Origin of the sequence: Sphingobium sp. 22B (genome assembly GCF_001580035.1) — a bacterium.
Classification (GTDB): Bacteria; Pseudomonadota; Alphaproteobacteria; order Sphingomonadales; family Sphingomonadaceae; genus Sphingobium; species Sphingobium fuliginis.
Genome location: NZ_LTAB01000013.1, coordinates 56,663 through 112,974 on the forward strand (window position 1 = coordinate 56,663; position 56,312 = coordinate 112,974).

A 56,312-nucleotide genomic window follows, 5' to 3' on the forward strand; every position below is an offset into this window, starting at 1 on the left:
CCAACTGATGAGCGCGCGGGACGCCATCGACCCCGCCACGCCGGTCGATTTCCCCCAACCTCCTCCACTCGCCGGCAGGCCGGGCCTCAGGCGTTTCCGGGCGATTGCGGCCTTCCTGTCGGACTACGACCTCATCCTCAGCTATAATTGGGGAGCGATGGATGCGGTGATGGCGCGGCGCATCCATGGCGGTCCGCCGCTGATCCATCATGAGGACGGCTTCAACGCGGATGAGGCGGGCGGCCTCAAGCCGCAGCGCAACCTCTATCGCCGCCTGGCGCTTCAGCGCGCCCATGCGCTGGTCGTCCCGTCCGTCCGGCTCGACGGCATCGCCCGCGAGGTGTGGCGTCAGCCACCGCGAAAGGTCCACCTGATCCGCAACGGCATAGACACGGCGCGCTATGCCCTGCCGCCTGTGCCGGATGCCATTCCAGCCCTCAACCGCACGGCCGGCAAGCTGCTGGTGGGGACGGTGGCGGGCCTGCGCCCGGTCAAGAACATCCGCCGCCTCGTCCGCGCCGTCGCGCCGCATCGCGACCGGCTGCAACTGGTGGTGGTGGGGGAGGGGCCGGAACGCGACGCCATAGCGGCGGAAGCCAGGGATCACGGACTGGCCGACATCTGCATGGCCGGATTCCTGCCGGAACCCTGGCGCTTCATGGGCCTGTTCGACATCTTCGCTTTGTCTTCCGACAGCGAGCAGTTCCCGATCTCGCTGGTGGAGGCGATGGCGGCGGGCCTGCCCGTCGCATCGACCGATGTGGGGGACGTCGCTGCCATGGTCGCGCCCGAAAACCGGCCGTTCGTCGTCCCGGACGAAGCAGCCCTGTCCTCGGCGCTCGGCGCGCTGGCCGGCGATCCCGGTCTGCGGCAAAGGCTTGGCGAGGCGAACCGCCAACGCGCCTGCCGCGATTTCACCGAAGCCGCCATGGTGGACGCCTATGCCGGCCTTTACGGTCAGGCACTATCCAGCCCCCATATTTTGCGGTAGGGCGCGCCCAAATATTCGTCATCCGACCGTAAAGCTGCTATAGGGCGGCGTTCAGGTGGTCGGGGGCCACGGGATTTTTGCGCGGGAGATTGCGTTGTTCAAGGGGTTGAAGCCCATCGTTTACGGCGGCCGGGAAGTCTGGCCATTGGTCGAAGGCGGCAAGGGGGTAGCCGTTTCCAACCATGCCAGTTCCGGCGCCTGGGCGGCGGCCGGCGGCATCGGCACGGTGTCGGCGGTCAATGCGGACAGCTATGACAGCTTCGGCAACGTCATTCCCCAGATCTATCATGGCCGCACCCGCCGCGACCGCCATGAAGAACTGATCGCCTATGCGATAGACGGCGCGGTCGAACAGGTGAAGCGGGCCTTCGAAATCGCCGGTGGCAAGGGCGCGATCAACATCAACGTGCTCTGGGAAATGGGCGGTGCGCAGCGCGTCCTCCACGGTGTCCTGGAAAAGACGAAGGGAATGGTCGCGGGCGTGACCTGCGGCGCGGGCATGCCCTACAAGCTGTCGGAGATCGCCGCCTCCTACGGCGTCAACTATCTGCCCATCGTCAGTTCCGGCCGCGCCTTCCGCGCCCTGTGGAAGCGCGCCTATTCCAAGGCATCGGAATGGCTGGCGGCGGTGGTCTATGAGGACCCGTGGCTGGCGGGCGGCCATAACGGCCTGTCCAACGCCGAAGATCCCAAGGTGCCGCAGGACCCCTATCCCCGCGTCCGCGACCTGCGCGCCACCATGCGGGAGGGGGGCATTTCCGACGATGTGCCCATCGTCATGGCAGGCGGCGTCTGGGCGCTCAAGGACTGGAACGACTGGATCGACAATCCGGAACTGGGCGCGATCATGTTCCAGTTCGGCACCCGTCCGCTGCTGACGCAGGAAAGCCCGATCCCGCAGGCGTGGAAGGAACGGCTGATGCAGCTGGAGCCGGGCGACGTGCTGCTCCACCGCTTCTCGCCGACCGGCTTCTACAGTTCGGCCGTCCGCAATCCCTTCCTGCGCTCCCTGGAAGCCCGATCGGAACGGCAGATCCCGTTCAGCACCGAACAGGCCGGCGACCATACGCATCAACTCGACGCCGGCGTGAAGGGCAAGAATTTCTGGGTGACGCGCGGCGACCTTCTGCGCGCCCGCGAATGGGTGGGGCAGGGCTTCACCTCCGCGCTCAAGACGCCGGACAATACGCTCGTCTTCGTGACGGAGGAGGAAAAGGCCGAAATCCGCAAGGACCAGACCGATTGCATGGGCTGCCTCAGCCAGTGCGCCTTTTCGAGCTGGATGGACAGCGAGACCAATTCGACCGGCCGCCTGGCCGATCCGCGCAGCTTCTGCATCCAGAAATCGCTGCAGGAGGCCGTTCATGGCGGCGACCTCGACAAGAATCTGCTCTTCGCGGGCCATGGCGCCTACAAGTTCAAGCAGGACCCCTTCTATTCGAACGGGTTCGTGCCGACCGTGAAGCAACTTGTCGACCGCATCCTGACCGGCGACTGATGGCGGACATTCAGGGATTGGCGGTGCTGCACTACGACACGCCGCATTTTGAGGTCGTGCGTCCGGGACAGTTCGTCCTTTGCGCGGTTTCCGGCGCGCGCATCGATCTGGAAGACCTCAAATATTGGAGCGCGGAGTTTCAGGAGGCCTATAGGGGACCGGAGGAAGCGACCCGTTCCTTCCTGAAGCATCGCGGCGCGGATTTTCGGTAAAGTCCTGAATTCAGGCGAATTGCTGGAATTTTATCGGGACCGGCCAGGCCCCGGGCCTTTTTGCACGACGGCGGTTCAAGGCTCTGCTTTTTCCATCCGGCGCTTTTATGTCTCCGCCTGCCGCACTTATCCTATTCCTTTGTCCCCGCTGATGGTTTATCCTTCATGAACGAAGCGACGGAGATCGCTCGACCAAGGAAGGATGTAAGCGATGTCGCGGATCGACATTTTTGGTGATCGCCTCTGTGTTGTGACGAGTCTGCTGATCGTGGGCTGGTTCCTTTATAATGTGGCGTTCTGACGGGCGTCCACCTCGTTCCGGACGGCTCGCTTCCACCCGCAGGACGGATTCTGCGTCCCCCATATCGTGAAACCTGTGGTCTCGCCGTCTTAAGCAAAGCTTTCTTCCATCTCTCTACAAATTGAGTAGATATATTGCCGAGCGCAACGCTCCGCGGCTTTTGAAGGATGTCAGCTTGCTCCGCGTCACCAACGGCTAAAGCGCACGGTACTGAAGCGACGACGCAAGGTTTCGTGTTCCTCCTCGACAGGAGAAGACGATGACCCAGAATGCCACTCGTGCCCGCCGGCAACGCCGTTTCGGCTCCAGCCCGCAAATCCACATCCCCCATTCCTCCTGGACACGTCCTGAACGCGCGTCCGAAACCGCGACGCCGGTCAAACCCGACGAGTTCTGGAGCCGCCTGGGGCTTTAAACCCAGGCGCTCGCGAAAGGGGGGTGGGCCGCCGGGACCGTGGTTCAGGGGAGTCTACGCCCCCCGCCGCCTTTCGCCATGAGCCGCCTTCTCAATTCCCGCCGTCCAGCAGCCGCCGTGCGATCACCTGCGCCTGGATTTCCCCCGCGCCCTCGAAGATGTTCAGGATGCGCGCATCCGCGAGCAGGCGGCTCACCTGATATTCGGTCGCAAAGCCGTTGCCGCCATGAATCTGCAACGCATTGTCCGCCGCCGCCCAGGCGACGCGGGCGCCGATCAGCTTGGCCATGCCGGCCTCCAGGTCGCAGCGCTTCCCCTCATCCTTGCGGCGCGCGGCGAAATAGGTGAGCTGGCGCGCGCCCATGATCTCCGCCGCCATCATCGCCAGCTTGTTGGCGACACGGGGGAAGTCGAAGATCGGGCGGCCGAACTGCTTGCGGTCGAGCGCATAGGAAAGGCCGATGTCGAGCGCGGCCTGCGCCACGCCGATGGCGCGGGCGGCCGTCTGGATTCGCGCGGATTCGAATGTCGCCATGAGCTGCTTGAAGCCCTGCCCCTCAACGCCCCCCAGCAGGTTCTGGGCGGGCACGCGGAAATCGTCGAAGCCGATCTCATATTCCTTCATGCCGCGATAGCCGATCACCTCGATCTCGCCGCCGCTCATGCCCGGCGTGGGGAAGGGATCGGCCACCGTGCCGCGCTGCTTGGGCGCGATCAGCATGGAAAGGCCGCTGTAATTCTTCGTGCCGGGATCGGTGCGGACCAGCAGCGTCATCACGTCTGCGCGGGCGGCGTGGGTGATCCAGGTCTTGTTGCCGTTCACCCGATATTCGCCATCGGCCAGCGCCGCGCGAGTGCGCAGCGAACCCAGGTCCGAACCGGTGTCGGGCTCCGTGAAGACGGCGGTCGGCAGGATCGATGCATTGGCGATCTGCGGCAGCCAATGGGCCTTCTGCCCGTCGGTGCCGCCGGTCAGGATCAGTTCCGCCGCGATTTCGGATCGGGTGGCGAGCGACCCCACGCCGATCCATCCGCGCGACAGTTCCTCCGACACGACGCACATGGCGGTCTTGCCCATGCCCAGCCCGCCGAACGCTTCCGGAATGGTCATGCCGAACACGCCCATTGCGCCCAGTTCCTCGACCAGGGGCAGGGGGATCAACTCGTCCTTCAGATGCCAGTCATGGGCGAAGGGCGCGACCTTCTCGTTCGAAAAGGCGAAGAACTGCTCGCGCACCATGTCGAACATTTCGTCCAGCCCGCAATTTTCCAGCGTGGCATGACCCCGCCGGGCAATGAGGTGGCGGGCGATGGCCGATTTCACCGCCTGCCCGCCGCCCTCACGGACAAGGGTGCGGAAAGCAGGCGCGTCGAGCGTCGACAGGTCGTCGGTCAGGTCGGTGGCGCGGATCACCTCGCCCTGGTTCATGGAAATGCCGCCCAGCATCTGCGCGCCATATTCCGCGAAGAGGAGTTGGGCGAGCAGCGCCTCGACCTCCCCGAACGCGCCCTGCGCGTCGAGATGGGCGGCCCAGTTGGCGACCTCCCGCATCATCTCCGCATAGGAGGCGAACCAGCCGAAGCCGTGGACGACATGCTGCTCCACATCGGCCAGCACGCGGTCGACCTGTCCCTTGTCGTTGGCGATGCGCGCCTTCACCTGCGGTTGGACGGCGGCGACGAAGGCCTGTGCGGCATCCGCCGCGCCCGAAAGCAGCGCGGGAAGGCTGGGAAGGACCAGCACCGTCTTTTCCAGTTCCATCGCCGCGCTCATCCTTCGCCGGCCTGTTTCTTGTTGGCCGTCGCCATCGCCTTGGCGTCCAGCCCGCCGACGAGATTGCCGGTCATCAGCTGGTTATGCGCATGGGCCAGGTGGTGCATGTGGAACACGCCGTCCATCGCCTGCCGCTTGCCGCGCAGGTCTTCCACGAAGTTGAACGCCTGCTTGGTAAGCGCCATTCCGAAGCGGTCATGCTGGGCGATTTCGGCGGCGATCTTCGCGACTTCCTCACGCAGCGCCTCGCGCGGGAAAATCTCGTTCACCATGCCGAACTGATAAGCGCGCTGGGCCGGCATGCGGCGGCCGAGCAGCAGCAGTTCGCGGGCGACGCGCGGCGGCAGTTCGAAGGCATGGGCGAAATATTCGACGCCCGGCTGGGCCATGCGCTGCACCGGGTCCTGGAAGAAGGCGTCCTCCGACGCGACGATCAGGTCGCAGACCCAGGCCAGCATCAGCCCGCCCGCGATGCAGGCGCCCTGCACCATGGCGATCATCGGCTTGGGAATTTCCTGCCAGCGGCGGCAGAGGCCGAGATAGCCGTCCTGCTCCAGCACATATTGCCGCTCCGCGCCGCCCTTGTTGAGGTGATCCCACCATAGGGTCGTGCGGAACCGGGGCATGTTGCTGTCCTTCTCCGGCGTGCCGATGTCGTGGCCGGCGGAAAAATGCTTGCCTTCGCCGCCCAGCACGATGACCTTCACGTCATCATCCTCGACCGCGCGCTTGAACGCGTCGTCGAGCTGCCCAAGCAGCCGGTAATTCTGCGCATTGCTATATTGCGGGCGGTTCAGCATCACCCATGCGACGCCGTCCTCGACCCTGTAGGTCACATATTCAGGCTGCACTTCCTCGGACATGGTCGCTCTCCTCAGCGCGGCGGCATGCGCAGGCCGCCGTCCAGCCGCACATATTCGCCGTTCCAATAGTCATTCTCGATCATCGCCAACGCCATGGCGGCAAATTCTTCCGGCTTGCCGAAGCGCTTGGGGAAGGGGACCGTGGCCGACAGCGCGTCGCGCACCTTGTCGCTCGCCCGCGCCATCAGCGGCGTGTCGAAAATGCCGGGCAGGATCGCGTTGACGCGGATGCCCTCGCCCATCAGGTCGCGGGCCATCGGCAGGGTGAGGCTGACGATGCCGCCCTTCGACGCGCTATAGGCCGCCTGGCCGATCTGGCCGTCCACCGCCGCCGCGCTGGATGTGTTGATGATCACGCCCCGCGCATTGTCCTCCAGCGGCTCCAGCGTCAGCATCCCCGCCGCCGACTTGGCGCAACAGCGGAAGGTGCCGATCAGGTTGATCTGGACGATCCGCTCGAACTGGTCGGTGGGGAAGGCCCTGATCGCGCCGGTTTCGCGGTCGCGCGAGGCGGTCTTGACGACATTGCCGGTGCCTGCGCAATTGACGATGATCCGTTCCTGCCCATGGGCGGCGCGGGCCTGTTCGAATCCCGCATCGACCGATGCTTCGTCGGTGACGTCGACCTTGCAGAAGGTGCCGCCGATTTCGGCCGCAACCCTGTTCCCCGTCTCCTCGTTGAAGTCGAACAGGGCGACCTTCACCCCCCTGGCGGCGAGCGCGCGGGCGGTCGCTTCGCCCAGCCCGGATGCGCCGCCCGTCACGATGGCGGCAACGCTGTTGTCGAGTTTCATGCTTCTGTTCCCTCCTGGGCAGGGCGCTGGGCGATCGCGCCTTCGGCGGCCAGCGCATCGAGCGCCGCATCGTCGAGGCCGAGCCACTGGCCCAATATCTCGCGGCTATGTTCGCCCACGCGGGGCGGGCAATATCGGTAGTCGGCGGGCGTGGCGGACAGCTTGCCTGGATAGGCGACGGTCGGAATCTCCACCCCATCCTCTTCCCGGCGGAAGCGGTGGACGGTCTGCCGCGCCTCGATGAAAGGGTCTTCGAACACGTCCCTGATCGTATTGACCGGCCCGGCGGGCACGCCCGCGGCGACGAAGCGCGCCATCAGTTCGTCGCGGGCGAAGGGGCGGACGATCTCCTGCACCTTCGCCTCGATTTCCTCGCGGTTGATCAGCCGCTGGGCGCTGGTGGCGAAACGCGGATCGGTGCCGAGTTCCGAATGGCCCATTTCCGTGCAGAAGGCGCGGAACTGCCGGTCGTTGCCAATGGCGATGATCATCACCCCGTCCGCCACCTCGAACGTCTTGTAGGGCACGACGGTCGGATGGCGGTTGCCCAGACGCCCCGGCACCACATTGCCGACGAGCCAGTTCATGCCCTGATTGGCGAGCATCGCGATCTGGGTGTCGAGCAGCGACACGTCGATCTGCTGCCCCTCGCCGGTTCGTTCGGCATGACGCAGCGCCATCAGGATGGAGACGGTGGCGAACATGCCGGTCGACAGGTCCGCCATGGCGACGCCGGCGCGCAGCGGGCCGCCATCCTCTTCCCCCGTGATGCTCATGAAGCCGCCCATGCCCTGCGCCACGAAGTCGTAGCCGCCGCGATCGGCATAGGGGCCGGTCTGGCCGAAGCCGGTGATGGAGCAATAGACGAGGCGAGGGTTCACGCCACGAAGGCTTTCATAATCGAGGCCGTATTTCTTCAGGCCGCCGACCTTGAAATTCTCGACCACTATGTCGGCCTGCGCGGCGAGCTTGCGGATGAGGTCCGCGCCCTGCGGCGTCGCAAGGTTGATCGCGGCGGAACGCTTGTTGCGGTTGCAGGACAGATAATAGGCGCTGGTGCCGATCTCCGGCTCGCCATCCGCGCCGGTCAGATAGGGCGGCCCCCAGGCGCGGGTGTCGTCGCCATGGCCGGGCAGCTCGATCTTGATCACATCCGCGCCGAAATCGGCCAGGATCTGCGTCGACCAGGGGCCCGCGAGGACCCGCGAAAGGTCCAGCACCTTCACCCCTTCGAGAGCGCGGGCGTTCATGCCTGCGCTCCCGTCATCATCCTGTCGTCGGAAAATCGCATCCGCTCCTGTCCCTGAAGTTCTGCTGCATCGCTTGACTCAACAGATAGCGGGACAGGGCGGCTAGCGCAATGATTTTTGCACTATAGGATAGTTTTCAGATCATTTCTTGCCCGCCGTGGCGAGATAGGCGATCAGATTGGCGCGATCCGCGGGGTTGGGCAGGCCCGCGAAGATCATCTTGCTGCCCGGCACCTTCGCCGTCGGCTTGGCCAGGAAGGCGTCGAGCGACTTTGCGTCCCAACGGATCTTGGCGTTCTTCATCGCCGCCGAATAGGCGAAACCCGGAACCGTGCCGGACGTCCGGCCCACCACGCCGGCCAGCGAAGGGCCCAGCCGGTTGACCCCCGGATCGACAGTGTGGCACGCCATGCAGCGGGCGAAAACCGCCTTGCCCTTGGCGGCGTCGCCCGCCTGGGCGAGTGCGGGGCTCGCAATCAGCGTGGCAGCGGCAAGCGCGACGAATTTCGAAATCATCAGTTATCCTCTTCCCTTCATCACTGGCTGGAATCTATACCAGTGTGCACAAATAACAAATAGCAGCCTGAGTCTGAACAGGAATTGAAGATCGGGCCGGAAGAAGGACATGCGATGGAGGGTGGTGGAGAGGCCATGCGGCGCTTCGGACCGCTGGGAATGGTCCTGGCCCTGCTGGTGAACCTGATGTTCGCGCTCAACGTGATCGCGATGAAGGTGGTGGTGGACGCCACCGCGCCGCTGCTGTCGGTGGCGCTGCGCATGGGGGTGGTGTTCCTGCTGTGCGCGCCCGCGATCCGGTCGCTGCCCGGGCGGACGGGCTGGCTGGCGCTCTACGGGTTCCTGAACGGCGGCCTGTTCCTGCTGCTGCTGAACATCGCGCTGTTCATGGCCACCAATGTCGGCGCCCTGGCCATTGCGGGGCAGCTCAGCGTGCCTTTCTCCCTGCTGCTGGGCGTGCTGCTGCTGGGGGAGAAGCTCAACGCGCGCAAGGTCGCGGGGGTCATGCTGGCCTTTGCCGGAGTCGCGGCGCTGGTTTTCGATCCGCACATCCTGACCGAAGTGCCTGCCGTGCTGGTGATGGCGAGCGCGGCGATGACCTGGGGCGGCGCCACGCTGGTGCAGCGCAGGCTGGCGGGTGTCAGCGTGATGAACGGCCAGGCCTGGAATGGCCTGATGGGCGCCCTGACCCTCGCTCCCTTCGCGCTGATGTTCGAACGGCCGGCCATCGCCGGCCTGGCGCATGTCGGATGGGTGCCGGCGGCCTGGTTCGCCTTCAGCTGCCTTGGGTCGACGATCATCGGGCAGGGAACGCTGGCCTGGCTGCTCCAGCGCTATCCGATCTCGACGATCATGCCGTTGATGCTGGCGGCGCCGGTGATGTCGACGGTGTTCGCCTCGCTTTATTTCGGAACCCCCATCACCGCCGTGATGATCGGCGGCGGGACGCTGGCGCTGGCCGGCGTGACGATCATCGCCCTGTCGCCGGACCGCAAGGCGAGGGGCTGAGCTTCACGTCTCGGATAGGGTTGGAAAGCGATGTTTCCACGGACCTCCCAATCCCCGGAAAGTCTCTCACCCATTCGACGCATATGCCGGCAACAACAAAAAAGCCGCCCGGTGAGGGGCGGCTTTCCTGTTATCGTCCGGAAAGGAAAACTCAGGCTTCTTCGGCCGGAGCTTCTTCGGTTTCCACGGCGATTTCGCCGGGTTCCGCATTCGGATCGTAGTCTTCGGTGAAGCCGCTTTCGTCCTTTTCGAACAGATCGGCCATCACATCGACGCCCTGCGACTGAAGTTCGGCTTCCTCCGGCGAGCGGGCGACGTTCACCGTGACGGTGACGGCCACTTCCGGATGCAGCGCGACCTTGACGTCGAACACGCCGAGCGTCTTGATCGGGCGCTCCAGAACCACCATCGCCTTGGTGACGTTGGTGACGCCATCGGCGTGCAGCGCTTCGACGACGTCACGGACGGCGACGGAACCATAGAGGTGGCCGGCGTTCGACGACTGGCGGATCAGGACGATCTGCTTGCCGTTCACGCCTTCGGCAGCCTTTTCGGCGTCCGAGCGGCGAGCGGCGTTGTCGGCCTCGATCTTCGCGCGGTTCGCTTCGAAGACCTTCTTGTTGGCGGCGTTCGAACGCAGCGCCTTCTTGTTGGGCAGCAGGTAGTTACGCGCGTAACCGTCCTTCACGGTGACGACGTCGCCGATGGCGCCCAGCTTCTCGATGCGTTCAAGGAGAATGATTTCCATGGGTCTTTCTCCCTTACTTCACGATATAGGGCAGCAGGCCCAGGTGACGGGCGCGCTTGATGGCCTGGGCCAGCTCGCGCTGCTTCTTGGCGGACACCGCGGTGATGCGGCTGGGGACGATCTTGCCGCGCTCGGACACGAAGCCCTGCAGCAGACGGACGTCCTTGTAATCGATCTTCGGCGCATCCTTGGCGGCGAAGGGGCAGCTCTTGCGGCGGCGGAAAAACGGGCGTGCCATGGTTCAGATCTCCTTATTCGCCGGCGGCTTCTTCGCGCTCGCGGCGCGGGCCGCGATCGCCCCCACGATCATTGCGGTCGCCACGATCGCCGCGCGGACCGCGTTCGGCGCGTTCCTGCTTGCGCATCATGACCGACGGACCGGTCTCCAGCTCATCGACCTTGATGGTCATGTAGCGGATGATGTCTTCGTTAATCTGCGTCTGGCGCTCCAGTTCCGCGACGACGCCGGCCGGGGCGTCGATGTTCAGCATCACATAATGCGCCTTGCGGTTCTTGGCGATCTTGTAGGCCAGCGAGCGCAGGCCCCAGGTCTCGACCTTGGTCACCTTGCCCTGCATATCCTCGACGATCTTGGTGGCGGTTTCCGCCAGAGCGTCCACCTGCGCCTGTGCCAGATCCTGGCGCGCAAGGAACACATGCTCGTAAAGAGCCATGGGTATTGCCTCATCTGTTGGCCGATCGCTGACGCCCACCCCATGTGGAACGCCCCTCCGGCTGTCGTCTCAAGCATTGATTCGCGCGACCGCGAGTCACCCCGGGTCGTACGAAGCGGCGCCTATGACGGAAATGCGCGGGAAAGGCAAGGGCGGATCGGCGCAGCAGGGGCACGCAATTTTACCGTTCGGGATGAGCTTGTCGAAGCCCTTTTCTTCTTTAATCTCGGTTGCAAGGATTGACGGGCGGGGCTTCGGCAGGTTCAGCCCGAACGGAGGGGGGTATCTTATGGCGGTCGGAATAGCGGCCCTGTCGCTGATATTGCTGATGGTCGCGGCCTATCGGGGGATGAGCGTCATCGTGATGGCGCCGCTGCTGGCGATGCTGGCCGTGTTCCTGACCGATCCCGCCGCCGTGCCAGCGGTCTTTTCCGGCGTCTTCATGGAAAGGGTGGGAAGCTTCCTGAAGCTTTATTTCCCGGTATTCCTGCTCGGCGCGCTGTTCGGCAAGCTGATAGAGGTTTCCGGCTTCTCGCGCGCGATCGTGACCGCCGTGATCGGGCTAGTGGGGGCAGGCCAGGCGATCCCCGCGATCATGCTGGTGTCGGCGCTGCTGACCTATGGCGGCGTTTCGGTGTTCGTGGCGGTGTTCGCCGTCTATCCCTTCGCCGCGGAGATGTTCCGGCAGGGCGACATTCCCAAGCGGCTGATACCCGCGACCATCGGTCTTGGCGCCATCACCTTCACCATGGATGCGATGCCGGGAACGCCGCAGATCCAGAACATCATCCCGACCAGCTTCTTCGGCACGACCGCCTGGGCGGCGCCGGTGCTGGGGCTGGCAGGATCGGTCTGCATCATGGGTCTGGGCCTCACCTATCTGGGCTGGCGCAGGCGCGCGATGCAGGCGGCGGGGGAGGGCTATGGCGCGCCGGAGACGCTGGTAAACGAGCCGGAAGCCGCGGACCGGGGCGATCGGACCGTGCATCCGCTGATCGCCCTGCTGCCGCTGCTGGTGGTGGGATTGGGCAATCTGGCGCTGACCATGCTGATCCCGCGCCTTGTGGCGGGGGATGAGGTGGCCGTGTCGCTGGCCGGCCTGACCGATCCCGTCGTGGTGAAGGTGGCTCAGGTCGCCGCGCTCTGGGCGGTGGAGGGCGCCTTGCTGCTGGGCATCGGGACGATCCTGCTCTTCGCCTTCCCGCAAGTGGCGCGGCGCTTTGCCGATGGGTCGAAGGCGGCCGTGGGCGGCGCGCTGCTGGCGGGGATGAATACAGCGGTCGAATATGGCTTCGGCGCGGTGATCGCCGCGCTGCCGGGTTTCCTGGCGGTGAAGGAAGCGCTGAAGGCCGTGCCCGATCCACTGGTCAATGAGGCGATTACCGTGACGTCGCTTGCCGGCATCACCGGCTCGGCTTCGGGTGGGCTGTCGATCGCGCTTGCCGCCATGGCGGAACAGTTCGCGGCGGCGGGCGATGCGGCGGGCATCCCGCGCGAGGTGCTGCACCGGGTGGCCTCCATGGCGAGCGGGGGGATGGACAGCCTGCCGCACAATGGCGCGATCATCACCTTGCTGGCGGTGACGGGCTTGACGCACCGGCAGGCCTATAAGGATATTTTCGCCCTGACGCTGATCAAGACCTTCACCGTCTTCGTGGTGATCGCGGTCTATTATCTGACGGGGCTGGTATAGGACGCCCCGGAGCGCGGCTCCGGGGCGTATCGGCCTTAGCGGATCGCGCCGGTGACGACCGATGCGATGATGCCGCTGGCGATCGCGACCAACAGCGCGTCATTGCCCGAACGAACCCAATGATAGCCGCGCGGCGGGGTGCGCAGGCGATAGCCGCGATAATTGTCGATCACGCGATAGTTGCTCGCATGGCGGCGGTCGAAACGCTGGCCCTTGGCCCAGCGGCGATGATTGTCCTTGCGGATCACCGTGGTCTTGGTGACGGTGCGGCCATGGGGGCCATGCTTCACCACCTGATGCACTTCCCGCTGCGGCGCGGCCTGGGCCTGGCTGACGACCATGGGGCTTGCGATCATGGTGGTGGCGGTCAGCGCCGCGAGAAACTTCCTGAACATGGACTTGCTCCTTCTTCTTCGATCTTGCCGCCGGCTGTCCGGCGTTGAAGCAGAAGTAGGACGCATTTGTCGCAGGCTTGTGCCATCGGTCAGCAAAGAATGTCGGAAATTGTAACAGATGCGGAATTAGTCTGAATATCGGTTCATAATTCCTGTTTTTCCAATGATTTGCATGAATGTCCGTTCAGCTTTTCGAAGAAAAGCGCATTTCCATTTTCCGCCTGAGCCATGGCATGGAAGGCTTCGGGGCTTCGTTCCGGAGCGCGCTGCGTCAGGTGGATCGGACGCAGGCTGGACGCTCCAGGTTTCTGTCGCCACATCTGCTTTGTCGCCAGCCGGCGCCCCCTTTGGCGCACGATGGTGGGTAGAAGGCGCGGATGAGGTCAGTCGGAAAGCGGCGTTGCCGTCACGACCATGCGCTGGAGCAGGATCGGACGGTCCTTGCCCTCCAGCACGGGTGCGGGCCGGAGACCGGGGACGCCGCCCCAGGGGCCGACGCCCAGGCCGAACAGCAGGGCGCAGGCCGACAGGCCCAGAATGGCGGTCTTGATCATGATCTCCCTTTCGCAATGCCCTGCGGGCGTCATGGGGGGGCGATAGGCGGCGCTTGTCGCAGGACTGTGCCGGCAGCCGGAAAAATTGTGAGAAAATGTAACGGGCAGGGGGAATTGAATGTTTCCCGCGAAGGCGGGAGCCCGGTCCAAGACCCGGAACCGGCGCCCTGCCTGCGCCATGAACAAGCCATGGCCTATTCGTGGCGCAGGGCGTCTATCGGGTTGAGCGCGGCGGCGCGGCGGGCCGGAAAATAGCCGAAGACGACACCGATCGCGGCCGAGAAGAGAAAGGCGATCAGATTCACCTTCACATCGAAGATGAAGGGCACCTGCATCAGCGGAGCGATCGCGACCGAGGCGATCAGCGCCAGGAACAGGCCGATCAGCCCGCCCAGACAGGACAGCACGATGGCTTCGACCAGAAACTGCATCAGCACTTCGCGAGCGACCGCGCCGATGGCGAGGCGGATGCCGATCTCGCGGGTGCGCTCCGTCACCGACACCAGCATGATGTTCATGATGCCGATGCCCCCCACCAGCAGGGAAATCGCCGCCACCGCCGCCACGATCTGCGTCAATATGGTGGTGGTGCCGGTCAGCGTGTCGCTGATCTGCTTGGTGTCGAAGACGTTGAAATTATCTTCCGCGCCCGGCTTCACCTTGCGGCGTTCGCGCATCAGCTCCTCCAGGCTGGTCTGGACCGTGCTGGTGTCATAGGCGTCGTCCACCGCGACCATGATCTGGCTGATGTCGCGGTCGCCGGTGAAGCGGCGCTGGACGAATTTGATCGGCATGACCACCACATCGTCCTGATCCCCGAAGCCGCCCTGGCCCCGTGTCGCGAGCGCGCCGATCACCTGGCAGGATACGCCCTTGATGCGTATGCGCTTGCCGATGGGGTCATTGCTCTGGAACAGGTTGGTGCGCACCGTATTGCCGATGATGCAGACGGGTTTTCCCGCTTCCTCCTCCTCCGGCATGAAAAGGCGGCCGGTGTCGGCCTTCCAGCTTTGCACCTCGAAATAGGCGGCGGTGGTGCCATAGACGGTGGTGGACCAGTTGCTGCCTTCATAGATGGCCGTGCCGCTCGACTGCACCATCGGCGCGACCGCGCGGACGCCGGTAAGCTGGTTCTCGATGGCGGTCAGGTCGGCGGGCTTGAAGTCGGGCGGGCGCGGTCCGCCGCCGCCCCGGCCGAACCCCTGGCCGGGACGAAGTTGCAGCACATTGGCGCCAAGCGAGCTGATCTGTTCGCGCACGGCGGCGGTCGCGCCATTGCCCAGCGTGACCATGGTGACGACCGCCGCCACGCCGATGATGATGCCCAGCGTGGTGAGGAAGCTGCGCAGCTTGTGCCGGTTGATCGCGCGAAAGGCGAGGATGACGGTGGTGCCCAGCATCTTCAGCGCGCGCCTTCGTTCATTTCCGTCATCCCTGCGGAAGCGGGAATGACGGGGGAAAATATCGCCATCACGCCGTCACTCCCTGCTCGACCCGCTCCACCAACCCATCCTTGAAATGCACGATGGTCCGCGCGAAGGCCGCCATGTCCGGCTCATGCGTCACCATCAGCACGGTGATGCCGCCATTGCGGTTGAGGTCGGTCAGCAGTTCCATGATCTCCACCGATCTTTCGGAATCGAGGTTGCCGGTCGGCTCGTCCGCCAGCAGCACGTCGGGCTGGGTCACGATGGCGCGGGCGATGGCGACGCGCTGCTGCTGCCCGCCGGACAGTTCGGCGGGCGTATGGTCCCACCAGTCCTTCAGGCCCACCTTGTCGAGCGCCGCCATGCCCGCCTCATATCGGGTCTTCTTGTCCTCGCCGCGATAGAGCAGGGGCAGTTCGACATTTTCCAGCGCCGTGGTGCGGGACAGCAGGTTGAACCCCTGGAACACGAAGCCCAGATAGCGGCGGCGCAGCAGGGCGCGCTGGTCGCGATCGAGCGTTTCGACATGGCGGCCCTTGAACAGGAACTCCCCGCCGGAGGGCACGTCGAGGCAGCCCAATATGTTCATCGTCGTCGACTTGCCGGAGCCCGAAGGTCCCATGACCGCCACGAAATCGCCTTGCGCAATGTCGAGGTCGATGCCCTTCAGCGCCTGAAAGGCGGTCGGGCCGGAGCCATAGACCTTGGTGACGCCGCGAAGGGAGATGATCGGATCGGCGGCCATGCGCGTCAGGTTCCGCTCTGCCGGCCGGTGCCGCGCGGCTCGCCGCCCTGGCCCTTCGGCGCCGATGGCGCGACCGGCGCGGTTTCGGCCTTCCCGTCGCCCGAATTGCCGAGCTTCCCGACAGTGGCCGGGCTGCCGTCGGTGGACCGGCCGCCTTCCGTCCGGCGGTTGCGGTCGCGCGGCCCGCCGCCCTGCGAACCGCCATCGGCCTGATCCTCCGCCGGCGCCTGCTGGCCCGCCGCAAGCTGCCCGGTGATGACGCGCATGCCCGGTTTCAGGTCGCCGCCCGTGATGACCGTGCGCGCGCCGTCGCTGGCGCCGACGGTCACCTGCACGGCCTTGGGATTGCCGTCCTCGCCCACGACATAGACGGTCTGGCTGCTGCCGATGCCGAAACTGACCTGCCGGCTCGCGCCGCCGCGCCGGAACCTGCGGGGGCCGGGGACGATCTGGCTGGTGATGCCGCCGCCCTGGTTGCCCGCGCTGGGCTTGAAGCGAAGCGCGCTGTTGGGGACCAGCAGCACGTCATGCAGTTCCTGCGTCACGATGTCGGCGGTCGCGGTCATGCCGGGGCGCAATATCTCGTCCTTGTTGTCCACCGACAGCACCGCCGTATAGGCGACGACGGTGCCCGTCGTGCTGCTGGCCGCGCTGCCGCCCGACGAGGAGGAGGAACTGCTGCTGCTGGCGCTGTTGGAGCCCACATTGACCCGCGTCACCCGCGCCGGAAAGGTGCGGCCGGGGAAGGCGTCGACGGAGAAATTGGCGCTCTGGCCCTCCTTCACCTGTCCCACATCCGCCTCGTCGACGGAAACCTCCACCTCCATCTGGGTCAGGTCTTCCGCAATGGTGAAGAGCACCGGCGCATTGAGCGAGGCGGCGACGGTCTGGCCCGGCTCTATGTCGCGGGACAGGACGACGCCGGTCACGGGCGAGACGATCTGGGCGATGGAAAGATTGGTCTGCGCCGTGGAAAGCTGCGCCTGGGAAACGCGAACCTGCGCCTGTGCGGAGCGGAGGTTGGCGAGGGCGGAGCTATAGTCGGCCCGGGCGGCGTCCAGTTCCGTCCTGGCGGGAACGCGCCCGCCGGAAAGCTTGAACACGTTGAGCTGGCGGTCGAGCGTCGCCCTGGCCAGCGCCGCCTGCGCTTCCGCCTGCGCCACGCTGGCCTGCGAGGAGGAAAGCTGCGCGCGGTTCTGGTTGATCGTGTCCACCAGCCGCCGGGTGTCGAGTTCGGCCAGCTTCTGCCCCCTGGTCACGCGGTCGTTCACATCGACATAGACCGCCGTGATCTTGCCCGACTGTTCGGAACCGACATCGACCTGATTGATGGGCTTCAGATTGCCGGTGGCGGATACGGAGACGGTAAGGTCGCCCTTGCGCACTTCCCGCGTCGCATAATTGGGCTTGTCGTCGCCCGAAAAGCAGCGCGCAAGCAGCAGGATGAGGATCAGCAGGGCGACGCCCACCGCGCCCCGGACCACCCATTTGCGCCACGGCTTTTCCGGCCGCGCGCCAAGAAAGTCGTTGATGTCCTGATCGCTGGTCACATCATTGCTCGTCTTTTTGCTCATGAGGGGGGACGGCCTTCCATATTCTGCCAGCCGCCGCCCAGCGCATTGTAAAGCTGGGCCAGGCCAAGGACCTCGTCGGATTGCGCGCCGGCAAGGCTGTTGCGCGCGTTCAAAAGCGAATTCTCGCTCTGGGAAAGCGTCTGGAAATCGATCAGGCCCGCCTGATACTGGCTGCGCGCCAGTATCGCGGCATTGTTCGACGCTTCATAGGCGGTCGCGAACTCCGCCTTGCGGGCGCGTGCGCTCGACAGCGACGCCATGGCATTCTCCACATCCTCCAGCGCGGACAGCACCGCCTGCTTGTAGGCGGCGAGGGCGGCGTCGGTGGCCGCCCGTTGCGAACGGACCTGCGAGGCGAGGCGTCCGCCGTCGAAGATGACCTGCGCCACATTGGCGAATACGCCGCCGGTGACCAGGCTGAACAGGTCTTTGAAACTGTTGGATGTGGTGCCGATATTGCCGCTGATACCAAGGGAAGGATAAAGCTGCGCCTGCGCCACGCCGATGCGCGCCGTCGCGGCGGCCAGCGCCCGTTCGGCCGAGCGCACGTCCGGCCGCTGACGCAGCGTGTCGGCGGGAATGCCGGTGGCGATCTGCGCGGGCGCGGCGGGAATCGGCGCCGGCGTTTCAAGGCTCCGGGTCGCTTCGCCGGGCGCCTGCCCCGTCAGCACGGCGATACGGTTGAGGCTGCCCCGAAGGCTCGCCTCAAGCTGCGGGACGGTGGCGTTGGTCTGCGCCAGTTGCGCCCGCGCCTGCTCCGCGTCGATCGAGGAGACGAGGCCCGCCTGAAGCCGCCAGTTGGCGATGTTGTAATTGTCCTGCTGGATCGCCTGCGTCTCCCGCGCGACGCGCAACTGCTCCTGCGCCAGACGCGCCTGCACATAGTTGGTGACGAGTTCGGAGACGATCGTCGCCCGCACACTGGCCAGGTCATAGCCGGATGCGGCAAGATCGGCCCGCGCGGCCTCCGCCGAACGGGACAGTTCACCGAACAGGTCGACCTGCCAGCTTGCATTGGCGCCGACGGAATAGCTGCTCGACCAGTTGGAGCCGCCGCCGCCGATCGGATTGCCGCTGGGGTCCAGCCGCCCGCCCGCATCCCGGCTGCTGTAGTTGCGCCCGCCGCTGGCCGATCCGTTCACCTGCGGCAGGAAGGCGGCCCTTGCCTGCCGCAGCGACTCCCGCGCCTGGCGCAGACGCGCCTGCGCCTGAACGATGTCCAGATTGTTGGCGATCGCCCGGTCGATCAGGCCGCTCAGCGCCGGATCGTCGAACCGCGTCCACCAGGTGCCAAGCTCCGCTTCGTCGAGCGGAGCGCCGCCGCCCTGGCTATAGGCCGCCGGCACGCCGAGCGCTGCGGGGGCAGGGGCGCGATAATCGGGACCGGCTGCGCAGCCCGACAGGACCAGCGCGGTTCCCGTGATCCATCCAAAGCGATATCGCACCTTTTCCTTATACTCCGTCATCGTTAAAGGCGGTCCTCCAACGAGAACTGCCGAAATGGGCCGGGCGCCTCAACGGCATTTGTGTCTCAAAGTGTAACGACTTTGAAAAATTGCGCTTTTGCAGGGGCGCGCATGTCAGAAGGTGGATGATGAGGGCATTTCTTTTTCCAGGTCAGGGCAGCCAGTCGGTCGGCATGGGCAAGGCGCTGGCCGATGCGAGCCCGGCCGCGAGGGAGCTGTTTCAGGAGGTCGATGACGCCCTGTCGCAGCATTTGTTCCGCATCATGGTGGAGGGGCCGGAAAGCGACCTGACGCTGACGGAAAACGCCCAGCCCGCGATCATGGCCAATGCGCTGGCGACCCTGCGCGTGATGCAGAAGGAAGGCGGCTTTTCGCTGGCGGAGAAGGGCGATTACGTCGCCGGGCACAGCCTTGGCGAATATAGCGCGCTGTGCGCGGCGGAGGCATTCGACATCGGCACCACGGCGAAGCTGCTGAAGCTGCGCGGGCGCGCAATGCAGGCGGCCGTGCCGGTGGGCGAGGGCGCGATGGCGGCCCTGCTGGGCGCGGACATCGAAAAGGCGCAGGCATTGGCGGAGGCGGCTGCGCAGGGTGAGGTCTGCACCGTCGCCAATGACAATGATCCGACGCAGGTGGTGATTTCCGGCCATCGCGGCGCGATCGAGCGCGCCGTCGCGCTGGTGAAGGACCATGGCATCAAGCGCGGCGTCCTGCTGCCGGTTTCCGCGCCCTTCCACTGCCCGCTGATGCAGCCCGCGGCGGAGGCGATGGAGGATGCCCTGGGCAAGGCGGCGATCAACACGCCGCTGCTGCCGGTCTATGCCAATGTGCTGGCAAGCGCGATCGCCGATCCGGACGAGATCAGGCTGCGGCTGGTCGAGCAGGTGACGGGCCGCGTGCGCTGGCGCGAATCCGTCGCCGCCATGTGGGACGCGGGCGTCACCGAATTCGTCGAACTGGGCGGCAAGGTGCTGGGTCCGATGGTGAAGCGCATCGCTCCCGACGCCACCGTGCGCAGTGTCGTGACGATGGACGATATCGAGGCCGCGCTGGGCGCGCTGTGAGCGGCGGCATGAGCAGCGCTCCCGTCCTGACCAGCCGTGACGGAGCCGTCCTGACGGTCACGCTCGACATGCCGGACCGGCGCAACCCGATCTCCGATCCGGCGATGGTCGACGCCCTGTGCGCGGTGTTCGAGCAGGCGGATCGCGACCTGTCGGTGCGGGTGGCGATCCTGACCGGGGCGGGCAGCGCCTTTTCATCGGGGGGCGACCTCAATGCCATGCGCCCCGATGCGGGCGGCCTGCGCGCGGGACTGCCGGCGCAGACGCGGCGCAACTACCGTGCCGGAATCCAGCGGCTGCCGCTGCTGTTCCAGGCGCTCGAACTGCCGGTGATCGCGGCGGTCAACGGCCCGGCCATCGGCGCGGGCTGCGACTTAACGCTGATGTGCGATGTCAGGATCGCGGCGCAATCCGCAAAATTCGCGGAATCCTTCGTCAAGCTGGGCATCGTTTCCGGCGATGGCGGCGCGTGGCTGCTGCCGCGCATCGTCGGCTTCTCCAAGGCGACCGAACTGGCGCTGACCGGTGAGACCATCGACGCGGAAGAGGCGCTGCGGATCGGGCTGGTGAGCGAGGTGGTGCCGGACGCCGACCTGCTGGCGGCGGCGCGCAGGGTGGCCGACAGGATCGCCGCCAATCCGCCCCATGCCACGCGGATGACCAAGCGGCTGCTGCGCGCGGCGCAGACGGCGGAATTGAACCAGATCATGGAAATGGCGGGCGCGATGCAGGCGCTGGCCCATGCGACGGCGGATCATGATGAGGCGATCGACGCCTTTTTCGAGCGCCGGACGCCGAACTTCAAGGGAGATTAGAATGTTCGATCTGACAGGCATGACCGCGCTGGTGACGGGCGCTTCGGGGGGCATCGGCTCGGCCATTGCGAAGGCCCTCGCCGCGCAGGGCGCCACGCTCGCCCTTTCGGGCAGCAATGAGGAGAAGCTGAAGGCCTTCGCCGCGGAACTGGGCGGGGACCACAAGACGCTCGTCTGCAACCTCGGCGACCCGGCGGCGGTCGACGCGCTGGTGGGCCAAGCGGTGGAAGCGCTGGGCGGCAAGCTCGACATCCTCGTCAACAATGCCGGCATCACCCGCGACAATCTGATCCTGCGCATGAAGGACGAGGAATGGTCGGACGTGATCGCCGTCAATCTGGAGGCCGCCTTCCGCCTGGCCCGCGCCGCCGCCAAGCCGATGATGAAGGCGCGTTTCGGCCGCATCATCTCCATCACCTCTGTCGTGGGCGTCACCGGCAATCCGGGACAGGCCAATTATGCCGCGTCCAAGGCCGGCATCATCGGCATGTCCAAGTCGCTGGGACAGGAACTGGCGAGCCGGGGCATCACCGTGAACTGCGTCGCGCCGGGCTTCATCCGTTCGGCCATGACCGACGCGCTGAACGATGCGCAGAAAGGCGCGATCCTCGCCAGGATTCCGGCGGGCGATCTGGGCGCGGGGGAGGACATCGGCGCGGCCGTGGTCTATCTCGCCAGCAAGGAAGCGGGTTACGTCACCGGCCAGACGCTGCACGTCAATGGCGGCATGGCGATGATCTGAGGGGGAAGGATCGGTCGGTCCCAAAGTCCCACGCTGCGGCTTTATTCCATCGCGGCCGAAAATTTTGGGCATTTGCAAAAGGGCAACCTTGTGCCATCGGGGCTGAGGAGTCGAATGCAGGTGGGGCGATGCCATCCGATTGTTTCTTGCCTCTTGCCTCTCGTTGGGCTTGCCTCTAGGGCATGCCTTAACAAATATTCAGAACCATCAACGATACCCAGTAAGAAGGACCACTCATGAGTGAGACCGCGGATCGCGTAAAGAAAATCGTCGTCGAGCATCTGGGCGTCGAAGCCGAAAAGGTGACCGAGGATGCGAGCTTCATCGACGATCTGGGCGCTGACAGCCTGGACATCGTTGAGCTGGTGATGGCGTTCGAGGAAGAATTCGGCGTCGAAATCCCCGACGATGCGGCCGAGAAGATCGCCACCGTCAAGGATGCCATCGATTATATCGACAGCAAGCAGTAAGAGCGTTCGGCGGCCTGCCCGGCATCGGGTGGCCGCTGCGTTTACAAAAGGGAATGGCTCCTCCTGTCCGGCAAAACCGGGTCTTGGGGAGCCTTTTCGTATCTGGTCCCGTTCACAATCGCCTTTCCAATGGCTAGATGGGCGGCGTTGAGCCAAAGACTATTTTTCGGAGCAAGCATATGCGTCGTGTTGTCGTCACCGGCCTTGGCATGGTCAGCCCGCTCGGCGGGGATGTGGAAACGACCTGGAAGAACATCATCGCGTCGAAGTCCGGCGCGGCGACGATCACGCGCTTCGACGCCAGCGAATATAAGTGCCGCATCGCCTGCGAAGTGAAGCCGGCGGATCATGAATATGGCTATGATGCCGGGCTGGACGTGGATCACAAGATCCAGCGGCAGGTCGACCCGTTCATCGTCTATGGCATTTCCGCCGCCAGCCAGGCGCTGCGCGACGCCGGTCTCGACAATATGAGCGAGGAGGATCGTCTGCGCGCCGGCTGCTCGATCGGTTCGGGCATCGGCGGCCTGCCGGGCATCGAAAGCGAATCGCTGGTGCTGGCGAACCGGGGGCCCGGCCGGGTCAGCCCGCACTTCGTCCATGGCCGCCTCATCAACCTGATCTCCGGCCAGGTGTCGATCAAATACGGTCTCATGGGCCCCAATCATGCCGTCGTGACAGCCTGCTCGACCGGTGCGCATTCGATCGGCGACGCTGCGCGCATGATCGCGCTGGACGATGCCGACGTGATGCTGGCGGGCGGCGCGGAAAGCGCGATCTGCCCGATCGGCATCGCCGGCTTCGCCCAGGCCCGCGCGCTTTCCACCGCCTTCAACGACACGCCGGAAAAGGCCTCGCGGCCCTATGACGTCAACCGCGACGGCTTCGTCATGGGCGAAGGCGCGGGCGTGGTCGTGCTGGAGGAATATGAGCGGGCCAAGGCGCGCGGCGCGAAAATCTACGCCGAAGTCGTCGGCTATGGCCTGTCGGGCGACGCCTATCACGTCACCGCCCCCCATCCGGAGGGCAATGGCGCCTATCGTTCCATGGAAATGGCGCTCAGGAAATCCGGCCTCGGCCTTGGCGACATCGACTATGTGAACGCGCACGGCACGTCGACGCCTTTGGGCGACGAGCTGGAACTGGGCGCGGTGAAGCGGCTGTTCGGGGAACATCTGGGCACCATGTCGATGAGCTCGACCAAGTCGGCCATCGGCCATCTGCTGGGCGGCGCGGGCGCGGTGGAGAGCATCTTCTGCATCCTGGCGCTGCGCGACCAGATCGTGCCGCCGACGCTGAACCTCGACGAGCCGAGCGAAAGCTGCAAGGGCGTCGACCTCGTCCCGCATGTCGCCAAGGAACGCAAGGTGCGCGCGGTGCTGAACAATTCGTTCGGCTTCGGCGGCACCAACGCCTCGCTCATCATGAAGGCGGTCTGAGACATCGGCGATGCGACGGCTTGGCTTGGGCATAGTGCTGATCGGCCTGGCCGTCGCGGCGTTCGTCGCTTTCCGCTTCGTCTATGGCTGGACCGAGGCAGGCCCGGCGACGAAGGACATCGCCATCGTCGTGCCCGAAGGCTCGACCATCGCGGACACCGCCATTCTCCTGAAGCAGAAGGGGGCGGTGCGCTCCGCCGACGCCTTCCTGACGCGGGCCAAGGTCTTCGGCCGCGGCAAGTCGATCAAGGCGGGCGAATTCCTGATTCCCAAGGGCGCCAGCAATTCCGATATTTTCCGCATCCTCCAGGGCGGCAGGACGCTGACCCGGCTGGTCACCATACCGGAGGGCATGCCCTCCATCCTGGTCCATGAACGGCTGATGGCGAATGAGGAACTGACGGGCGAGATTCCGGTGCCGGAGGAAGGCAGCGTTCTGCCCGACAGCTATGCCTTCGACAAGGGCGAGAGCCGGGCGGCGGTGCTGAAGCGCATGCAGGGTGCGATGAGCAAGGCGCTGGCGAAGATGTGGGCGGAACGGGCGCCCAACACGGTCGCAAAAACGCCCGGGGAAGCCGTCATCCTCGCCAGCATCGTTGAAAAGGAAACGGCCGTGCCTGCCGAGCGGCCGACCGTCGCCGGGGTTTACGGCAATCGCCTGAAGGCGCGCATGATGCTGCAGGCCGATCCGACGATCATCTATCCGATCACCCGGGGCAAGCCCTTGGGCCGGCGGATCAGGAAGTCCGAAATCGCCGCGGTCAACGACTATAACACCTATGCGATGACCGGTCTGCCCAAGGGGCCGATCGCCAATCCGGGACGTCTGTCGATCCTCGCGGTGCTGCACCCGGCGGAGACGAAGGCGCTCTACTTCGTCGCGGACGGGAAGGGCGGCCATATCTTCGCGGACACGCTGCAAGAGCATAATGACAATGTGCGCAAATGGTTCGAAATCCGGCGCGCCAGGGGTGAGCTTTGAAGTGATCTGACCGATGGCGCGCTTGGGTGGGGAGCGGATGTTCCCCCTCCCGCAAGCCGGAGGGGGTCAGGGGGTGGGCTGGCGCAACATCCGCGTTGTTTTGCAACGGCCAAGTCAGAAGCTCGCTCCGCTCGCGCCCACCCCTAACCCCTCCCGTTTACGGGAGGGGAATGTCCTGGGATGGCCGCAGACCGCCGCCACTCACCGCAACAACCCTACTGCCCAAACCCCGACTCGCGCGCCAGCGCCACCGCTTCCCGCGCAGCGGCGAGCAACGCGCCGCTCTTCGCCTCGCACTCCCGCTGCTCATATTCCGCCGTCGAATCCGCGACGATGCCCGCGCCCGCCTGCACATGCATCACGCCGTCCTTGAGCACGGCGGTGCGCAGCACGATGCAGCTATCCATATTGCCGTCCGGCCCGAAATAGCCGACGCCCCCGGCATAGGCCCCGCGCGTTTCCGGCTCCAGTTCCGCGATGATCTCGCAGGCGCGCACCTTGGGCGCTCCCGACACGGTCCCTGCGGGAAAGCCCGCGAACAAGGCGTCCAGCGCGTCCCGGTCCGGCGCCAGCCGTCCCACCACGTTCGACACGATATGCATCACATGGCTGTAGAATTCGACGCTGTAGCTGTCCGTCACGGTGACGGTGCCGGCCGCCGCGACCCGCCCCACATCGTTACGCCCCAGGTCCAGAAGCATCAGATGCTCCGCCCGCTCCTTGGGGTCGGCCAGCAGGCTTTCGCGGTTGGCGGCGTCCTCGACGGCATTCCTGCCGCGCGGCCGGGTGCCGGCGATGGGCCGGATCGTGACCTCGCCGTCCCGCGCCCGGACCAGGATTTCCGGACTCGACCCGATCAGCGCAAAGCCGGGCAGGTCGAGATAATAAAGGAAGGGCGAAGGGTTGATCCGCCGCAATGCCCGGTAAAGCGCAATCGGCGGCAGCGTGAACGGGCTGGTGAAGCGCTGCGCCAGCACCACCTGAAAAATGTCGCCCGCAACGATATAGTCCTTCGCCTTTTCGACCATCGCGGCATAGCGGCCCGGCTCCAGCACCGGCGTCACGGCGACTTCGGCAATCCCGGCGGGAGCGGCCTGCGCGGGGAGGGGAGCCGCCAGCCGGGCGGCAACGGCGTCGATCCGTTCCAGCGCCTGCTCGACGGCGCGGTCGGCATCGGCAAAGCTTCCCTTCCACACCGGCGCGACCAGGAACAGTGCATCGGCCAGCCGGTCGAACACCAATATCACCGTCGGCCGCACGAACAGCATGTCTGGCAGCGCAATCGCATTTTCGGGCGGACGCGGCAGCTTCTCGACCAGCCCGACCGTCTCATAACCGAAATAGCCGACCAGACAGGCCAGCGCAGCGGGCAGCGCCGGATCGAGCTCAGCCCGGCATTCCGCCACCAGCGCCCGCAACGCGTCCAGCGCATCGGCGCCTTCCGGCACGAAGGCCTCCCGGTCGGTCGCCCATTGCCGGTTGATCTCCGCCGCATGGCCCTGCGCCCGGAAGACGAGGTCGGGGGCGAGCCCGATCAGGCTGTGGCGCCCTCGCACCGCGCCGCCCTCGACCGATTCCAGCAGGAAATCGCCACGATCGGGCTCGAACAATTTCAGCGCGGCGGAAATCGGCGTGTCCGTGTCGGCGATCTGGCGCCGCCACACCAGCGCGGATTGCCCCGCCGCCAATGCCTTGCGCGCGCTCTCGATGCCGTCCATCTCCGCTGGTCTCCCCGCAACCACCTTACTGACCGCCACTATTGGCGTTGGCGAGCGCGCGCTGCACGCCGGCCACCGCATTGGCGTTCCGCTTGACGCCCAGCTCCTTCTCGACCGCCCGCTCGAACTGCTGGCCATATTCCTGGCCGACCACTTCGCTCAGCTGGTCGCGGACCTGATTCACCAGCGCCTTGTCGCTGCCTGCATCGCCGCGTTTGATGCCGTTCAACTGCACCACGAAATAGCCGCGATCCTGCCCGGCGGGCAGCGTCTTCACGCTGTTGGTCGCCATGGTGAACAGCATCGCCACCTCGGCGGGCGGACGCTGGCCGTCGCGCATGATGTCGGCGCGGCGGCCGCCCACCACCTGCGGCTTGGGCAGGGCGACGCCGGCGGCGGCGACCGCCTCGTCCAGCTTCATGCCCTTGGCGACCTTGGCGCGGATCTGCTCGGCCAATGCCTTGGCCTTCTCATTGCCCTGCGCCAGCTTGTACTGCATCGCGACCAGCGGCTTCACCTTGGCGAGCGGCGGCGGCGCGGCGGCCTGTATGTCGCCGGGCGCGGTCAGGGCATAGCGCTTGTCGGCAACGATCGGGACCAGTTGCGCATCGTCGTCCTGGCTCATGCCGAAGACAGGGGCGAGCAGCGGCTTCACATCCGCCGGCACCTGATAGGCCACATCCTCCACCTGCTTGCCGGAGGAGACGAGGAACGGCGTCGTTTCCAGCTTCAGGCCATTGTCCTTCACCACTTCCTCGAAGCTGCCGCCATTGGCGATCTGATCCTCGATCTTGCCGGTGAAGTCATTGAGCAGCCGCTTCTCCTTCTGCGCGCGCAGCGTGGTGACGATCTCGTCCCGCACCGCCGCCAGCGCGCGGGCCGGGGTCGTGCTGACCGTCGTGACCCGCAGCAGCACCCAGCCCAGCGATCCACGCAGCGGCCCCACCAGCTCGCCCTGTTTCGCGGCAAAACCGGCATTGGCGACGGCGGCGGACGCGGCGGAGGCCAGCGCCTCCCGGCTCTGGTCCTTCAGTTCGGAGGCGGAGAGGCCGGCCGATTGCGCTGCGCCGGCGAGCGACTTGCCGCCCTTCACCTGATCCGCGATCGCCTTGGCGCCCGCCTGGGTCGGCAGGATCAGCTGCTCGAAGCTGCGGCTCTCCTTCGCGGCGTAGGCGGCCTTGTTCTGGTTATAATAGCTGGCGATCTCCGCATCGGTCGGCTGCGCGGCCTGGGCGAAGCGTTCGGCGTCGATCACGGCGTAGCGGATGCGGCGCTGTTCCGGAATCGTATAGCGCGCGGCATTCTTCCTGTAGAAATCGCCGAGTTGCGCGTCGGTCGGGTCGGCAATGTCCTTGAACGCGGTCGCGGGAACGAGGGCGATGGTGCCCTGGCGCGCCTCCAGCAGCAGCGAGGCATAGGGCAGCACCATGGAGTCGGTCAGCTTCACGCCCAGCCCCAGCGGGGCCAGCATCTGCCGCTCCAGTATCTCGCGGCTGATGTCGTCTCGCAGCGCCTGTTCGGTGATCCGCTCGCGCAGCAGCAACTGCCGGAAATTCTCCTGGCTGAAATTGCCGGCCGCATCCTGGAAGGCGGGGATCTGCGCGATCTGGGCATCGACCAGCCGCTTGGAGATGTGGACCTTCTGGTCGCTCGCATATTCCTTCAGCGTCATCGACGCGACAAGCTGGTCATAGACCTGCGCCGCGCCGCCCTGCGCCAGGAAGTCGCCGATCTGCAATCCCGGATTGGACCTGCGCGCATTTTCGAACACGCGCTGCACCCGGTCCTGCAATTCGGTCATGGTGAGGCGCGATCCGCCCGCCTTGGCGGCGGTCTCGCCGCCGCCAAGGGACGATCCGAACTTGCCGCTCGTAATGTCCCCCATGATGAAGGCGGCCGCGATGATCCCCAGGAAGATCAGGGCCGCAAAGGCGCCGAATTTGGAGCGGATGAAACGGCGAAAGACTGAAAGCATGGAGGAAAGTCCGTAAAAGCGGCTTTGATGGCGGCCCGCTTTAAGGGCGGATCGTCGCGCGGGCAAGGGGCGCTGGGGTGCCAAGGCTGGACAAATGGCCGCACGCCGTTCATCGGCTCGGCCAACCCGGCGGCGCGGATTGGAGAGCCGTGCCGCAGGGGACCGTGCAGCAATAACCATAAGGGGAAAGATCGATGAGCAGGCGAAAGCTGGTTGTCGGCAACTGGAAGATGAACGGCCTGCGCGCCCAGCTGGGCGAGGTGGAGGCGATCGGCGGCCTCGCGCGCGACTATCCGGCGGTGGAAGTCGGGCTGTGCCTGCCCGCGACGCTGATTTCGCCGGCGGACGGCGTGAAGGGCGCGGCCTTCATCGGCGCGCAGGACTGCCATATGAAGGAAAGCGGCGCGCATACCGGCTGTCTGTCCGCGGCCATGCTGGCGGAAGCCGGGGCGAGCTGGACCATCGTCGGCCATAGCGAGCGGCGGCAGGACCAGGGCGAAACCGACGCGGACGTCGCGGCGAAGGCGCTGGCGGCGCGGGCGGCGGGGCTGAAGGTCATCCTCTGCGTGGGCGAAAGCCTCGACGTGCGCGATGCCGGCAACGCGGAAGCGGTGGTGGCGGCCCAGTTGCTGGCGTCCCTGCCGGACGGGGCGGCGGCGGACTGGCTGGCCATCGCCTATGAACCGATCTGGGCCATCGGCACGGGCCGGATCCCCACCATGGAAGCGGTCGCCGCGATGCACGCCGCCCTGCGCGCCGCGCTGGCGAGCCGGATCGGGGTCGAGGCGGAGGGGATGCGAATCCTCTACGGCGGATCGATGAACGGCGACAATGCGGCGGAGCTTCTGGCGCTGGCCGATGTCGACGGCGGCCTGATCGGCGGCGCGAGCCTCACGGCGGCGAAATTCGCCCCGGTGATCGCGGCAGCGGCCTGATCGCCAATAAACAAGCCCCTCCCGCTTGCGGGAGGGTGAGAGAGGACAGGGGCGGTTGCCCCCGCGCCCCATCATCGCTATGTGCGCGGCAACCCACCCTTTACCGGACAGATATTCGTCTCATGTTCACCTTCATCCTCGTCGTGCAGGCCATCGTCGCTGCCCTGCTGGTCACCGTCATCCTGATGCAGAAGTCGGAAGGCGGCGGCCTGGGCGTCGGCGGCAGCCCGGCGGGGTTCATGTCGGCGCGCGGCGCGGCGGATTTCCTGACCCGGTCGACCACGGTCCTCGCCGGCATCTTCGTGACGCTGTCGGTCGTGCTTGCGGTGATCGCCTCGGTCCAGCACCGGCCGAGCGACATCGACACCTCGCTGGTGAAGCAGGCGCCCCCTCAGGCTCCGGCATCCGCTCCGGCCCCGGCGACCGGCAACGATCCGCTGGCCGGCGCTGCGGGCGCGGCGGGCGGCAACGCCGCCAACGGCGCGGTCCCGCTCGCCAACTAGGCGGCCTGACCTCCCCATTTCGCTTTTTTCGCACGCGCGATGATTCGCGCGCTTGCCCAACTCGTTTGTAAAAGGCTAAGCCTCTCCTCCCATGGCGCGGTATATTTTCATCACCGGCGGCGTGGTCTCCTCGCTTGGCAAGGGCCTGATGGCCGCTTCGCTCGCAGCGCTGCTGCAGGCGCGAGGTTTCCGTGTGCGTATCCGGAAATTCGATCCCTATCTCAACGTCGATCCGGGCACGATGAGCCCGTATCAGCATGGCGAGGTCTATGTGACCGACGACGGGGCGGAAACCGACCTCGACCTCGGTCATTATGAGCGCTTCACCGGCGTTTCGGCGCGGCAGTCGGATAATGTGACGCAGGGCCGGGTCTATCAGACCATCATCCAGCGGGAACGGCGCGGCGACTATCTGGGCGCGACGGTGCAGGTGATCCCGCACGTCACGGACGAGATCAAGGCCTTCGCCCTCGCCGAATCCGACGACCTCGATTTCGTGCTGTGCGAGATCGGCGGCACGGTGGGCGACATCGAATCGCTCCCCTTCATGGAGGCGATCCGCCAGCTCCACAACGATCTGGGGCGCAACCGCTCCATCTTCGTCCATGTGACGCTGGTCCCCTATATCGCGGCGGCGGGCGAGCTGAAGACCAAGCCGACCCAGCACAGCGTGCGCGAACTGACGTCGCTGGGCATCCAGCCCGACATATTGCTCTGCCGCTGCGAACATCCGCTGCCCGAAAGCGAGCGGCGCAAGATCGCCCTGTTCTGCAACGTCCGCCCCGAAGCGGTCATCCCGGCCCTCGACGCCAGCAGCATCTATGCCGTCCCGACCCAATATCATGCGGAGGGGCTGGACGACGAAGTGCTGCGCGCCTTCGGCATCGAAAACGCGCCCGCGCCCACGCTCGACCGCTGGCACGACATCATGGACCGGCAGCAGAATCCGGAAGGCGAAGTCACCATCGGCGTGGTTGGCAAATATGTCGGCCTGCCCGATGCCTATAAGTCGCTCTATGAAGCGCTGACCCATGGCGGCTTCGCCAACCGGGTGAAGGTCAACATCAAATGGCTGGACGCCGAACTGTTCGAGGAAGAGGGCGCGGACATCGCCGCCCGCCTTGAACCGATGCACGGCATCCTCGTTCCCGGCGGCTTCGGCGTGCGCGGGTCGGAAGGCAAGATCGCCTCGGTCAAATTCGCCCGCGAACGCAATGTGCCCTTTTTCGGCATCTGCCTCGGCATGCAGATGGCCTGCATAGAGGGCGCGCGGAACACGGCGGGCATCGCCAACGCCTCCACCACCGAATTCGGCGAAACCAGCGAGCCGGTGGTCGGCCTCATCACCGAATGGATGAGCAAGGAAGGCCTGCAGAAGCGCACCGCCGAAACCGACCTTGGCGGCACCATGCGGCTGGGCGCCTATCCGGCGAAGCTCACCGGCAACAGCGTCGTCGCGGGCATCTACAACGCCACCGACATCAGCGAACGGCACCGCCACCGCTATGAGGTCAATGCCGGCTATCGCGAGCCGCTGGAAAAGGGCGGCCTGATCTTCTCGGGCATGTCGCCGGACGGCACGCTGCCGGAAATCGTCGAACGTCCCGACCACCCCTGGTTCGTCGGCGTGCAGTTCCATCCGGAACTCAAGTCCAAACCCTTCGACCCGCACCCGCTCTTCGCCAGCTTCATCGAAGCGGCGGTGAAGCAGAGCCGGCTGGTGTAAGAGGAACGGGGCCGCAAAGGTCCCGTTTTTCGTTCAGGCAGCAGGCGTCAGCTTCAGCAACCGCCCCTGCGACCCGTCCTTGCCATCCTCCAGCAGCCAGAGCGCCCCGTCCGGCCCTTGCTCCACCTCGCGGATACGCGCGCCCATGTCCCACTGGTCGGCCTTGGAGGCTTTCTCCCCCTCCAGCTTCACCCGCACCAGCGCCTCACTCGACAGCCCGCCGATGAACAGCGAATCCTTCCATTGCGGAAACAGGTCGCCCGAATAATAGACAAGCCCGGCCGGGGAGATCACCGGATTCCACCAGACTTTAGGCGCCTCAAACCCGTCGCCCGCCCTGTGATCGGGAATGTCCCGCCCGTCATAATGGCTGCCGTTGGAGGCGAGGGGATAGCCATAATTCAATCCCGGCCTGATCAGGTTCACCTCATCCCCGCCCTTCGGCCCCATTTCCTGCTCCCACAGCCGCCCGTCCTTGTCGAAGGCGATCCCCAGCAGATTGCGATGCCCATAGGACCAGACCGCCGGATGGAACCCCTTCGCCGCCAGCGGATTGCCCGCGGCCGGCGTGCCGTCCAGATTAAGCCGCAACACTTTCCCCAAAGTCGACTTCGGGTCCTGCGCCGGATCGAATTTCTGCCGCTCGCCATTGGTGAAGAACAGATATTTCCCGTCCGGCGAGAAGGCGATTCGTCCCGAATAATGGCCATTGCCATCCACATATGGGCTGGCGCGGAAGATCACCTTCACGCCGTCCAGCTTCGTCGTCCCGTCGCTCGCCTGATTGAAAACCCCCGTGGCCAGCGCCACGCCCTTGCCGCCCTGACCCGCCTCTGAGAAACTGAAATAGACCGTCCCGCTCCGTGCAAAGTCCGGTGCCGGCACCACGTCCATCAGCGCGCCCTGACCCGCGCTGTCGACCGGCGGAATGCCCGTGACCGGGATTTTCGTCCCGTTCTTCGGATCGAACAGGATCATCTCGCCCGCCTTCTCCGTCACCAGCATCCGGCCATCGGGCAGGAAGGTCATGGCCCAGGGCGCATCGAAATCAGCGATCACGGAAGTCCTGAACGGTTTCGCCGCCGACGCGGCGCTGTTCTGCCCCACGGCATCGTCCGCCGAACAGGCGATCAGGGCCAGCGGCAGGGCGGTGAGGGCAAGATGGCGCATATCGTCTCCTCTCGGCTGAATCGCGGAATTGATGACGCTACCAGAATGCGCATCAAATGCCTCGCGACAAATGAGTTGCAGCTTTGCGGCATCCCGCCTATATCGCCCCTGCTTCCTTACATCGTCAAACATGTCGGGGTCGCGGGCGGATCGCCTGCGGCGACGGGAAGCCGCAATTTTGTTTTTTTGGGAGATCCCATGGCGGACATCGCCGAACTGACGGCCCTGATCGAACCGGAGGTGAAGGCCTTGGGCTTCGACCTCGTGCGCATCAGGCTGTTCGGCTCGGGTGACGAGCATACGCTTCAGATCATGGCCGAGCGTCCTGAAACGAAGCAGCTTGTCATAGAGGATTGCGCCACCATCTCGCGCCGCCTCTCGGACGTGCTGGATGAAGCTGACCCGATAGAGGAGGCCTATCGCCTCGAGGTCAGCTCTCCGGGCATCGACCGTCCGCTGACCCGCCTCGCCGATTTCCTGGAATGGGCCGGGCATGAGGCGAAGATCCAGGCTACGGAGGCCGTGGCCGGGCGCAAGAGCTTCCGGGGCGTGCTCAAGGGCATTGAGGGCGACGACATCCTGTTCCAGGATGCCAAGGCCGGCGATGTCGTCATCCCTTTCGCGCTGGTCGGGGATGCCAAGCTGATACTGACCGACGCGCTGATTGCTGCTAGTATGCCGCTCTCCTCCGATGGGGCGGACGAGTTCGAAACCGAGGAATAAGGGTTTACGTCCATGGCCAACGCCATTTCCGCCAACAAGGCCGAACTGCTCGCCATCGCGAACAGCGTCGCCAGCGAAAAGATGATCGACAAGGCGATCGTCATCGAGGCGATGGAAGACGCGATCCAGCGCGCCGCCCGCGCCCGCTACGGCGCCGAAAACGACATCCGCGCCAAGCTGGACCCGGACACCGGCGACCTTCGCCTCTGGAGAGTCGTCGAGGTGGTCGAGCAGGTCGACGACTATTTCAAGCAGGTGGACCTGAAGCAGGCGGCCAAGCTCAAGAAGGACGCGGTCGTGGGCGACTTCATCGTCGATCCGCTGCCGCCCATCGACCTCGGCCGCATCGACGCCCAGTCGGCCAAGCAGGTGATCTTCCAGAAGGTCCGCGATGCCGAGCGCGAGCGCCAGCATGAGGAATTCAAGGACCGCGTGGGTGAGATCATCACCGGCGTCGTCAAGTCGGTCGAATTCGGCCATGTCGTGGTGAACCTGGGCCGCGCCGAGGGCGTCATCCGCCGCGACCAGCAGATTCCCCGCGAAGTCGTCCGCGTCGGCGACCGCATCCGCTCGGTGATCCTGAACGTGCGCCGCGAAAATCGCGGGCCGCAGATTTTCCTCAGCCGCGCGCACCCCGAATTCATGAAGAAGCTGTTCGCGCAGGAAGTGCCCGAAATCTACGATGGCGTGATCGAGATCAAGGCCGCCGCCCGCGATCCGGGCTCCCGCGCCAAGATCGGCGTCATCAGCCGCGATTCGAGCATCGACCCGGTCGGCGCCTGCGTCGGCATGAAGGGCAGCCGCGTGCAGGCTGTCGTGCAGGAAATGCAGGGCGAGAAGATCGACATCATCCCCTGGTCGGAAGATACCGCGACCTTCGTCGTCAACGCGCTCCAGCCCGCACAGGTCGCCCGCGTCGTCATCGATGAGGAGGAAGAGCGGATCGAAGTCGTCGTTCCCGACGATCAGCTTTCGCTCGCCATCGGCCGCCGCGGCCAGAATGTCCGTCTCGCCAGCCAGTTGACCGGCAAGGCCATCGACATCATGACCGAAGCGGACGCGTCGGAGAAGCGCCAGAAGGAATTCGTCGCCCGCTCCGAAATGTTCCAGAACGAGCTGGACGTGGACGAAACCCTCTCGCAGCTTCTGGTGGCAGAGGGCTTTGGCGAGCTGGAGGAAGTGGCCTATGTCGGCATCGACGAACTGGCCGCGATCGAGGGCTTCGACGAGGAACTGGCGCAGGAACTGCAAAGCCGCGCCCAGGAAGCGCTGGATCGCCGCGAAGCCGCCGCGCGTGAAGAGCGCCAGGCGCTGGGCGTCGAGGATGCGCTGGCCGATATGCCGCACCTCACCGAAGCCATGCTGGTGACGCTGGGCAAGGCGGGCATCAAGACGCTGGACGATCTGGCCGACCTCGCCACCGACGAACTGGTCGCCCGGAAGCGCGTCGACCAGCGCCGCCGCCGCGAGAACAAGGAAGAGGACAAGGGCGGGATTCTCGCCGAATACGGCCTCAGCGAAGAGCAGGGCAATGAGATCATCATGGCCGCCCGCGCCCACTGGTTCGAAGGCGAGGAAGCGTAAGAACAGATGCCCTTCGTCGACATCCGTCTGGCCGGAAACGCCACCCGCGAGCAGAAGGCGGCCATCGTCGCCGACGTCACCCGGTCGCTCGTCGAGCGGCTGGGGAAGGCGCCTGCCGCCGTGCAGGTGGTGATTTCCGAAATCCCGACGGAAAATTACGGCGCAGGCGGCCAGCTCATCGCCGACCGCGACGCGCCCAAGCCCATAGGGGAGGACGCCCATGCCGCGGTCACTTCCCGATGAGAGGCTGAGTCCCAACATCGCCGCGTCAGGGATGTGCTCCTGCGAAAGCAGGAGCACAGTTCTGCCCTGGCATGCTCCCGACAGCGTGGAACTGGATTCCTGCCTGCGCAGGAATGCGGCCCATTATTGGGAGGCGCGCCCATGACCGAACGCAAATGCATATTGTCGGGCGACCGCGCCGACCCGGACATGCTGGTCCGGCTCGCCTGCGGCCCGAATGGCGAAATTCTGCCCGACATCCGCGCCAAGGCGCCCGGCCGGGGCGCGTGGATCGGTGTGCCACGCGCCGAACTCGAACAGGCGCTGGCAAAGGGCAAGCTCAAGGGCGCGCTCGCCCGCGCCTTCAAGACCGGCGACCTGCAGATCCCCGAAACGCTGCCCGCCCTGATCGAGGAGTGCTTGCGCAAGGCCCTGCTCGACCGTCTGGGGCTGGAGGCGAGGGCGTCGATGGTCCTCACCGGCTCGGAAAAGATCGATGTCGCCTGCCGCAAGGGTCAGGTGAAGCTGCTGCTCCACGCCGCCGACGCGGCGGCCGACGGCAACCGCAAGCTCGACCAGGCCTTCCGCGTCGGGCAGGACGCCGAAGGCACGGATTTGGCGGGCATCGTCTTGCCTGTGGACCGACACGCCCTATCTATGGCAATGGGGCGGGACAATGTCGTCCATATCGCGGTGACCGACTCGCGTGCGGCGTCACGTCTGCGCGGCGCCATAGGCCGCTTGGAAAGCTATCTGGGTTGCGCTAACGGAGCGCCGGTGCATGGGGAGCAGGACTCCGCAGGGGCACTGGGCGCCTGAGGTAGCATTGGAATGAAGGCGCCGACGGGCCTTGCCGGTCGGGTTGATGTGAAGGGTATAGTTCAGTCGTATGAGTGACAGCAAGGAAGACAAGCCGGTTCTGGGCCGCAAGCCGCTGGGGATCAAGCGCACGGTCGAGTCCGGTCAGGTGCAGCAGCAGTTCAGCCATGGCCGCAAGAATACGGTCGTGGTCGAGGTGAAGCGGCGCCGCATCCTGGGCAAGCCGGGTGAAGCCGGACACGCTGCGCCTGAACCGCAGGCCGATCCCACGCCCGTGGCCGCCGCTCCGCAGGCCCCCGCGCCCCAGCAGCCGCAGGCCCGCGCGCCGCAGCCGGCCCCCGCGCGTCCGGCCCCGCCGCAGAGCCTGATGTCGCGTCAGGAATTGCAGGCGAAGCTGCTGCGCGAGGCGGAGGAAGCCCGCATGACCGCGCTGGAGGAAGCGCGCCGCCGCGAAGACGCCCAGCGCCTCGCCGCGAGCGAGGAGGAAAAGCGCCGCGCCGAGGAAAACCGCCTGGCTGCCGAGGCTGCCGAGGCCGACGCCGCGCGCCGGACCGAAGTCGAGACCGGGCCGGCGGAGGAAACCGCCAGGGCGCCCGTCGAGGAGCCTGCGCCGGCCGCCGCCGATGCCCCGGCCGAAGCTGCGCCCGCAGCCGCCGAGCCGAAGCCCGCCACCTCCGCCACCGTGCCGCCGCCGCGCCGCTTCACGCCGGTCGCGCCGGTCAAGCGCCCGGAGCCGGCCAAGCCCGACCGCGCCAAGCGCGGCGACGACAATCGCCGCCAGGCCGGCAAGCTTACCGTCACCCGCGCCTTGTCGGATGACGACAGCGCCCGCGCCCGCAGCCTCGCCGCGCTCAAGCGCGCCCGCGAGAAGGAACGGCGCGCCCATTATTCGGGCGGCGCCCAGCAGCGGGAAAAGCAGTCGCGCGACGTGGTGGTGCCCGAAAGCATCACCGTTCAGGAACTTGCCAACCGCATGGCCGAAAAGGGCGCGGACCTGGTGAAGGCCCTGTTCAAGATGGGCACCGCCGTCACGCTCAACCAGGCGATCGACCAGGATACGGCCGAACTGCTGGTCGAGGAATTCGGCCACCGCATCCAGCGCGTGTCCGACGCTGACGTCGAGATCGGCATGGAAGGCGAGGTCGACGCGCCCGAAACGCTCAAGGCCCGTCCGCCGGTCGTGACCATCATGGGCCATGTCGATCATGGCAAGACCTCGCTGCTCGACGCGCTGCGCGGCACCAATGTCGTATCGGGCGAAAGCGGCGGCATCACCCAGCATATCGGCGCCTATCAGATCAGGACCAAGGGCGGCGACCTCGTCACCTTCCTTGACACGCCGGGTCACGAGGCCTTCTCGGAAATGCGCGCGCGCGGCGCCAATGTCACCGACATCGTCATCCTGGTGGTGGCGGCGGACGACGGCCTGATGCCGCAGACCATCGAGGCCATCAACCACACCAAGGCCGCCGGCGTGCCGATGATCGTCGCGATCAACAAGGTCGACAAGCCCGAAGCCAATCCCCAGCGCGTGCGAGAGCGCCTGCTGGAGCATGAGGTGATCGTCGAGGACATGGGCGGCGAAACCCAGGATGTCGAAGTCTCCGCGCTCAAGAAGACGGGCCTCGACGAACTGCTCGACAAGATCATGCTTCAGGCCGAACTGCTCGAACTCACCGCCAATCCCGATCGCGCCGCCGAAGGCAATGTGATCGAGGCGCAGCTCGACAAGGGTCGTGGCGCGGTCGCCACCGTGCTGGTGCGCAAGGGCACGCTGAAGATCGGCGACACCTTCGTCATCGGTTCGGAAAGCGGCAAGGTCCGCGCGATGATCAACGACAAGGGCCAGCAGGTGAAGACCGCCGGCCCCTCGACCCCGGTCGAGGTGCTGGGCCTGTCCGGCGTGCCGATGGCGGGCGACCAGCTCACCGTCGTCGAGAACGAGGCCCGCGCCCGCGAAGTCGCCGCCTATCGTCAGGAACAGGCGACCAAGAAGCGCACCACCGCCGCGCCCACCAGCTTCGAACATATGTTCTCGGCGCTCAACACCAAGGTCATCGAATATCCGGTGGTGGTGAAGGGCGACGTGCAGGGTTCGGTGGAAGCGATCGTCTCGTCGCTGAACCGCATTTCGACCGACGAGATCAAGGTCCGCATCCTGCATTCGGGCGTCGGCGCGATCACCGAAAGCGACGTCACGCTGGCCGCCGCCAGCCGCGCGCCGCTGATCGGCTTCAACGTCCGCCCCAATGCCAAGGCGCGCCAGTTGGCGGAGCGCGAGAAGATCTCGCTGCGCTATTATGACGTGATCTACGACCTGCTGGAGGAAGTTCGCGGCGAAATGGCCGGCCAGCTCGCGCCGGAACGCATCGAAACCATCGTCGGCCGGGCCGAGGTGCTTCAGGTCTTCCCGGCGGGCAAGAAGGACAAGGCGGCCGGTCTGCTCGTCCTCGACGGCATCATCCGCAAGGGTCTGGCCGCGCGCCTCACCCGCGACGATGTCATCGTGTCGCGCACCCACATTGCCTCGCTCCGCCGCTTCAAGGACGACGTCTCCGAAGTCCGCGCAGGCATGGAATGCGGCGCGGTGCTCCAGGACACCAACGACATCAAGCCCGGCGACACGCTGGAACTGTTCGAGGTCGAGGAACGCGCCCGCACGCTGTGATCCATGTCCCCCCTCCCGCAGGCGGGAGGGGGCTAGGGGGTGGGCTCGCCCTCTCCTGAACTGCAATGGCCGATGGGGAGAGCCCACCCCCGGCCCCTCCCGCTTGCGGGAGGGGAGGATATAATGCCCGCTCCTAATGAAGGCTCCTCTGTCCGCCTCCTCCGCGTGGGCGAACAGGTGCGCCATGTCCTGTCCGACATTCTCCAGCGCGGCGACGTGCATGACGACGTCCTCGCCAGCCATGTGGTGAGCGTCACCGAAGTCCGCATGTCCCCCGACCTGCGCCATGCGACCGTCTTCATCAAGTCGCTGCTCGGCCAGGATGAGGAAGCCGTGCTGAAGGCGCTGCGCACCAACACCGCCTATCTCCAGCGGGAGGTCGCGACCCGTATCCGCCTCAAATATGCGGCGAAGCTCAAATTCCTCGCGGACGAGAGCTTCGATGAGGGCACCCATATCGACAGGCTGCTCCGCGATCCCAAGGTCGCCCGCGATCTGGAGCAGCCCGAAGGCGAGGACGAATAGGCAATATGCTCCGGCCTTGGCAGGAGCATGCTGTACTCGGCCAGGCATCGTCCCCCATCGACGCGACGGCGCAGCCCGGCTAACAGCGTCTCTCCCGCAGGCAAGGCAAGGGGCAGGGCAGATGAAAAGAACCGGCATAGTCGCGATCGCGCTTTTGGCCCTGGCCATACCCGCCGCAGCCAGGGAAGCGCCGGTCCACCCCGCCGTCGTCAGCGACCCCGCGCCCGACGCGGCCTACCCCGCCGGCATGAGCGCCTTCACCATCCCCTCGCAGGACGGCCTGCTCAACGCCGTCCTCTATACCGCCGCCGGTCCGGGGCTTCACCCGACGCTGCTCCTCCTCCACGGCTTCCCCGGCAATGAGCAAAATCTCGACCTGGCCCAAGCCGCCCGCCGCGCCGGGTGGCATGTCCTCACGCTCCACTATCGCGGCTCCTGGGGCAGCCCCGGCAGCTTCTCCTTCACCCACGCCTCGGAAGACGCCTGGAACGCCCTGCAATATCTCCAGCAGTCCGCCACTGTCGCCAAATATCGCATCGACACCAGCGCCCTCGTCGTCGCGGGCCACAGCATGGGCGGTTTCATGGCCGCCGATGTCGCCGCCGCCGAACCCCATGTCGCCGGCCTGTTCCTGATCGACCCCTGGGACCCGGCCGAAACCGTCCCGACCCTCTCCACCCCCCAGGGCGAGGCCGCCTGGAGGGCCGAAGTCGCCAGCGACCTGCCACCCCTGCAAGGCGCCACCTATGACAGCCTCACCGCCGAAATCCGCACCAACAGCGAGAAATTCGACCTTGGCCGCAAGCTGGTGGGCTATGGCCGCCGCCCGCTCACCATCATCGGCGCGGAACGCGGCATCGGCGCCATGGCGCGCAAGGTGACGGCAGACGCGCAATCGGCCAATCCCGACACGCGCCTGGCGGTCTGGCCGACCGACCACAGCTTTTCCGACAGGCGCATCGCCCTGGCCGACGCGCTCGTCCGCTTCCTCAAGCAGATCGCCCCCATGGCGCGCTGACCGATGGCCAAGCTCTATTTCTACTATAGCTCGATGAACGCAGGCAAATCGACGACCCTGCTCCAATCCAGCTTCAACTATCGCGAACGCGGCATGGAAACCATGTTGTGGACCGCCGCCGTGGATGACCGCTACGGGAAGGGGCACCATGGAAAGGGACGCATCGTCTCCCGCATCGGGCTGGACGCGCAGGCCCATCTGTTCGACCCCGCCACCGATCTCTTCGCCGCCATCGCCGCCCGACAGGCACGGACGCCGCTCTCCTGCGTGCTGATCGACGAGGCGCAATTTCTGAACGAGGAACAGGTCTGGCAGGTCGCCGCCGTCTGCGACCGGCTGAACATTCCGGTGCTGTGCTACGGCATCCGCACCGACTTCCAGGGCAAGTTGTTCGAGGGCAGCGCCGCGCTGCTCGGCCTGGCCGACACGCTGACGGAGATCAAGACGATCTGCGAATGCGGGCGGAAGGCGACCATGAACCTGCGCGTCGATGCGGAGGGGCGCCCCATCCGTGAGGGCGAGCAGACGGAAATCGGCGGCAATGACCGCTATGTCGCGCTTTGCCGCCGCCATTTCGTGGAACGCCGCTCCGGCTGCTGACCGCCGCACATGCCGCGACGGCGCGGAAAGGGCTGACAACGGGCGACAGGAGGGCTAGAGCGCGCCGCCATGCACGGCTGGATCATCCTCGACAAACCCTTTGGGCTAGGCTCCACCCAGGCGGTGAGCGCGGTGAAGCGCGCCCTGCGCCAGAGTGGCGCGGGCAAGTGGAAGGTGGGCCATGGCGGCACGCTCGACCCGCTGGCGACCGGCGTGCTGCCGATAGCGGTGGGGGAAGCGACCAAGCTCGCCGGACGGATGCTGGACAGCGACAAGATCTACGATTTCACCATAGGTTTCGGCCTCCAGACCGACACGCTGGACCTTGAGGGCCGGGAAATCGCCACCAGCCTGCATCGCCCCACCCTGGCGGAGGTGCAGGCGGTCCTGCCCCGTTTCACCGGCCCGATCGAGCAGGCGCCGCCTGCCTACAGCGCGATCCTGATCGACGGCCGGCGCGCCTACGACCTTGCCCGCAAAGGGGAGGAGGTCGTGATGAAGACGCGCGCCATCACCATCCACAACCTCGCCATATCCCCGCCCCAGGGGCCAGCGAAGCCTGGAGAAGGGGAGGGCGGAGCGGAGATCGGCGAAATCACCCTGCGCGCCCATGTTTCGAAGGGCACCTATATCCGTTCCCTCGCCCGCGACATCGCGCGCGCGCTCGGCACCGTCGGCCATGTCACCATGCTGCGCCGCATCAAGGCCGGCCCCTTCGCCCTGCAATCCGCGATTTCGCTGGACAAATTGGACGAAGCTGCTAGGGGCGGCGACATCGTGCAGCTCATGCTGCCGTTGACGGCGGGGCTGGACGACATCCCGGCTCTCGCAGTCTCTCCCGACGATGCGCTCGCTCTCCGACAGGGGAAGGTGCTCGTGGGGAAACCGCATACCGGCCTGATGCTGGCGATGGAGGGCGAAACGCCCGTCGCGCTGGTCGAAGCCAGTGGCCCGGAGGTCCGGGTGGTGCGCGGCTTTAATCTCTAATCTCAGAAAGGAAGCCGATGTCGATCACTGCAGAGCGCAAGGAAGCGCTGATCAAGGAACATGCCCGCGCCGAGGGCGACACCGGTTCGCCGGAAGTCCAGGTTGCGATCCTCTCGGAGCGTATCGCCAACCTGACCGAGCATTTCAAGGGTCATCACAAGGATAACCACAGCCGTCGCGGCCTGCTGATGCTGGTCAACAAGCGCCGTTCGCTGCTGGATTACCTCAAGAAGAAGGATGGGGCCCGGTACACCGACCTCATCGCCAAGCTGGGCTTGCGCAAGTAAGTCTGCTAAAGAAGGAACGGCCCCCATGTCGGGGCCGTTTCCGATTCTGACAACATGGCGCTGGGCAATCCGGCATGGCGTCATGATCCGGGGGACATCCCCCACACCGTTCGCCCTGAGCTTGTCGAAGGGCACTCCTTCTTTTGAAGGGAAGGATTGGGCTTCGACAAGCTCAGCCCGAACGGAGGAGAGATAGGCTCTCCATCCATGGACCATCCGGTCCGAAACAGGCCCCGCCCGGCAATAGGGCCAGGCGGGCGAAGGAAAAAACCAATGTTCGATGTAAAGAAGGTATCAATCGAGCTGGGCGGCAAGACCCTCACGCTCGAAACCGGCCGCATTGCGCGTCAGGCCGACGCCGCCGTGCTGGCGACCTATGGCGAAACCGTGGTGCTGTGCGCCGTGACCGCCGCCAAGTCGGTGAAGGAAGGACAGGACTTCTTCCCGCTGACCGTCCATTATCAGGAAAAATATTCGGCCGCCGGTCGCATTCCGGGCGGCTTCTTCAAGCGTGAACGCGGCGCCACGGAAAAGGAAACGCTGGTTTCCCGCCTGATCGACCGCCCGGTCCGCCCGCTCTTCCCCGAAGGTTTCTACAATGAAATCAACGTCATCGCTCAGGTTCTGAGCTTCGACGGCGAAAGCGAGCCCGACATTGTGGCGATGATCGCCGCTTCGGCTGCGCTGACCCTGTCGGGCGTGCCTTTCCTGGGTCCGATCGGCGCCGCCCGCGTCGGCTACAAGGATGGCGAATATCAGCTGAACCCGTCGCTGGACGAAGTGAAGACCGGCGAACTCGACCTGGTCGTCGCCGCCACCGGCAATGCGGTGATGATGGTCGAATCGGAAGCCAAGGAACTGTCGGAAGACGTCATGCTGGGCGCCGTCCTCTTCGCGCATGAAGCGTCGAAGAAGGTCGTCAACGCGATCATCGACCTCGCCGAAAAGGCCGCGAAGGACCCGTGGGACGTCGCCAAGGGCGATGATCTGGATGACCTCAAGAAGAAGCTCAAGAAGCTGATCGGCAAGGACATCACGGCCGCCTACAAGCTGACCGACAAGTCGGCCCGCTCCAACGCGCTCAATGAAGCCCGCGCCAAGGCGAAGGCTTATTTCACGGAGGAAGGTCTCGACGCCCAGACCGTCATGGCCGGCATCAAGCTGACCAAGAAGCTGGAAGCCGAAATCGTTCGCGGCGCGATCCTGAAGGACGGCAAGCGCATCGACGGCCGCACCACCACGCAGATCCGCCCGATCGAGGCGATGGTGGGCTTCCTGCCGCGCACCCATGGTTCGGCGCTGTTCACCCGTGGCGAAACGCAGTCGATCTGCACCACGACGCTGGGCACCAAGGACGCGGAGCAGATGATCGACGGCCTGACCGGCGTTCATTATGAAAGCTTCATGCTGCACTATAACTTCCCGCCCTATTCGGTCGGTGAAGTCGGCCGCTTCGGTGCGCCGGGCCGTCGCGAAGTCGGCCATGGCAAGCTGGCATGGCGGGCCCTGCACCCGGTCCTGCCCAGCAAGGAAGAATTCCCCTATACCATCCGCGTGCTGAGCGATATCACCGAGTCCAACGGCTCGTCCTCGATGGCGACGGTCTGCGGCGGTTCGCTGTCCATGATGGACGCGGGCGTTCCGCTGAAGCGTCCGGTGTCGGGCATCGCCATGGGCCTGATCCTGGAAGGCTCCAAATTCGCTGTCCTCAGCGACATTCTGGGCGACGAGGATCACCTGGGCGACATGGACTTCAAGGTGGCGGGCACGGAAGCGGGCATCACCACCATGCAGATGGACATCAAGGTCGCCGGCATCACGCAGGAAATCTTCGAGGTCGCGCTGCGTCAGGCGAAGGAAGGCCGCGCCCATATCCTGGGTGAAATGAGCAAGGCCCTGTCCTCGACCCGCACCGAACTGTCGGCTCATGCCCCGCGCATCGAAACGATCCAGATCGACAAGGCGAAGATCCGCGACGTCATCGGCACCGGCGGCAAGGTCATCCGCGAGATCGTCGCGGAAACCGGCGCCAAGGTCGACATCGACGACGAGGGCATCATCAAGATCAGCTCGTCCGACATCGCCCAGATCGAAGCCGCCAAGAAGTGGATTCTCGGCATTGTCGAGGAAGCGGAAGTCGGCAAGATCTACACCGGCAAGGTCGTCAACATCGTCGACTTCGGCGCCTTCGTGAACTTCATGGGCGGCAAGGACGGTCTCGTCCACGTCTCCGAAATGAAGAATGAGCGCGTCGAAAAGCCGACCGACGTCGTGTCGGAAGGGCAGGAAGTGAAGGTCAAGGTTCTCGAAATCGACCCGCGCGGCAAGGTTCGCCTGTCCATGCGCGTCGTCGATCAGGAAACCGGAGAGGAACTGGAAGACACCCGTCCGCCCCGCGAACCCAGGGGGGATCGGGGCGGCGACCGTGAAGGCGGCCGTGGCGACCGCAATCGCCGTGATCGTGGCGGTGACCGGGGCGACCGTGGCGGCCGCGGCGGCGATCGCGGTCCGCGCCGCGACCGCGGTCCGCGCGGCGAAGGCAGGGGCGGCGATGACGACGGCTCCAACGCCGGTCTGCCCGACTTCCTGACCCAGGACTGATCCGGTTCGTCGGACTCGGGAAAAAGAAGGGGCGTCCGGCTTGCCGGGCGCCCTTTTTTGACAGGATTTGAATGTTTCCTGATCTCCATCAATTGGCGGGCGTGGAAGTTATGTTACGGTAACGACCAGGGCGCAGGGGGATCTATGCAGCGCAGGAACGAAAGATTCGTGGAGCGTCTGCCGCTTGTCCTGCGACGGCCCTGGCATGCCTATTTGCTGGCCACCATCTTCTGCCTCACCGCCTTGGCCATTCGCACCATGGCGGAAAGCGCCATGCCCATCGGCTACCCCTTCGTATCCTTCTTCCCCGCCGTCATCCTGTCCTCCTTCCTCTTCGGGGTGCGGCCGGGCATCTATGCGGGCGTGCTTTGCGGGCTGTTGTCCTGGTATTTCTTCATCCCGCCGCGCATGGGCTTCGCACTGCATCCGGGCGTGCTGCTGGCGCTCGGCTTCTACAGCGCGGTGGTGATCGTGGACATCGCGCTGATCCATCTGATGCAGAAGGCGAATTTCAACCTGGCGATCGAGCGCGAACGCAGCCGCGTGCTGGCGGAAAACCGCGAATTGCTGTTCCACGAACTCCAGCACCGCGTCTCCAACAATCTTCAGGTCGTCGCCGCCATGCTTTCGCTCCACCGGCGCCATGTCGATCATGACCTGGCCCGCCGCGCGCTGGACGATGCCTCCGCCCGGCTGGCGCTGGTCGGCCGCATCAGCCGCGCCCTCTACAATCCGTCGGGGGAGGGGCAGAATATCCGCGCCTTCCTGACGACATTGACCGCCGACGTGCTGGAGGCCAGCGGCCGCGACGACATCGCTCTGACCGTCGACGCGCCCGACGCCCTGACGCTGGAACCCGACATCGCCGTGTCGATGGCGCTGATCGTGACCGAAGCGGTCAACAACGCCATCGAACATGGCCTGCCGCATCGCGGCGGCAGCATCCATGTCGGCCTGGACGTCAGCGACGGCACGATCAGCCTCAACGTCACGGACGACGGAAAGGGATTGCCGCCCGATTTCGATCCCGGTTTCAGCCAGAGCCTGGGCCTCCGGATTTCCAATGCCCTTGCCGGCCAGTTGAACGGCCGCTTCTCGCTCATGCCGTCGGCGACGGGCGGCGCGACCGCACGGCTCGACCTGCCTGTTCGCGCATAGCGACCGGCACGCACATTCTGCCGCTTGGCGAGGCGCATTCGCTCCGCTATGACCCGGCCATGCTGACGAAAACCATGACGCGCATCGGCGCGGCTACCGCACCGCTTCTGCTTGCCGCCCTGCTCTCGGGCTGCGCGACGTCGAAGAACAAGGCCGACACCCAATATGTCGCCCGCGACGTGTCGACGCTCTACAATGCGGGCAAATACCGCCTGGACCGCGGCCAGTACAAGCTCGCCGCCGCCCTGTTCGACGAGGTGGAGCGCCAGCATCCCTATTCGCCCTGGGCGCGCCGGGCGCAGCTCATGTCCGCGTTCAGCTATTACATGAATCAGGATTATCCGGAATCGATCGGCGCGGCCCAACGCTTCCTGTCGATCCACACCGGCAACAAGGACGCGCCCTACGCTTATTATCTGATCGCGCTCTGCTATTATGAACAGATTGCCGACGTCACCCGCGACCAGAAGATCACGCAACAGGCGCTGGATGCGCTGGGCGAGCTGATCCGCCGCTATCCCGACACCCGCTATGCCGCCGACGCCCGGCTGAAGATCGACCTCGTCAACGATCACCTCGCCGGCAAGGAGATGGAGATCGGCCGCTTCTACCAGCGCCGTGGCCAATGGCTTGCCGCCACGCTGCGCTTCCGCACGGTGATCGACAAATATCAGACGACCACCCACACTCCGGAAGCGCTGGAGCGTCTGGTGGAAAGCTATCTCTCGCTCGGCATCCCCGCCGAAGCGCAGAAGGCCGCCGCCGTGCTGGGCAAGAATTATCCGGGTTCGAAATGGTATGAGCGCAGCTACAAGCTGATGCGCGAACACCCCAATAAAGCATGATCTGGTCCCCCTCCCGCGAGCGGGAGGGATTAGGGATGGGCCGCGAGCGAAGCGAGCGTTCCGCCCCAGCGTTGAAAGAAGCGCCGCTGGCGCGGTGCACCCACCCCCGGCCCCTCCCGCCTGCGGGAGGGGGGAGTCGCTCGCCTTTGCTGACTGCCCTGTCCATCCGCAACGTCGTGCTGATAGAGGCGCTGGACCTGGATTTCGGGTCGGGCCTGGGCGTGCTGACCGGCGAGACCGGCGCGGGCAAGTCGATCCTGCTCGATTCGCTGGGCCTCGCGCTGGGCGCCCGCGCCGACAGCGGCCTCGTCCGGACGGGAGAGGCGCAGGCCAGCGTCACCGCCACGTTCGAGGCGCCCCGCACCGATCACCGCGCGACGAACCTGCTGGCCGAAAACGGCATCGACATCGAACCGGGCGAACCGCTCATCGTCCGCCGCACGGTCAAGGCTGACGGCGGCAGCCGCGCCTTCGTCAACGACCAGGCCTGCTCGGCGGCGCTGCTGCGCGACCTTGGCAGCGCGCTGGTCGAAATCCACGGCCAGCATGACGATCGCGGCCTGCTCAACCCGCGCGGCCACCGCGCCCTGCTCGACGCCTATGGGCGCTGCGACACGGGCGCGGTCGCCCACGCCTATCACGCCTGGCGCGCCGCCGCCGACCGCCTCGCGGAAAGCCGCGCCAGCGTCGAAAGCGCCGCCCGCGACCGCGATTACCTGACCCATGCGGTGGAGGAACTCACCCGCTTCGCCCCCGAACCCGGCGAGGAAGCAACGCTGGCCGAAGAGCGCGCCACCATGCAGAAGGGCGCGCGCCTCTCCGACGACCTTTCCGCCGTCACCGAATGCTTCACCGGCTCCGACGGCGGCCTCGCCCAGTTGCGGCAGGCCGCCCGCCGCCTCGACCGCATCGTCAGCGAATATGAACCGCTGGCCGAAGTCCTCGCCGCCCTCGACCGCGCCGTGATCGAGGCCAGCGAAGCCGAAGACCGCCTCAACGAAGCCGCCGAAGCGCTCAGCTTCGACCCCGCCCGTCTCGACGCCATAGAGACCCGCCTGTTCGACCTGCGCGGCCTCGCCCGCAAACATCAGGTCCAGCCCGACGATCTCGCCGCCCTGCGCGACGACATGGCCGCGAAACTGGCCGCGATCGAGGGCGGGGAAGACCATCTCGCCGCCCTCGAAGCCGAGGTGAAGGGCAGGGCCGCCGCCTATCGCACCGCCGCCCAGGCCCTCTCCGCCGAACGCCAGGTGGCCGCCGGAAAGCTCGACGCCGCCGTCGCCGCCGAACTCGCCCCGCTGAAGCTGGACGCCGCCCGCTTCCGCACCGTCGTCGCGCCGCAGGAGGAGGGGCAATGGGGACCGCACGGCATGGACCGGGTGGAATTCGAAATCTCCACCAACCCCGGCGCACCCTTCGCGCCGCTGGTCAAGATCGCATCGGGCGGCGAACTCTCCCGCTTCATCCTCGCGCTCAAGGTCGCGCTGGCGGAGCAGGGCGGCGCGGACACGCTGATCTTCGACGAGATCGACCGCGGGGTAGGGGGCGCCGTCGCCTCGGCCATCGGGGAACGCCTGTCCCGCCTGTCGCAAACCAACCAAATCCTCGTCGTCACCCACAGCCCGCAGGTCGCGGCGCGCGGTGCAGGCCATATGCTGATCGCGAAGTCGAGCGACGGCACCGTCACCCGCACCGGCGTGCACGCGCTGAGCGACGGCGAACGCCGCGAAGAAATCGCCCGCATGCTCTCCGGCGCCGAAATCACGGCGGAGGCAAGGGCCCAGGCCGAACGATTGTTGGAAAAGCTATAAGCCGGCTTTCGACCATAGCTGGTCGTTCGGTTGGCCCGCTGCCGCACTCCAAAGCGGGCGTTGCCGGAAAACGCCTGATTGTCGGCGTGTCGCCCGTTTCTTAAGAAAATCTCGCTACCCACAGACCAGATTCGCGGAGCCGGATAAGGGGCAAAGACAATGGCGCTATTTGGGTTTGGTCGGAAAAAAACGAAAGACAGTAATGATCGGTGGGCCGGGTGGCCCGAAACTCTCGATGTTCGCGATAGCGATGACGTAAATTGGATCAAGCAAAGCAACGATCCGCTCGTATGGCACACGGCGGCGATCGCTTGCTTGATCTTTCGCGGTGATAAGCATGGCCTGATGGCATGGCTTGCTCGGCAGCCATCTCTCGACAGAGTGACCGCAGCGGCCATGTTCATGCATGGCAGCAACGGGGTCCGCTATCTCACGAATGGTAACGTCGAGGCCGTCCGCATGCAGCCAATACAAGTGCAGGAGATGATTGATCTCTTATGCGATCTCAGCGAAACATACGCTCTCGCCGACAATGGAATTGGCATGGCATCCGGTTGGGAAGCGGAGAGGACAGAGACCATCGCGGCTTTGGCTGACAATCCGCGCGCGCCGATGAGGATTCTAGAGCGCCCTATCGATCAACAGACTGCGGCGATGCCATACACCGATATTGGTGAGGGCGAGCTGGTATCGGAGAAGTTTATTCGCGAGAATATGCCATTCTTGCGCGACTAACGCCCTCCTGACGCTAATCACATGTTTGCCGTGCAGTCGTCATGCAATCCTGCGGAAATCGCGCCGCAGGGCGCATTGCACGGTCATAATGCACACTCAACTGTCCGAAAATCACTGTCGGATTGAGGATGTGTCCGACAACCTCGCTCGCGGGGGTTTCCGACATGACGAAATGACCGCTATCGGCCTATGCTTTCCCGTAGGCCGCCTTTCCGCCTTCCCACCCAACTCCGTCATTCCCGCGAAGGCGGGAACCCATCTCCTGACCTCGCCTCAACTACAGCGGTGGGGAGATGGATCGCCGCCTGCGCGGGGATGACGATAGAGAGTTGACGGCTGTCGAGCCGCCCATAACCGCTACCAGCATCGCGATGCTGGCGCTAAAGAGAGGCGCATGACCGACCCCACGCAAATGACCGAAGCCGAAGCCGCCAACCGCCTGATGCGCCTCGCACGCGAAATTGCGCGCCATAACCGGCTCTATCACGATCAGGACGAGCCGGAGATCGCGGACGCGGACTATGACGCGCTGGTCCGCGAGAATAACGCGCTGGAGGCCGCCTTCCCGCACCTCATCCGCAGCGATTCCCCCAATGCCCAGGTCGGCGCCGCGCCCACCTCCGCGCTCAGGAAGGTCCAGCACGCCGTCCGCATGATGAGCCTCGACAACGGCTTCGCGGACGAGGACATTGCCGAATTCATCGCCCGCGTCCGCCGCTTCCTCGCGCTCCCCGAAGACGCCCCCGTCGCCCTCACCGCCGAACCCAAGATCGACGGCCTGTCCTGCTCCCTCCGCTATGAGAAGGGCGAACTGGTCCTCGCCGCCACGCGCGGCGACGGCACGACGGGGGAAGACGTCACCGCCAATGTCCGCACCATCCCCGACATCCCGCAGCGCCTGACCGGGCAAGCCGTCCCCGACCTGTTCGAGGTGCGGGGCGAAGTCTATATGGCCAAGGCCGATTTCGTCGCCCTCAACGCGCGCCTCGCCGCCGAAGCCGACGACCCGGAAAAGGCCCGCCAGTTCGCCAATCCCCGCAACGCCGCCGCCGGTTCGCTGCGCCAGAAGGACGCCGCCGTCACCGCCAGCCGCCCCCTGCGCTTCCTCGCCCATGGCTGGGGGGAGGTCAGCGCCGTCCCCGCCGAAACCCAGCTCGGCGTCATGCAGGCCATCGCAGGCTGGGGGCTGCCCGTCTCCGACCGCCTCACCTGCGTCGACACGCTCGAAGCCCTCATCGCCCACTACCGCGCCATCGAAGCCGCCCGCGCCGACCTGCCCTTCGACATCGATGGCGTCGTCTACAAGGTCGACCGGCTCGACTGGCAGCAACGCCTCGGCTTCGTCGCGAAGGCTCCGCGCTGGGCCATCGCCCATAAATTTCCCGCCGAACGCGCCCAGACCACGCTGGAATCCATCGACATCCAGGTCGGCCGCACCGGCAAGCTGACCCCGGTCGGCCGCCTGACCCCCGTCACCGTCGGCGGCGTCGTCGTCTCCAACGTCACCCTGCACAATGCCGATGAGATCGAGCGGCTGGGCGTCCGCCCTGGCGACCGCATCGTCGTGCAGCGCGCCGGCGACGTCATCCCGCAGGTGGTCGACAATCTCACCCGCGACGAACCGCGCACCCCCTTCGCTTTCCCCGATCATTGCCCCGTCTGCCATTCGGAAGCCGTGCGCGAGGAGGGGGAGGTCGATATTCGCTGCACCGGCGGCCTCATCTGCCCCGCCCAGCGTTTCGAACGGCTGCGTCATTTCGTCAGCCGCGCCGCGCTCGACATCGAAGGGCTGGGCGAAAAGAGCATCCAGGAATTTCTCGACCTGGGCTGGATCGCGGAGCCGGCCGACATCTTCCGCCTGAAATCGCATCGCGCCGACCTGCTCGGCCGGGAGGGGTGGAAGGAAAAGTCCGTCGACAATCTCCTCGCCGCCATAGAGGCCAAGCGCCAGCCGGATGCCGCCCGCCTGCTTTTCGGCCTGGGCATCCGTCATATCGGCGCGGTGACCGCCCGCGACCTGCTCAGGCGCTATACGACGCTGGAGGGGATCAGCGCGCTCGCTGCCGGCATCATCGCGCTGCGCGACGCCGCCGCCCCTGCGGAGGGGGAAGAGGAATCCCGCTTCCGCAACCGCCTCGACAAGGCGATAGCCGAATATATCGGCGTCGAGAATGTGGGATCGGCGGTCGGCCACGCCTTGGCCGATTTCTTCCACGAGCCGCATAATGTGGACGTCTGGAACGACCTGCTGCGGGAAGTCTCCCCGCCCGACTATCTGGTCGAAACCACCGCCAGCGCGGTCACGGGCAAGACGGTGGTGTTCACCGGCAAGCTCGAAACCATGAGCCGCGACGAGGCCAAGGCGCAGGCCGAACGACTGGGCGCCAAGGCCGCCGGTTCGGTCAGCGCCAGGACCGACCTGGTGGTAGCCGGTCCCGGCGCGGGCTCGAAGCTCAAACAGGCCGCCGCGCTGGGTATCGATGTGATCGACGAAGCCGCATGGGCCGAAATCGTCAAGGCCGCCGGATAGGTCGGGCGGACGACCGGCCAACAGGGCATTGACCGCTTCCCCTCCCCTTCAGGGGGGACCGAGGGGTGGGGGCGTGCCCCACGCGCAACTTCGCCTGCTGGACGCTCCCGCACCTGATCCTTCAAACGAGGCGCGGTTCGAACCTGAAAGGGGAGGGGCCCAATGACCGTAAACCTTCAGAGCGCGCTGCGTTGATCGGGAGCACGTCGCGCGCTCCGGGCTTCTGTCACCGCATCGTCCCAATCGGAAGACCGGTTCCCATCCTCAACCCGCCCCCTCCAGCTTGTCCTGCGTCCGCGTATCGAAATCGCTGGCCTCATGCCGCTCCCGAAGCTGCTCCTCCAGCGGCCCGTTCGCCTTGTTGACCATCCGCCCGCGCTTCACCGCAGGCCGCGCGTCGATCTGCTTCGCCCAGCGCAGCACATTCCCATAGCTCTGCACATCGAGGAACTCCGCCGCATCATAGGCCCGGCCCAGCGCGACCCCGCCATACCAGGGCCAGATCGCCATGTCCGCGATCGTATACTCATCCCCGGCAATATATTCATGCTCCGCCAGTTGCCGGTCCAGCACGTCCAACTGCCGCTTCGCCTCCATCGTATAGCGGTTGATCGCATATTCGAACTTCTCCGGCGCATAGGCGAAGAAATGGCCGAAACCTCCGCCCAGCAGCGGCGCGCTGCCCATCTGCCAGAACAGCCAGTTGAGCGTCTCGGTCCGCCTGGCCGGATCGGTCGGCAGGAAAGCACCGAATTTCTCGGCCAGATAGATCAGGATCGATCCGGATTCGAACACCCGCCGGGGCGGCGAGACGCCATGGTCCATCAGCGCCGGGATCTTGCTGTTGGGATTGACCGACACGAAGCCGCTGCCGAACTGGTCGCCCTCGTTGATCCGGATCAGCCAGGCGTCATATTCGGCGTCCTTGCCCGCCGCCAACAGCTCCTCCAGCATGATCGTCACCTTCTGCCCATTGGGCGTGGCGAGCGAATAGAGCTGGAGCGGGTGCTTGCCGACCGGCAATTCCTTCTCATGGGTCGGCCCGGCGATCGGCCGGTTGATATTGGCGAAGGCGCCGCCGCTTTCCTTGTCCCAGGTCCAGACGCGCGGCGGAATATAGGCTGTGTCGGTCATGCAGGCGTCTCCTTCGAAGGCGGGAACGGGATGGGGCGGGCAGGGGCCCGCCGCTCCGGGCTAGGTAAGGATCGACCCTGTCCGGTGCAAACCCCGCATGATCAAAAAAGGCGGCGCGGCGGCCCCGGCTGCATTGGTCGCATTTTTTGCACGTGGAAGGCATTTCGTCGCTGCCCCGGCTGTCTCTGCCGGCAGGAAAGGCCTATAGCCGCCCGCGTCATCATGTCTTTCGCGCTGCGGTCGCGGGCGGCGGGACGAAAAAAATTTGCACGGGGCTCTTGATCGTCCGGCCTTCCCGTCCATATGAAACGGCGCTGGCACTCCCCGACAGGGAGTGCTAACAGATACGGGTTCATCGGGGAGAAGGAGCCGGAGTCGCGTGGCGATTCCACCCCCCTCCCATTCAACGTCGTAAAGAGGGAAAGGCAATCAACATGGCATTTCGTCCGTTGCATGACCGCGTTCTCGTTCGCCGCGTAGAGGCGGAAGAGAAGACTGCCGGCGGCATCATCATCCCCGACACCGCCAAGGAAAAGCCGCAGGAAGGCGAAATCGTCGCTGTCGGCACCGGCAGCAAGTCGGAAGACGGCAAGGTCACTCCGCTGGACGTCAAGGCCGGCGACCGCATCCTGTTCGGCAAGTGGTCGGGCACCGAGGTCAAGGTCGACGGTGAAGACCTGCTGATCATGAAGGAATCGGACATTCTCGGCGTCGTCGCGTAAAGCGGCGAAGCTGACGGTCATTCCTATTTTTGGCGGATTTTCGTGCCTGTAACGGTGTGAACTTCGCAAGATTTGCAATTCTCAAAGAGAGGTAGAAGATCATGGCAGCGAAGGACGTAAAGTTTTCGCGTGACGCTCGTGAGCGCATCCTGCGCGGCGTCGACATCCTGGCCGACGCGGTCAAGGTGACCCTGGGCCCCAAGGGCCGCAACGTCGTCATCGACAAGAGCTTCGGCGCGCCCCGCATCACCAAGGACGGTGTTTCGGTCGCCAAGGAAATCGAACTGAAGGACAAGTTCGAGAATATGGGCGCCCAGATGGTCCGCGAAGTCGCTTCGAAGACCAACGACATCGCCGGTGACGGCACCACCACCGCGACCGTCCTGGCCCAGGCCATCGTGCGCGAAGGCATGAAGTCGGTCGCCGCCGGCATGAATCCGATGGACCTGAAGCGCGGCATCGACCTCGCCGTCGCCAAGGTGGTCGAGGACATCAAGGCCCGCTCGAAGCCGGTTGCCGGTTCGAACGAAGTCGCCCAGGTCGGCATCATCTCGGCCAATGGCGACCGTGAAGTCGGCGAGAAGATCGCCGAAGCCATGGACCGCGTCGGCAAGGAAGGCGTGATCACCGTCGAGGAAGCCAAGGGCCTCGATTTCGAACTGGACGTCGTCGAAGGCATGCAGTTCGACCGCGGCTACCTGTCGCCCTACTTCATCACCAATCCGGAAAAGATGCAGGTCGAACTCGCCGACCCCTACATCCTGATCCACGAAAAGAAGCTGTCGAACCTGCAGTCGATCCTGCCGATCCTCGAAGCCGTGGTTCAGTCGGGCCGTCCGCTGCTCATCATCGCGGAAGACATTGAAGGCGAAGCGCTGGCGACCCTGGTCGTCAACAAGCTGCGCGGCGGCCTGAAGGTCGCTGCGGTCAAGGCGCCTGGCTTCGGCGACCGCCGCAAGGCCATGCTGGAAGACATCGCCGTCCTGACCAAGGGCGAAGTCATCTCCGAAGACCTCGGCATCAAGCTTGAGAACGTGACCCTCGGCATGCTCGGCACCGCCAAGCGCGTCACCATCGACAAGGACAACACCACGATCGTCGATGGCGCCGGCGACGGCGAAGCGATCAAGGGCCGCACCGAGCAGATCCGCGCTCAGATCGAGACCACCACGTCCGACTATGACCGCGAAAAGCTGCAGGAGCGTCTGGCGAAGCTGGCTGGCGGCGTGGCCGTCATCAAGGTCGGCGGCGCGACCGAAGTCGAGGTGAAGGAGCGCAAGGACCGCGTCGACGACGCGCTGCACGCGACCCGCGCAGCCGTTGAAGAAGGCATCGTCCCCGGTGGCGGCACGGCCCTGCTGTACGCGACCAAGGCCCTCAAGGACCTCAAGGGCGCCAATGACGACCAGACCCGCGGCATCGACATCATCCGCAAGGCCATCGAAGCGCCGCTGCGCCAGATCGCCAGCAATGCGGGCGTCGACGGCGCCGTCGTCGCTGGCAACCTGCTGCGCGAAAATGACGAGACCAAGGGCTTCAACGCCGCGACCGACACCTATGAGAACCTCGTCGCCGCTGGCGTGATCGACCCGACCAAGGTCGTCCGCGCCGCGCTGCAGGACGCCGCTTCGGTGGCCGGCCTGCTGATCACGACCGAGGCGACCATTGCCGAACTGCCCTCCGACGACAAGGCGCCGATGGGCATGCCCGGCGGCGGCATGGGCGGCATGGGCGGCATGGACTTCTAAGACCGCGTTGCGGGCGGGCCCTTGGCTCGCCCGCGATGTTGGGAGTCCAAATCCGGAAAAAACGGAAAAGGCCGATGGAGCGATCCACCGGCCTTTTCCTGTCTTCGATCGTCAGGTTCCTCGCTTAAGCGGGGGGCGCCCGGCCCTATTTGCCTGGCGCTTGCCTTAGATCAAATTCAGATTCTTCAGATATGTGCGCACCACATTGCGAGTGATGCCCAATGCTTCGGCGGTCTTGATCTGATTTCCATGGCATTGATGAAAGGCCTCCGTTATCGTGAAGGCCACCAGCCGGTCGAGCAGACGATCGTGCCCACCATTCAGCAGCCGAGCGACGAAGGGCCTTGCCGCCTCTTCCAGCGCCGCGGGGTCGGCGGTCGGATCGGTCAATTCGCTGAGGTTGCCAAGACCGAGATCGGCGGGCTGGATGCGCCCGCCCTCGCAGATCAGAGCGGCACGATGGATCGCATTTTCCAACTCGCGAATATTGCCGGGCCAACCATGGCGGAACAACGCCTCCTCGGCCGCCGCGCTCAGTTCCAGCCGGTTCACGCCTGCCTTTGCACCATAGATTTCAAGGAAATGGCGCGCCAGGGGAAGAATATCGGCTCTGCGCTCCCGCAGTGGCAGAAGGGGGATGGATACGACCTGCAGGCGATAGAAAAGATCTGAACGGAAACGACCCTCGTTGACCGCCTGCTGCAATTCGACATTGGTCGCTGCGATGACGCGGACATTGAGCGGCACGGCCTTGCGCGAGCCCAGCCGAACGACTTCCCGTTCCTGCAATACCCGCAAGAGCTTCACCTGCAAGGGCAGGGAAAGGTCGCCCAGTTCGTCCAGGAACAACGTCCCGCCATTGGCCGCCTCGAACCATCCCGCCCGCGCGACATTGGCGCCTGTGAACGCGCCCTTTTCATAACCGAACAATTCGCCTTCGATCAGCGATTCGGAAAAGGCGCCGCAATTGACCGCGACGAAAGGCGTATGCGCCCGGTCGCTGAGGCTGTGCACATAGCGCGCGACCAGCTCCTTGCCGGTGCCAGTCTCCCCCATGATGGTGACACGCCTCGAAGAGGAGACCCGGATCGGCAAAGGCGGGACCCTGGCGGCGCAGCTGTCGCGGCTCGACCTGATCGTTCTCGACGAGCTCGGTTA

51 protein-coding genes and 2 pseudogenes (1 of these 53 cut by a window edge) are annotated in these 56,312 nt (G+C 65.5%); 34 read left to right on the top strand and 19 right to left on the bottom strand.

Translation table 11 applies throughout. The features are described from left to right. From A0J57_RS13495 to A0J57_RS26625, 4 genes are all read left to right on the top strand, one after another. Positions 1-991, top strand: partial view of a glycosyltransferase family 4 protein gene (locus A0J57_RS13495; RefSeq protein WP_061936389.1) — the 3' portion only. Its footprint begins 161 nt before the window's first position; 991 of the gene's 1,152 nt are visible here — the last part of the coding sequence; the start codon falls outside the window, past its left edge; it ends in the stop codon at positions 989-991. Positions 992-1,085: 94 nt separating this feature from the next. Continuing rightward, a complete protein-coding gene (locus A0J57_RS13500) occupies positions 1,086-2,489 on the top strand; it encodes a nitronate monooxygenase family protein (RefSeq protein WP_025549388.1) in 1,404 nt (467 codons plus the stop codon). Then, complete coding sequence (locus tag A0J57_RS13505; protein ID WP_061936289.1) at positions 2,489-2,701, top strand: DUF2093 domain-containing protein; 213 nt, start codon at positions 2,489-2,491, stop codon at positions 2,699-2,701. Before A0J57_RS13500 ends, A0J57_RS13505 begins: the two co-directional genes overlap by 1 nt. Before the next feature lie 560 nt (positions 2,702-3,261). After that, complete coding sequence (locus A0J57_RS26625; RefSeq protein ID WP_167706572.1) at positions 3,262-3,417, top strand: hypothetical protein; 156 nt, start codon at positions 3,262-3,264, stop codon at positions 3,415-3,417. Between the two features lie 91 nt (positions 3,418-3,508). Here the strand turns inward: A0J57_RS26625 and A0J57_RS13510 are convergent, their stop codons facing one another. The 5 genes from A0J57_RS13510 to A0J57_RS13530 all read right to left on the bottom strand — a co-directional run bounded on the left by A0J57_RS13510 (position 3,509) and on the right by A0J57_RS13530 (position 8,614). Next, positions 3,509-5,191 carry an acyl-CoA dehydrogenase family protein gene (locus A0J57_RS13510; RefSeq protein ID WP_061936292.1) on the bottom strand — a complete coding sequence of 561 codons (1,683 nt, stop codon included), beginning with the start codon at positions 5,189-5,191 and terminating at the stop codon, positions 3,509-3,511. Continuing rightward, complete coding sequence (locus tag A0J57_RS13515) at positions 5,188-6,054, bottom strand: enoyl-CoA hydratase (protein WP_061936295.1); 867 nt, start codon at positions 6,052-6,054, stop codon at positions 5,188-5,190. Before A0J57_RS13515 ends, A0J57_RS13510 begins: the two co-directional genes overlap by 4 nt. Before the next feature lie 11 nt (positions 6,055-6,065). After that, positions 6,066-6,848 (bottom strand): SDR family NAD(P)-dependent oxidoreductase, encoded by a 783-nt coding sequence (locus A0J57_RS13520; protein ID WP_025549384.1) that lies wholly within the window; start codon positions 6,846-6,848, stop codon positions 6,066-6,068. Beyond that, complete coding sequence (locus A0J57_RS13525) at positions 6,845-8,098, bottom strand: CaiB/BaiF CoA-transferase family protein (RefSeq protein ID WP_061936298.1); 1,254 nt, start codon at positions 8,096-8,098, stop codon at positions 6,845-6,847. The genes A0J57_RS13520 and A0J57_RS13525 overlap by 4 nt, the downstream gene beginning before the upstream one ends. A 141-nt stretch (positions 8,099-8,239) precedes the next feature. Then, a complete protein-coding gene (locus A0J57_RS13530) occupies positions 8,240-8,614 on the bottom strand; it encodes a cytochrome c family protein (protein ID WP_025549382.1) in 375 nt (124 codons plus the stop codon). Positions 8,615-8,749: 135 nt separating this feature from the next. Here A0J57_RS13530 and A0J57_RS13535 point away from each other — a divergent pair, with 135 nt between their 5' ends. Then, on the top strand, positions 8,750-9,622 hold the full coding sequence (locus tag A0J57_RS13535; RefSeq protein WP_235600872.1) for a DMT family transporter: 873 nt from the start codon (positions 8,750-8,752) through the stop codon (positions 9,620-9,622). Between the two features lie 151 nt (positions 9,623-9,773). Here the strand turns inward: A0J57_RS13535 and rplI are convergent, their stop codons facing one another. The 3 genes from rplI to rpsF are packed head-to-tail and all read right to left on the bottom strand — an operon-like array spanning position 9,774 to position 11,044. Beyond that, positions 9,774-10,370 carry a 50S ribosomal protein L9 gene (rplI, locus tag A0J57_RS13540; RefSeq protein WP_061936301.1) on the bottom strand — a complete coding sequence of 199 codons (597 nt, stop codon included), beginning with the start codon at positions 10,368-10,370 and terminating at the stop codon, positions 9,774-9,776. 13 nt (positions 10,371-10,383) lie between these two features. Next, complete coding sequence (gene rpsR, locus A0J57_RS13545; RefSeq protein WP_004212076.1) at positions 10,384-10,608, bottom strand: 30S ribosomal protein S18; 225 nt, start codon at positions 10,606-10,608, stop codon at positions 10,384-10,386. A gap of 13 nt (positions 10,609-10,621) precedes the next feature. Beyond that, positions 10,622-11,044: a 30S ribosomal protein S6 gene (gene rpsF / locus A0J57_RS13550; RefSeq protein WP_025549379.1), complete on the bottom strand. Its 423-nt coding sequence runs from the start codon at positions 11,042-11,044 to the stop codon at positions 10,622-10,624. A 289-nt stretch (positions 11,045-11,333) separates the two neighbouring features. Here rpsF and A0J57_RS13555 point away from each other — a divergent pair, with 289 nt between their 5' ends. Continuing rightward, complete coding sequence (locus A0J57_RS13555) at positions 11,334-12,737, top strand: GntP family permease (RefSeq protein WP_061936304.1); 1,404 nt, start codon at positions 11,334-11,336, stop codon at positions 12,735-12,737. A gap of 35 nt (positions 12,738-12,772) precedes the next feature. Here the strand turns inward: A0J57_RS13555 and A0J57_RS13560 are convergent, their stop codons facing one another. The 6 genes and pseudogenes from A0J57_RS13560 to A0J57_RS13585 form a co-directional block, all read right to left on the bottom strand. After that, positions 12,773-13,132 (bottom strand): RcnB family protein, encoded by a 360-nt coding sequence (locus A0J57_RS13560; RefSeq protein WP_025549377.1) that lies wholly within the window; start codon positions 13,130-13,132, stop codon positions 12,773-12,775. Between the two features lie 383 nt (positions 13,133-13,515). After that, positions 13,516-13,686 (bottom strand): hypothetical protein, encoded by a 171-nt coding sequence (locus A0J57_RS26630; RefSeq protein ID WP_165363370.1) that lies wholly within the window; start codon positions 13,684-13,686, stop codon positions 13,516-13,518. A 194-nt stretch (positions 13,687-13,880) separates the two neighbouring features. Next, entirely contained in the window at positions 13,881-15,086 is a 1,206-nt protein-coding gene (locus tag A0J57_RS13570; RefSeq protein WP_025549376.1) for an ABC transporter permease, read from the bottom strand. 70 nt (positions 15,087-15,156) lie between these two features. After that, entirely contained in the window at positions 15,157-15,858 is a 702-nt protein-coding gene (locus A0J57_RS13575; RefSeq protein ID WP_025549375.1) for an ABC transporter ATP-binding protein, read from the bottom strand. A gap of 5 nt (positions 15,859-15,863) precedes the next feature. Further along, a pseudogene (locus A0J57_RS13580) lies at positions 15,864-17,417 on the bottom strand (efflux RND transporter periplasmic adaptor subunit); the annotation flags it as partial. 11 nt (positions 17,418-17,428) lie between these two features. After that, entirely contained in the window at positions 17,429-18,898 is a 1,470-nt protein-coding gene (locus A0J57_RS13585; protein WP_061936308.1) for an efflux transporter outer membrane subunit, read from the bottom strand. Positions 18,899-19,026: 128 nt separating this feature from the next. Between A0J57_RS13585 and fabD the strand changes: the two genes are divergently transcribed. From fabD to mltG, 6 genes are all read left to right on the top strand, one after another. Then, positions 19,027-19,962 carry an ACP S-malonyltransferase gene (fabD, locus tag A0J57_RS13590; protein ID WP_061936395.1) on the top strand — a complete coding sequence of 312 codons (936 nt, stop codon included), beginning with the start codon at positions 19,027-19,029 and terminating at the stop codon, positions 19,960-19,962. A gap of 8 nt (positions 19,963-19,970) precedes the next feature. Then, entirely contained in the window at positions 19,971-20,777 is an 807-nt protein-coding gene (locus tag A0J57_RS13595) for a crotonase/enoyl-CoA hydratase family protein (RefSeq protein ID WP_037482652.1), read from the top strand. 1 nt (position 20,778) lies between these two features. Continuing rightward, positions 20,779-21,519 carry a 3-oxoacyl-[acyl-carrier-protein] reductase gene (fabG, locus tag A0J57_RS13600; protein WP_061936311.1) on the top strand — a complete coding sequence of 247 codons (741 nt, stop codon included), beginning with the start codon at positions 20,779-20,781 and terminating at the stop codon, positions 21,517-21,519. A gap of 236 nt (positions 21,520-21,755) precedes the next feature. After that, positions 21,756-21,989 carry an acyl carrier protein gene (locus A0J57_RS13605; RefSeq protein WP_007689016.1) on the top strand — a complete coding sequence of 78 codons (234 nt, stop codon included), beginning with the start codon at positions 21,756-21,758 and terminating at the stop codon, positions 21,987-21,989. Between the two features lie 179 nt (positions 21,990-22,168). Further along, a complete protein-coding gene (gene fabF, locus A0J57_RS13610) occupies positions 22,169-23,428 on the top strand; it encodes a beta-ketoacyl-ACP synthase II (protein WP_025549369.1) in 1,260 nt (419 codons plus the stop codon). Positions 23,429-23,438: 10 nt separating this feature from the next. Next, positions 23,439-24,410 (top strand): endolytic transglycosylase MltG, encoded by a 972-nt coding sequence (gene mltG, locus A0J57_RS13615; RefSeq protein WP_061936315.1) that lies wholly within the window; start codon positions 23,439-23,441, stop codon positions 24,408-24,410. Positions 24,411-24,625: 215 nt separating this feature from the next. On the opposite strand, the gene trpE is transcribed toward mltG, so the two are convergent. Both trpE and A0J57_RS13625 read right to left on the bottom strand, forming a co-directional pair. Continuing rightward, entirely contained in the window at positions 24,626-26,128 is a 1,503-nt protein-coding gene (trpE, locus tag A0J57_RS13620; protein ID WP_025550383.1) for an anthranilate synthase component I, read from the bottom strand. Between the two features lie 25 nt (positions 26,129-26,153). Further along, complete coding sequence (locus A0J57_RS13625; protein ID WP_061936318.1) at positions 26,154-28,103, bottom strand: peptidylprolyl isomerase; 1,950 nt, start codon at positions 28,101-28,103, stop codon at positions 26,154-26,156. Positions 28,104-28,297: 194 nt separating this feature from the next. Between A0J57_RS13625 and tpiA the strand changes: the two genes are divergently transcribed. The 3 genes from tpiA (at position 28,298) to A0J57_RS13640 (ending at position 31,267) form a co-directional block, all read left to right on the top strand. Continuing rightward, positions 28,298-29,038, top strand: a complete 741-nt coding sequence (gene tpiA, locus A0J57_RS13630) for a triose-phosphate isomerase (protein ID WP_061936322.1) — start codon at positions 28,298-28,300, stop codon at positions 29,036-29,038. A gap of 122 nt (positions 29,039-29,160) precedes the next feature. Further along, positions 29,161-29,541, top strand: a complete 381-nt coding sequence (gene secG, locus A0J57_RS13635; protein WP_061936325.1) for a preprotein translocase subunit SecG — start codon at positions 29,161-29,163, stop codon at positions 29,539-29,541. A 91-nt stretch (positions 29,542-29,632) separates the two neighbouring features. Further along, the gene (locus A0J57_RS13640) at positions 29,633-31,267 is read left to right on the top strand and encodes a CTP synthase (protein ID WP_044661906.1); all 1,635 of its coding nucleotides are present in this window, start codon (positions 29,633-29,635) and stop codon (positions 31,265-31,267) included. A 33-nt stretch (positions 31,268-31,300) separates the two neighbouring features. Here the strand turns inward: A0J57_RS13640 and A0J57_RS13645 are convergent, their stop codons facing one another. Beyond that, positions 31,301-32,437, bottom strand: coding sequence for a PQQ-dependent sugar dehydrogenase (locus A0J57_RS13645; protein WP_061936328.1), 1,137 nt, complete (start codon positions 32,435-32,437; stop codon positions 31,301-31,303). Positions 32,438-32,635: 198 nt separating this feature from the next. Here A0J57_RS13645 and rimP point away from each other — a divergent pair, with 198 nt between their 5' ends. The 16 genes from rimP (at position 32,636) to ligA (ending at position 51,550) form a co-directional block, all read left to right on the top strand. Continuing rightward, on the top strand, positions 32,636-33,160 hold the full coding sequence (rimP, locus tag A0J57_RS13650) for a ribosome maturation protein RimP (RefSeq protein ID WP_044663095.1): 525 nt from the start codon (positions 32,636-32,638) through the stop codon (positions 33,158-33,160). A 12-nt stretch (positions 33,161-33,172) separates the two neighbouring features. Next, complete coding sequence (nusA, locus tag A0J57_RS13655) at positions 33,173-34,744, top strand: transcription termination factor NusA (RefSeq protein WP_061936331.1); 1,572 nt, start codon at positions 33,173-33,175, stop codon at positions 34,742-34,744. 6 nt (positions 34,745-34,750) lie between these two features. Continuing rightward, complete coding sequence (locus A0J57_RS13660; RefSeq protein WP_061936334.1) at positions 34,751-34,987, top strand: 4-oxalocrotonate tautomerase family protein; 237 nt, start codon at positions 34,751-34,753, stop codon at positions 34,985-34,987. A gap of 141 nt (positions 34,988-35,128) precedes the next feature. Next, complete coding sequence (locus A0J57_RS13665; RefSeq protein ID WP_061936337.1) at positions 35,129-35,785, top strand: DUF448 domain-containing protein; 657 nt, start codon at positions 35,129-35,131, stop codon at positions 35,783-35,785. Between the two features lie 70 nt (positions 35,786-35,855). Continuing rightward, positions 35,856-38,453, top strand: coding sequence for a translation initiation factor IF-2 (gene infB, locus A0J57_RS13670; protein WP_061936341.1), 2,598 nt, complete (start codon positions 35,856-35,858; stop codon positions 38,451-38,453). Between the two features lie 123 nt (positions 38,454-38,576). After that, positions 38,577-38,978 (top strand): 30S ribosome-binding factor RbfA, encoded by a 402-nt coding sequence (gene rbfA / locus A0J57_RS13675; protein ID WP_061936344.1) that lies wholly within the window; start codon positions 38,577-38,579, stop codon positions 38,976-38,978. A 121-nt stretch (positions 38,979-39,099) separates the two neighbouring features. Then, the gene (locus tag A0J57_RS13680) at positions 39,100-39,996 is read left to right on the top strand and encodes an alpha/beta hydrolase (protein ID WP_061936348.1); all 897 of its coding nucleotides are present in this window, start codon (positions 39,100-39,102) and stop codon (positions 39,994-39,996) included. Between the two features lie 3 nt (positions 39,997-39,999). Beyond that, positions 40,000-40,596: a thymidine kinase gene (locus A0J57_RS13685; RefSeq protein WP_061936351.1), complete on the top strand. Its 597-nt coding sequence runs from the start codon at positions 40,000-40,002 to the stop codon at positions 40,594-40,596. A gap of 69 nt (positions 40,597-40,665) precedes the next feature. Continuing rightward, positions 40,666-41,583, top strand: a complete 918-nt coding sequence (truB, locus tag A0J57_RS13690) for a tRNA pseudouridine(55) synthase TruB (protein ID WP_061936353.1) — start codon at positions 40,666-40,668, stop codon at positions 41,581-41,583. Positions 41,584-41,600: 17 nt separating this feature from the next. Continuing rightward, complete coding sequence (gene rpsO, locus A0J57_RS13695) at positions 41,601-41,870, top strand: 30S ribosomal protein S15 (RefSeq protein WP_007689051.1); 270 nt, start codon at positions 41,601-41,603, stop codon at positions 41,868-41,870. 273 nt (positions 41,871-42,143) lie between these two features. Beyond that, entirely contained in the window at positions 42,144-44,471 is a 2,328-nt protein-coding gene (gene pnp, locus A0J57_RS13700) for a polyribonucleotide nucleotidyltransferase (RefSeq protein WP_061936356.1), read from the top strand. Between the two features lie 144 nt (positions 44,472-44,615). Then, a complete protein-coding gene (locus A0J57_RS13705) occupies positions 44,616-45,629 on the top strand; it encodes a sensor histidine kinase (protein ID WP_061936359.1) in 1,014 nt (337 codons plus the stop codon). A gap of 59 nt (positions 45,630-45,688) precedes the next feature. Further along, a complete protein-coding gene (locus tag A0J57_RS13710; protein ID WP_044661915.1) occupies positions 45,689-46,474 on the top strand; it encodes an outer membrane protein assembly factor BamD in 786 nt (261 codons plus the stop codon). Between the two features lie 146 nt (positions 46,475-46,620). Further along, positions 46,621-48,285: a DNA repair protein RecN gene (recN, locus tag A0J57_RS13715; protein ID WP_061936362.1), complete on the top strand. Its 1,665-nt coding sequence runs from the start codon at positions 46,621-46,623 to the stop codon at positions 48,283-48,285. A 159-nt stretch (positions 48,286-48,444) separates the two neighbouring features. After that, positions 48,445-49,020: a hypothetical protein gene (locus A0J57_RS13720; RefSeq protein WP_061936364.1), complete on the top strand. Its 576-nt coding sequence runs from the start codon at positions 48,445-48,447 to the stop codon at positions 49,018-49,020. Positions 49,021-49,414: 394 nt separating this feature from the next. Then, a complete protein-coding gene (gene ligA / locus A0J57_RS13725; RefSeq protein WP_061936367.1) occupies positions 49,415-51,550 on the top strand; it encodes an NAD-dependent DNA ligase LigA in 2,136 nt (711 codons plus the stop codon). 264 nt (positions 51,551-51,814) lie between these two features. On the opposite strand, the gene yghU is transcribed toward ligA, so the two are convergent. Then, a complete protein-coding gene (gene yghU, locus A0J57_RS13730; protein ID WP_061936370.1) occupies positions 51,815-52,684 on the bottom strand; it encodes a glutathione-dependent disulfide-bond oxidoreductase in 870 nt (289 codons plus the stop codon). Between the two features lie 434 nt (positions 52,685-53,118). Between yghU and groES the strand changes: the two genes are divergently transcribed. After that, on the top strand, positions 53,119-53,406 hold the full coding sequence (gene groES, locus A0J57_RS13735; RefSeq protein WP_025549259.1) for a co-chaperone GroES: 288 nt from the start codon (positions 53,119-53,121) through the stop codon (positions 53,404-53,406). Positions 53,407-53,507: 101 nt separating this feature from the next. Continuing rightward, positions 53,508-55,154 carry a chaperonin GroEL gene (gene groL / locus A0J57_RS13740; protein ID WP_025549258.1) on the top strand — a complete coding sequence of 549 codons (1,647 nt, stop codon included), beginning with the start codon at positions 53,508-53,510 and terminating at the stop codon, positions 55,152-55,154. Between the two features lie 165 nt (positions 55,155-55,319). On the opposite strand, the gene A0J57_RS13745 is transcribed toward groL, so the two are convergent. Beyond that, positions 55,320-56,210, bottom strand: coding sequence for a sigma-54-dependent Fis family transcriptional regulator (locus tag A0J57_RS13745; RefSeq protein WP_061936373.1), 891 nt, complete (start codon positions 56,208-56,210; stop codon positions 55,320-55,322). 1 nt (position 56,211) lies between these two features. Between A0J57_RS13745 and A0J57_RS26905 the strand changes: the two are divergent. Continuing rightward, positions 56,212-56,312 (top strand): annotated as a pseudogene (locus tag A0J57_RS26905) (ATPase); the annotation flags it as partial.

Excerpts from the sequence above, each read along its gene's own strand:
- A0J57_RS13505 (WP_061936289.1), top strand. The coding sequence starts at position 2,489 with ATGGCGGACATTCAGGGATTGGCGGTGCTGCACTACGACACGCCGCAT.
- A0J57_RS26625 (WP_167706572.1), top strand. The coding sequence starts at position 3,262 with ATGACCCAGAATGCCACTCGTGCCCGCCGGCAACGCCGTTTCGGCTCC.
- A0J57_RS13510 (WP_061936292.1), bottom strand. The coding sequence starts at position 5,191 with ATGAGCGCGGCGATGGAACTGGAAAAGACGGTGCTGGTCCTTCCCAGC.
- A0J57_RS13515 (WP_061936295.1), bottom strand. The coding sequence starts at position 6,054 with ATGTCCGAGGAAGTGCAGCCTGAATATGTGACCTACAGGGTCGAGGAC.
- A0J57_RS13520 (WP_025549384.1), bottom strand. The coding sequence starts at position 6,848 with ATGAAACTCGACAACAGCGTTGCCGCCATCGTGACGGGCGGCGCATCC.
- A0J57_RS13525 (WP_061936298.1), bottom strand. The coding sequence starts at position 8,098 with ATGAACGCCCGCGCTCTCGAAGGGGTGAAGGTGCTGGACCTTTCGCGG.
- A0J57_RS13530 (WP_025549382.1), bottom strand. The coding sequence starts at position 8,614 with ATGATTTCGAAATTCGTCGCGCTTGCCGCTGCCACGCTGATTGCGAGC.
- A0J57_RS13535 (WP_235600872.1), top strand. The coding sequence starts at position 8,750 with ATGCGGCGCTTCGGACCGCTGGGAATGGTCCTGGCCCTGCTGGTGAAC.
- rplI (WP_061936301.1), bottom strand. The coding sequence starts at position 10,370 with ATGGAAATCATTCTCCTTGAACGCATCGAGAAGCTGGGCGCCATCGGC.
- rpsR (WP_004212076.1), bottom strand. The coding sequence starts at position 10,608 with ATGGCACGCCCGTTTTTCCGCCGCCGCAAGAGCTGCCCCTTCGCCGCC.
- rpsF (WP_025549379.1), bottom strand. The coding sequence starts at position 11,044 with ATGGCTCTTTACGAGCATGTGTTCCTTGCGCGCCAGGATCTGGCACAG.
- A0J57_RS13555 (WP_061936304.1), top strand. The coding sequence starts at position 11,334 with ATGGCGGTCGGAATAGCGGCCCTGTCGCTGATATTGCTGATGGTCGCG.
- A0J57_RS13560 (WP_025549377.1), bottom strand. The coding sequence starts at position 13,132 with ATGTTCAGGAAGTTTCTCGCGGCGCTGACCGCCACCACCATGATCGCA.
- A0J57_RS26630 (WP_165363370.1), bottom strand. The coding sequence starts at position 13,686 with ATGATCAAGACCGCCATTCTGGGCCTGTCGGCCTGCGCCCTGCTGTTC.
- A0J57_RS13570 (WP_025549376.1), bottom strand. The coding sequence starts at position 15,086 with ATGCTGGGCACCACCGTCATCCTCGCCTTTCGCGCGATCAACCGGCAC.
- A0J57_RS13575 (WP_025549375.1), bottom strand. The coding sequence starts at position 15,858 with ATGGCCGCCGATCCGATCATCTCCCTTCGCGGCGTCACCAAGGTCTAT.
- A0J57_RS13585 (WP_061936308.1), bottom strand. The coding sequence starts at position 18,898 with ATGACGGAGTATAAGGAAAAGGTGCGATATCGCTTTGGATGGATCACG.
- fabD (WP_061936395.1), top strand. The coding sequence starts at position 19,027 with ATGAGGGCATTTCTTTTTCCAGGTCAGGGCAGCCAGTCGGTCGGCATG.
- A0J57_RS13595 (WP_037482652.1), top strand. The coding sequence starts at position 19,971 with ATGAGCAGCGCTCCCGTCCTGACCAGCCGTGACGGAGCCGTCCTGACG.
- fabG (WP_061936311.1), top strand. The coding sequence starts at position 20,779 with ATGTTCGATCTGACAGGCATGACCGCGCTGGTGACGGGCGCTTCGGGG.
- A0J57_RS13605 (WP_007689016.1), top strand. The coding sequence starts at position 21,756 with ATGAGTGAGACCGCGGATCGCGTAAAGAAAATCGTCGTCGAGCATCTG.
- fabF (WP_025549369.1), top strand. The coding sequence starts at position 22,169 with ATGCGTCGTGTTGTCGTCACCGGCCTTGGCATGGTCAGCCCGCTCGGC.
- mltG (WP_061936315.1), top strand. The coding sequence starts at position 23,439 with ATGCGACGGCTTGGCTTGGGCATAGTGCTGATCGGCCTGGCCGTCGCG.
- trpE (WP_025550383.1), bottom strand. The coding sequence starts at position 26,128 with ATGGACGGCATCGAGAGCGCGCGCAAGGCATTGGCGGCGGGGCAATCC.
- A0J57_RS13625 (WP_061936318.1), bottom strand. The coding sequence starts at position 28,103 with ATGCTTTCAGTCTTTCGCCGTTTCATCCGCTCCAAATTCGGCGCCTTT.
- tpiA (WP_061936322.1), top strand. The coding sequence starts at position 28,298 with ATGAGCAGGCGAAAGCTGGTTGTCGGCAACTGGAAGATGAACGGCCTG.
- secG (WP_061936325.1), top strand. The coding sequence starts at position 29,161 with ATGTTCACCTTCATCCTCGTCGTGCAGGCCATCGTCGCTGCCCTGCTG.
- A0J57_RS13640 (WP_044661906.1), top strand. The coding sequence starts at position 29,633 with ATGGCGCGGTATATTTTCATCACCGGCGGCGTGGTCTCCTCGCTTGGC.
- A0J57_RS13645 (WP_061936328.1), bottom strand. The coding sequence starts at position 32,437 with ATGCGCCATCTTGCCCTCACCGCCCTGCCGCTGGCCCTGATCGCCTGT.
- rimP (WP_044663095.1), top strand. The coding sequence starts at position 32,636 with ATGGCGGACATCGCCGAACTGACGGCCCTGATCGAACCGGAGGTGAAG.
- nusA (WP_061936331.1), top strand. The coding sequence starts at position 33,173 with ATGGCCAACGCCATTTCCGCCAACAAGGCCGAACTGCTCGCCATCGCG.
- A0J57_RS13660 (WP_061936334.1), top strand. The coding sequence starts at position 34,751 with ATGCCCTTCGTCGACATCCGTCTGGCCGGAAACGCCACCCGCGAGCAG.
- A0J57_RS13665 (WP_061936337.1), top strand. The coding sequence starts at position 35,129 with ATGACCGAACGCAAATGCATATTGTCGGGCGACCGCGCCGACCCGGAC.
- infB (WP_061936341.1), top strand. The coding sequence starts at position 35,856 with ATGAGTGACAGCAAGGAAGACAAGCCGGTTCTGGGCCGCAAGCCGCTG.
- rbfA (WP_061936344.1), top strand. The coding sequence starts at position 38,577 with ATGCCCGCTCCTAATGAAGGCTCCTCTGTCCGCCTCCTCCGCGTGGGC.
- A0J57_RS13680 (WP_061936348.1), top strand. The coding sequence starts at position 39,100 with ATGAAAAGAACCGGCATAGTCGCGATCGCGCTTTTGGCCCTGGCCATA.
- A0J57_RS13685 (WP_061936351.1), top strand. The coding sequence starts at position 40,000 with ATGGCCAAGCTCTATTTCTACTATAGCTCGATGAACGCAGGCAAATCG.
- truB (WP_061936353.1), top strand. The coding sequence starts at position 40,666 with ATGCACGGCTGGATCATCCTCGACAAACCCTTTGGGCTAGGCTCCACC.
- rpsO (WP_007689051.1), top strand. The coding sequence starts at position 41,601 with ATGTCGATCACTGCAGAGCGCAAGGAAGCGCTGATCAAGGAACATGCC.
- pnp (WP_061936356.1), top strand. The coding sequence starts at position 42,144 with ATGTTCGATGTAAAGAAGGTATCAATCGAGCTGGGCGGCAAGACCCTC.
- A0J57_RS13705 (WP_061936359.1), top strand. The coding sequence starts at position 44,616 with ATGCAGCGCAGGAACGAAAGATTCGTGGAGCGTCTGCCGCTTGTCCTG.
- A0J57_RS13710 (WP_044661915.1), top strand. The coding sequence starts at position 45,689 with ATGCTGACGAAAACCATGACGCGCATCGGCGCGGCTACCGCACCGCTT.
- A0J57_RS13720 (WP_061936364.1), top strand. The coding sequence starts at position 48,445 with ATGGCGCTATTTGGGTTTGGTCGGAAAAAAACGAAAGACAGTAATGAT.
- ligA (WP_061936367.1), top strand. The coding sequence starts at position 49,415 with ATGACCGACCCCACGCAAATGACCGAAGCCGAAGCCGCCAACCGCCTG.
- yghU (WP_061936370.1), bottom strand. The coding sequence starts at position 52,684 with ATGACCGACACAGCCTATATTCCGCCGCGCGTCTGGACCTGGGACAAG.
- groES (WP_025549259.1), top strand. The coding sequence starts at position 53,119 with ATGGCATTTCGTCCGTTGCATGACCGCGTTCTCGTTCGCCGCGTAGAG.
- groL (WP_025549258.1), top strand. The coding sequence starts at position 53,508 with ATGGCAGCGAAGGACGTAAAGTTTTCGCGTGACGCTCGTGAGCGCATC.
- A0J57_RS13745 (WP_061936373.1), bottom strand. The coding sequence starts at position 56,210 with ATGGGGGAGACTGGCACCGGCAAGGAGCTGGTCGCGCGCTATGTGCAC.